This window comes from Xenorhabdus griffiniae, assembly GCF_037265215.1.
Classification (GTDB): domain Bacteria; phylum Pseudomonadota; class Gammaproteobacteria; order Enterobacterales; family Enterobacteriaceae; genus Xenorhabdus; species Xenorhabdus griffiniae.
The window spans coordinates 519,042-576,712 of the sequence record NZ_CP147737.1; the positions used below are offsets into that span (position 1 = coordinate 519,042).

The 57,671-nt window shown below is 44.4% G+C and carries 41 protein-coding genes, 3 tRNA genes and 7 pseudogenes (2 of these 51 cut by a window edge); 21 read left to right on the top strand and 30 right to left on the bottom strand.

Annotated elements, in window-relative coordinates; all coding sequences use genetic code 11:
• Together WDV75_RS02300 and WDV75_RS02305 are read left to right on the top strand one after the other, a co-directional pair.
• A protein-coding gene (locus tag WDV75_RS02300; RefSeq protein WP_273559742.1) for a ribonuclease domain-containing protein crosses the window boundary here: on the top strand, nt 1-333 show its 3' portion. The gene continues 81 nt to the left of window position 1, outside the view; only the last 333 of its 414 coding nucleotides appear in the window; the start codon falls outside the window, past its left edge; its stop codon occupies nt 331-333.
• Between the two features lie 4 nt (nt 334-337).
• Nucleotides 338-607 carry a barstar family protein gene (locus WDV75_RS02305; RefSeq protein ID WP_273559740.1) on the top strand — a complete coding sequence of 90 codons (270 nt, stop codon included), beginning with the start codon at nt 338-340 and terminating at the stop codon, nt 605-607.
• Between the two features lie 105 nt (nt 608-712).
• On the opposite strand, the pseudogene WDV75_RS02310 reads toward WDV75_RS02305, so the two are convergent.
• The 6 genes and pseudogenes from WDV75_RS02310 to WDV75_RS02335 form a co-directional block, all read right to left on the bottom strand.
• Nucleotides 713-901: pseudogene (locus tag WDV75_RS02310) on the bottom strand (transposase); the annotation flags it as partial.
• A 141-nt stretch (nt 902-1,042) separates the two neighbouring features.
• Nucleotides 1,043-1,471, bottom strand: a complete 429-nt coding sequence (locus tag WDV75_RS02315; protein WP_273559738.1) for a hypothetical protein — start codon at nt 1,469-1,471, stop codon at nt 1,043-1,045.
• A 1-nt stretch (nt 1,472) separates the two neighbouring features.
• Entirely contained in the window at nt 1,473-2,777 is a 1,305-nt protein-coding gene (locus tag WDV75_RS02320; protein WP_273559737.1) for a glycoside hydrolase family 19 protein, read from the bottom strand.
• Between the two features lie 33 nt (nt 2,778-2,810).
• Entirely contained in the window at nt 2,811-3,599 is a 789-nt protein-coding gene (locus WDV75_RS02325) for a DUF4123 domain-containing protein (protein ID WP_338860623.1), read from the bottom strand.
• A complete protein-coding gene (locus WDV75_RS02330; protein WP_338860624.1) occupies nt 3,596-5,596 on the bottom strand; it encodes a type VI secretion system Vgr family protein in 2,001 nt (666 codons plus the stop codon). The genes WDV75_RS02325 and WDV75_RS02330 overlap by 4 nt, the downstream gene beginning before the upstream one ends.
• A 32-nt stretch (nt 5,597-5,628) precedes the next feature.
• A complete protein-coding gene (locus WDV75_RS02335; RefSeq protein ID WP_338860626.1) occupies nt 5,629-7,386 on the bottom strand; it encodes a type VI secretion system baseplate subunit TssF in 1,758 nt (585 codons plus the stop codon).
• A 544-nt stretch (nt 7,387-7,930) separates the two neighbouring features.
• On the opposite strand from WDV75_RS02335, the gene recC reads away from it, so the two are divergent.
• Genes recC through recD form a run of 4 tightly spaced genes read left to right on the top strand, consistent with a single transcriptional unit; the run spans nt 7,931 to nt 19,818 of the window.
• Nucleotides 7,931-11,353 (top strand): exodeoxyribonuclease V subunit gamma, encoded by a 3,423-nt coding sequence (gene recC / locus WDV75_RS02340; RefSeq protein WP_273571846.1) that lies wholly within the window; start codon nt 7,931-7,933, stop codon nt 11,351-11,353.
• Nucleotides 11,354-11,372: 19 nt separating this feature from the next.
• Nucleotides 11,373-14,258 (top strand): pitrilysin, encoded by a 2,886-nt coding sequence (gene ptrA / locus WDV75_RS02345; RefSeq protein ID WP_273571845.1) that lies wholly within the window; start codon nt 11,373-11,375, stop codon nt 14,256-14,258.
• Nucleotides 14,255-17,905: an exodeoxyribonuclease V subunit beta gene (gene recB, locus WDV75_RS02350; protein ID WP_273571844.1), complete on the top strand. Its 3,651-nt coding sequence runs from the start codon at nt 14,255-14,257 to the stop codon at nt 17,903-17,905. The genes ptrA and recB overlap by 4 nt, the downstream gene beginning before the upstream one ends.
• Before the next feature lie 5 nt (nt 17,906-17,910).
• Nucleotides 17,911-19,818: an exodeoxyribonuclease V subunit alpha gene (recD, locus tag WDV75_RS02355; RefSeq protein ID WP_273571848.1), complete on the top strand. Its 1,908-nt coding sequence runs from the start codon at nt 17,911-17,913 to the stop codon at nt 19,816-19,818.
• A 38-nt stretch (nt 19,819-19,856) separates the two neighbouring features.
• On the opposite strand, the gene argA is transcribed toward recD, so the two are convergent.
• The gene (argA, locus tag WDV75_RS02360) at nt 19,857-21,191 is read right to left on the bottom strand and encodes an amino-acid N-acetyltransferase (protein ID WP_273571843.1); all 1,335 of its coding nucleotides are present in this window, start codon (nt 21,189-21,191) and stop codon (nt 19,857-19,859) included.
• 239 nt (nt 21,192-21,430) lie between these two features.
• Between argA and amiC the strand changes: the two genes are divergently transcribed.
• Nucleotides 21,431-22,678, top strand: coding sequence for an N-acetylmuramoyl-L-alanine amidase AmiC (amiC, locus tag WDV75_RS02365; protein WP_273571842.1), 1,248 nt, complete (start codon nt 21,431-21,433; stop codon nt 22,676-22,678).
• A gap of 264 nt (nt 22,679-22,942) precedes the next feature.
• Here the strand turns inward: amiC and WDV75_RS02370 are convergent.
• From WDV75_RS02370 to WDV75_RS02380, 3 genes are all read right to left on the bottom strand, one after another.
• A tRNA-Met gene (locus WDV75_RS02370) sits at nt 22,943-23,019 on the bottom strand.
• A 68-nt stretch (nt 23,020-23,087) separates the two neighbouring features.
• A tRNA-Met gene (locus WDV75_RS02375) sits at nt 23,088-23,164 on the bottom strand.
• A gap of 132 nt (nt 23,165-23,296) precedes the next feature.
• A tRNA-Met gene (locus WDV75_RS02380) sits at nt 23,297-23,373 on the bottom strand.
• A gap of 332 nt (nt 23,374-23,705) precedes the next feature.
• On the opposite strand from WDV75_RS02380, the gene mltA reads away from it, so the two are divergent.
• On the top strand, nt 23,706-24,803 hold the full coding sequence (mltA, locus tag WDV75_RS02385) for a murein transglycosylase A (protein ID WP_273571707.1): 1,098 nt from the start codon (nt 23,706-23,708) through the stop codon (nt 24,801-24,803).
• 88 nt (nt 24,804-24,891) lie between these two features.
• Nucleotides 24,892-25,689, top strand: a pseudogene (gene tcdA, locus WDV75_RS02390) (tRNA cyclic N6-threonylcarbamoyladenosine(37) synthase TcdA); the annotation flags it as partial.
• Between the two features lie 6 nt (nt 25,690-25,695).
• Here the strand turns inward: tcdA and csdE are convergent.
• Entirely contained in the window at nt 25,696-26,154 is a 459-nt protein-coding gene (gene csdE / locus WDV75_RS02395; RefSeq protein ID WP_273571708.1) for a cysteine desulfurase sulfur acceptor subunit CsdE, read from the bottom strand.
• Between the two features lie 689 nt (nt 26,155-26,843).
• Here csdE and WDV75_RS02400 point away from each other — a divergent pair.
• Nucleotides 26,844-27,290 (top strand): VapA/VapB family virulence-associated protein, encoded by a 447-nt coding sequence (locus WDV75_RS02400; RefSeq protein ID WP_273571709.1) that lies wholly within the window; start codon nt 26,844-26,846, stop codon nt 27,288-27,290.
• A 479-nt stretch (nt 27,291-27,769) separates the two neighbouring features.
• Here the strand turns inward: WDV75_RS02400 and csdA are convergent, their stop codons facing one another.
• Complete coding sequence (csdA, locus tag WDV75_RS02405; protein WP_273571710.1) at nt 27,770-28,978, bottom strand: cysteine desulfurase CsdA; 1,209 nt, start codon at nt 28,976-28,978, stop codon at nt 27,770-27,772.
• A 421-nt stretch (nt 28,979-29,399) separates the two neighbouring features.
• Here csdA and WDV75_RS02410 point away from each other — a divergent pair, with 421 nt between their 5' ends.
• The 8 genes from WDV75_RS02410 to WDV75_RS02445 all read left to right on the top strand — a co-directional run bounded on the left by WDV75_RS02410 (nt 29,400) and on the right by WDV75_RS02445 (nt 39,034).
• Nucleotides 29,400-30,317, top strand: coding sequence for a transcriptional regulator GcvA (locus tag WDV75_RS02410; RefSeq protein WP_273571711.1), 918 nt, complete (start codon nt 29,400-29,402; stop codon nt 30,315-30,317).
• Between the two features lie 34 nt (nt 30,318-30,351).
• Nucleotides 30,352-30,747, top strand: a complete 396-nt coding sequence (locus WDV75_RS02415; RefSeq protein ID WP_189760673.1) for a DUF423 domain-containing protein — start codon at nt 30,352-30,354, stop codon at nt 30,745-30,747.
• Entirely contained in the window at nt 30,740-31,837 is a 1,098-nt protein-coding gene (rlmM, locus tag WDV75_RS02420; RefSeq protein WP_273571712.1) for a 23S rRNA (cytidine(2498)-2'-O)-methyltransferase RlmM, read from the top strand. The genes WDV75_RS02415 and rlmM overlap by 8 nt, the downstream gene beginning before the upstream one ends.
• A gap of 683 nt (nt 31,838-32,520) precedes the next feature.
• The gene (locus tag WDV75_RS02425) at nt 32,521-33,954 is read left to right on the top strand and encodes a serralysin family metalloprotease (protein WP_273571713.1); all 1,434 of its coding nucleotides are present in this window, start codon (nt 32,521-32,523) and stop codon (nt 33,952-33,954) included.
• A gap of 156 nt (nt 33,955-34,110) precedes the next feature.
• Nucleotides 34,111-34,431, top strand: coding sequence for an AprI/Inh family metalloprotease inhibitor (locus WDV75_RS02430; RefSeq protein WP_273571714.1), 321 nt, complete (start codon nt 34,111-34,113; stop codon nt 34,429-34,431).
• Between the two features lie 37 nt (nt 34,432-34,468).
• On the top strand, nt 34,469-36,223 hold the full coding sequence (locus tag WDV75_RS02435; RefSeq protein ID WP_273571715.1) for a type I secretion system permease/ATPase: 1,755 nt from the start codon (nt 34,469-34,471) through the stop codon (nt 36,221-36,223).
• Nucleotides 36,224-36,274: 51 nt separating this feature from the next.
• Complete coding sequence (locus WDV75_RS02440; protein ID WP_273571716.1) at nt 36,275-37,612, top strand: HlyD family type I secretion periplasmic adaptor subunit; 1,338 nt, start codon at nt 36,275-36,277, stop codon at nt 37,610-37,612.
• A gap of 93 nt (nt 37,613-37,705) precedes the next feature.
• On the top strand, nt 37,706-39,034 hold the full coding sequence (locus tag WDV75_RS02445) for a TolC family outer membrane protein (RefSeq protein WP_273571722.1): 1,329 nt from the start codon (nt 37,706-37,708) through the stop codon (nt 39,032-39,034).
• Between the two features lie 198 nt (nt 39,035-39,232).
• On the opposite strand, the pseudogene WDV75_RS02450 reads toward WDV75_RS02445, so the two are convergent.
• From WDV75_RS02450 to WDV75_RS02475, 6 genes and pseudogenes are all read right to left on the bottom strand, one after another.
• A pseudogene (locus WDV75_RS02450) lies at nt 39,233-39,590 on the bottom strand (DDE-type integrase/transposase/recombinase); the annotation flags it as partial.
• 148 nt (nt 39,591-39,738) lie between these two features.
• Entirely contained in the window at nt 39,739-40,878 is a 1,140-nt protein-coding gene (locus WDV75_RS02455; protein ID WP_273571717.1) for an ISAs1 family transposase, read from the bottom strand.
• A gap of 165 nt (nt 40,879-41,043) precedes the next feature.
• A complete protein-coding gene (locus WDV75_RS02460; RefSeq protein ID WP_273571718.1) occupies nt 41,044-41,304 on the bottom strand; it encodes a transposase in 261 nt (86 codons plus the stop codon).
• An 81-nt stretch (nt 41,305-41,385) separates the two neighbouring features.
• On the bottom strand, nt 41,386-41,724 hold the full coding sequence (locus tag WDV75_RS02465) for an IS630 transposase-related protein (RefSeq protein ID WP_273571719.1): 339 nt from the start codon (nt 41,722-41,724) through the stop codon (nt 41,386-41,388).
• Nucleotides 41,725-41,789: 65 nt separating this feature from the next.
• On the bottom strand, nt 41,790-42,689 hold the full coding sequence (locus WDV75_RS02470; RefSeq protein WP_273571720.1) for an IS982 family transposase: 900 nt from the start codon (nt 42,687-42,689) through the stop codon (nt 41,790-41,792).
• A 112-nt stretch (nt 42,690-42,801) separates the two neighbouring features.
• Nucleotides 42,802-42,969: pseudogene (locus WDV75_RS02475) on the bottom strand (IS6 family transposase); the annotation flags it as partial.
• A gap of 519 nt (nt 42,970-43,488) precedes the next feature.
• Between WDV75_RS02475 and WDV75_RS02480 the strand changes: the two are divergent.
• Nucleotides 43,489-44,514, top strand: a complete 1,026-nt coding sequence (locus WDV75_RS02480) for an IS110 family transposase (protein ID WP_338860193.1) — start codon at nt 43,489-43,491, stop codon at nt 44,512-44,514.
• 280 nt (nt 44,515-44,794) lie between these two features.
• Here WDV75_RS02480 and WDV75_RS02485 read toward each other — a convergent pair.
• The 5 genes and pseudogenes from WDV75_RS02485 to WDV75_RS02505 form a co-directional block, all read right to left on the bottom strand.
• Nucleotides 44,795-45,832, bottom strand: a pseudogene (locus WDV75_RS02485) (IS481 family transposase).
• 236 nt (nt 45,833-46,068) lie between these two features.
• Nucleotides 46,069-46,437 (bottom strand): hypothetical protein, encoded by a 369-nt coding sequence (locus WDV75_RS02490; protein WP_273572318.1) that lies wholly within the window; start codon nt 46,435-46,437, stop codon nt 46,069-46,071.
• Nucleotides 46,438-46,458: 21 nt separating this feature from the next.
• On the bottom strand, nt 46,459-46,842 hold the full coding sequence (locus tag WDV75_RS02495; protein WP_273572316.1) for a hypothetical protein: 384 nt from the start codon (nt 46,840-46,842) through the stop codon (nt 46,459-46,461).
• A gap of 6 nt (nt 46,843-46,848) precedes the next feature.
• Nucleotides 46,849-47,178: a hypothetical protein gene (locus tag WDV75_RS02500; protein ID WP_273572314.1), complete on the bottom strand. Its 330-nt coding sequence runs from the start codon at nt 47,176-47,178 to the stop codon at nt 46,849-46,851.
• Between the two features lie 199 nt (nt 47,179-47,377).
• A complete protein-coding gene (locus WDV75_RS02505) occupies nt 47,378-47,710 on the bottom strand; it encodes a hypothetical protein (protein WP_273572312.1) in 333 nt (110 codons plus the stop codon).
• 673 nt (nt 47,711-48,383) lie between these two features.
• On the opposite strand from WDV75_RS02505, the pseudogene WDV75_RS02510 reads away from it, so the two are divergent.
• Together WDV75_RS02510 and WDV75_RS02515 are read left to right on the top strand one after the other, a co-directional pair.
• Nucleotides 48,384-49,414 (top strand): annotated as a pseudogene (locus WDV75_RS02510) (IS630 family transposase).
• Nucleotides 49,415-49,416: 2 nt separating this feature from the next.
• Nucleotides 49,417-49,581: a hypothetical protein gene (locus tag WDV75_RS02515; protein WP_273557868.1), complete on the top strand. Its 165-nt coding sequence runs from the start codon at nt 49,417-49,419 to the stop codon at nt 49,579-49,581.
• Nucleotides 49,582-49,585: 4 nt separating this feature from the next.
• Here WDV75_RS02515 and WDV75_RS02525 read toward each other — a convergent pair.
• From WDV75_RS02525 to WDV75_RS02555, 7 genes and pseudogenes are all read right to left on the bottom strand, one after another.
• A pseudogene (locus WDV75_RS02525) lies at nt 49,586-50,814 on the bottom strand (ISAs1 family transposase).
• Nucleotides 50,815-51,240: 426 nt separating this feature from the next.
• Nucleotides 51,241-51,999 carry a flap endonuclease Xni gene (gene xni / locus WDV75_RS02530; RefSeq protein WP_273557869.1) on the bottom strand — a complete coding sequence of 253 codons (759 nt, stop codon included), beginning with the start codon at nt 51,997-51,999 and terminating at the stop codon, nt 51,241-51,243.
• A gap of 21 nt (nt 52,000-52,020) precedes the next feature.
• Nucleotides 52,021-53,388, bottom strand: coding sequence for a nucleotide 5'-monophosphate nucleosidase PpnN (gene ppnN, locus WDV75_RS02535; RefSeq protein ID WP_273557870.1), 1,368 nt, complete (start codon nt 53,386-53,388; stop codon nt 52,021-52,023).
• A 113-nt stretch (nt 53,389-53,501) separates the two neighbouring features.
• Nucleotides 53,502-54,347 (bottom strand): NADPH-dependent 7-cyano-7-deazaguanine reductase QueF, encoded by an 846-nt coding sequence (gene queF, locus WDV75_RS02540; protein WP_189759895.1) that lies wholly within the window; start codon nt 54,345-54,347, stop codon nt 53,502-53,504.
• A gap of 442 nt (nt 54,348-54,789) precedes the next feature.
• Nucleotides 54,790-55,554, bottom strand: coding sequence for a 2,3-dihydro-2,3-dihydroxybenzoate dehydrogenase (dhbA, locus tag WDV75_RS02545; protein ID WP_273557871.1), 765 nt, complete (start codon nt 55,552-55,554; stop codon nt 54,790-54,792).
• Nucleotides 55,551-56,429 (bottom strand): isochorismatase family protein, encoded by an 879-nt coding sequence (locus WDV75_RS02550; RefSeq protein WP_273557872.1) that lies wholly within the window; start codon nt 56,427-56,429, stop codon nt 55,551-55,553. Before WDV75_RS02550 ends, dhbA begins: the two co-directional genes overlap by 4 nt.
• A 20-nt stretch (nt 56,430-56,449) precedes the next feature.
• Nucleotides 56,450-57,671, bottom strand: the 3' portion of a protein-coding gene (locus tag WDV75_RS02555; protein ID WP_273557873.1) for a (2,3-dihydroxybenzoyl)adenylate synthase. 401 nt of this gene lie beyond the right edge of the window; only the last 1,222 of its 1,623 coding nucleotides appear in the window; its start codon lies off the right edge, out of view; its stop codon occupies nt 56,450-56,452.

Sequence of the window (57,671 nt, forward strand, 5' to 3'; positions counted from 1 at the left end):
ATTGATGTTCTGACTGAACAAAACCGTGTGGCGGACTATCTGCGTCAGCATCACACATTGCCAGACTATTACATTACGAAGAAGCAAGCCCGTCGCCTTGGCTGGAACGCTCGTGCAGGTAATTTATGTGAAGTATTGCCGGGCAAAGCGATTGGTGGTGATAAATTTTCCAACCGTGAGAATAAATTACCGACAAAATCCGGCCGCCACTGGTTTGAAGCGGATGTCAATTATCGGTGTGGGCACAGAGGAAGTGACAGGTTACTTTATTCTAACGATGGCTTTATTTATCTAACGGTTGATCACTACAACAGTTTTACCCGACTGGAGTAATGGCATGAAAAAGGTGGAATTCGACTTTAGCCAACTCCCTGATTTGAGCGCTTTCTATGATGAATTCAAACAGCGCTTCGATCTTGGGGATGATTTTGGTAGCAACTTGGATGCACTGTGGGATGCAGTGACTGGCTATATTCAGTTACCCGTTGAGATTAATTTTATCCACGTGACTGGGCAAAAAAGAACGCGCTTTGCGGCGTTAATATTGTTATTAGAAGAAGCCGAAGAAGAGCTGGAAGGGGAATTGCGGTTTAATGTGATAGGTTGAATTGTCTCTTCTGTTTGAGGTTCTTTAAGCCGCTTGCGTTGATGCAGGCGGCTTTTGGTTTATTAATACAGGCTAATCCCAAAGTGCCATCATTGCTCATGACCTTCTTGATGAATAACCATTACGGGTGTTGGTGCCTGTTTTAGCGTTATTTTTCCCGTGGCCGAGATGTTCAGTCAGTTCAGCATTAAGGGTGGTTTCAACCGTTAATTTTTTGAGAAAACGGAGATCATCAGGGGTTTTTAGATTTTTAGCCAATTTTGTCGCAAGAGCCTGTAACTGTTTGTCGTCCATAAGTGCACCTTCTTTTGATGGTTAATTAAACATATCAAAATTGGGCAATTACATAAATCTACGTACAGGCTCTCTGGCTGTCAATCAGTTTGGCACTCCATGCTGTGAGCATACTTTTTACGGCGATAGATTTTCCATAAGTTATTTCCAAATACAGTCTTTTTTTTCTGCGTCATAAGCCTCCAAATTTTCCTCAAAATCCACTTGTTTTCCTTTTTTATTTATATATGTGAAACCATAGACTCTTGCTCCCTGTGAAATAACAGTATAGGTCCCATTGACTTTCCCTTGAATCATTTCATTCCATACCGTTGTACTCATATATGGCCTATTCTCACTTAATATTTCAGACTCATCTTTAACGAGAAGAATCGGTATAGAAATATGAGACTTCTCATACTTAACATAGCTAAGGCTGGCATTATCTTCTTTTGAGTGAATGTTAACCATCTTTACATTTATTAATTTTTTACTATCAGAAGTAAAGCACCTAAATTCACTAGTCCATTCAGAAGAAAAAACATTAAAAGACAATAGGGTTAAAATAAAAAAAATATTTTTTTTATTCATTTTAATTTCCTCTTCCTCTCAAGGCAGCAATTCTCCTGTTTATATAATTGGAGACATCACTTTTTTTTATTCCATACATTTTTTGTTCCAATTCATTTCTTCTAAAAGGATTCGCAGTAATTAATTCCTGTACTCTTTCATATCCTCTCAAAGCTTTATCACTATCCTTCGCTGTTCCCTGTTTTTTTGTACTGGGATCATGCCAGAGTCCCCATGCGAAAGAATTAATTTTATTATTATAGATAGAGCTACTAGCAAATTCGAATTCGTCATTGCTTAACAATTGATTAAGATGTTCCGCTTTCAATGCATTAATTGCTTTTTTTAGATGAAATAATCTATCATCATAGCCATTGAATCCCCCGTTGATAAGCGCAGTCACTTTGTTAAAGTCATCATTTGCCGCCGAGTTAAAAACTGATGGGTTTTTTACTTTATAAAACCAAAATGCGGATAGTACACTATGCGGTGAAGATAATAGTTTATCCCTATTTTCGTTAGAAGAAGTTACATCTTCACCAATATAATTACCATATTGTCTATATGCACGTTGGTGTGTCAATTGTATTAAACCCCTGCCATACCAAGGGCTATATGATTCATTTTCCCCCCCAATTTCTTTCGTGTATCGCAATTTACCACTTTCATGGAATACTTGTGCTAAGAAGTGGGCTTTTCCTCGGCATGTAGTAATATCAAACTTATTAAACCCCTGATTAAATGCGTTTAAATAGTATTCAAGTCTTCTTTGTGGTACATTGGGTAATATTTCTTGCAGTTCACTTAGTGTAATATCTCTATAACATGCACATTTGTTTTTAATCACTTGTATTTCCAACACATGCCGCCGATTGAGCTGATGAGTTGAAAGTCCCTTTAACGTTGAACCACGGAAATGCTCTGAATTCTGTAATTCCTGCTCCTGCCATTCGCTAATCCTAGGGTATGCGTCACTGACCATACCCAATGTGATGTATTGGTATTCATATCCATTCGTTAAAGCCGTTGGCCTAACTTGGGAGTTGTCCTTTCCAGCTTGCCCACGAGGTGTTCGTTTGACAATTTCATCCGCCAGTGGTTGTGCTGATATGGATAAGGTGACAGGCATGGGTGGAAGATCTTCTTCACGTAATAAACCATCCCCATCGGTAGTACCGGTTCGTTTAATGTTTTGATTCCCCCGACTTTTCAATTTATAAGACATTCCCACCAATGGCTTACCTTCTTCATCCACAAGCTGAAATTCAATCCAGTGTTTCAGTATTTTTTGGCAATCAATGCAATCCGTCGGTTTTAGCTGACTCATTCTTTTCTTCCTTTTATCATAGATGGTAGTTGATTAATCTGAGCTATCTTCGTTAATTGCAGTTTGTTGGCTATTTGTAATAAAACGTTCAACAGTCAGTTTATTCAGGTTCTGTTTTTCATCTCTCGCCTGTTTCAGCCATGCTATAAGGCTGTGTTGCAATTTCCCTTCCGGCTCATCCAGTTTCAACGCCAATTCGGGGGCTTCTTCCCAAAGTTGGCAACTTAATGCGTAAGCTAGATTCTTGAGAGTCGTATTAGTTGAGTAACGAGCTTCAATCAGATGATCACCCAACACAAACAAACTCGTACTCAGTTCCTGAGGGCAATTTTCTGGTCGGTAATAGCAAATCGGGTCAGGTGTATCGATCATCAGCTCATTAACCGGTGTTAACAGTTCACGCCAGTCCCCCGGTTTTAGAGCGGGCAACAACGGTGCGAAAATACGGTTATCCATCAGCCGCAACACCACAACCTGACCCCGCAGCAACACCTGTTGATGCAACCGCCAGTGCTCTAACTGAAATGACCACGGTAAGGTGCTGCGATATCCCCAGCCCCAACTGGTATCGCTGAGTTCGTGTTTATCCAGCAGCAAAGCCAGTTCTGGCAGGCTATTGGCTTTAGGTTGGATCAGCCACGGGCTTTGTTCCAGCATGGCATTCATTGGTGTACCGCTGTAGAGCGGAAACGCCTGCGCTGTCCAGCCGTTAAGGTAAAAGGTTTGGACGGGATTCGGCTCAGCTAGGCTGTTAACCAAAAAATAGCAATTGCCTCTGTCCTGATGTGATAGCCAGTTTTTCCAATCGGTCGGTTCCATCATGCTTCTTCTGCTCCAGTGATAATCCAGTTTTCTTCTTGCTGCGCAAGAATGGCGCAAGGCGGTTTCGCCGGAAATTCCACCATTGGCAATGGCGCCACGCCTTCCGGTAATTGCAGTGAAACCCCACGCCCACTACCACCTGAACCCTGCCCGACATTAATCATGGAAGACAAAATGCCAGCCGGTGTGACTTTGAGAAAACTGCCGCCTACTTTCAATGTGATTTCTGCTGCGGCTTCCAACACCACTTTGCCGCCGCTTTTCAGGTGGATTTCCTGCCCGCTGTCAATCACGGTGGCATCGCCGGTCTGGGTATGCTGGCTGCCGGCAATCCGGTGGGAAACATCCCCTTCGGTGGTGATTTTGCGCGAACCGGCAACCTGATGATGGTCATCGGCGCGAATATCGTGGTAACGGTTGTTATCGATGCGGCTCTTCTGGTCATGTTTGATATGCCAGTACGCATCGTTTTCGATATGCGCAGTAAAATCTTTCTGGCCGTGAAAATAGATTTCTTCACTGCCTTTCGCATCCTCAAAGCGCAGTTCGTTAAAGCCTTTACCTTTATGGGTTTTGGTCTTGAACGTAGTTCGGGTTTTGGCTGCCGGCAAATCCAGCGGCGGACGGTTCAGGCCGTTGTAAACACAACCGGTGACAATCGGACGGTCAATATCCCCATTGAGGTAAGAAATAATCACTTCCTGCCCGATGCGCGGTATCGCCATAAAGCCATAGCCGTTGCCATTCCAGCCCTGTGCCACCCGCACCCAGCATGAAGCGCTGTCATCCGGCTCGTCATAGCGGTTCCAGTGAAAATGCACTTTAATTGCGCCGTCTTTGTTAACGAAAATTTCTTCCCCTTCCGGGCCAACGACTATCGCCGTTTCATCGCCATCGGCTAACGGTTTGTAGTGGAATGGCGGACGCCAGTCGGCAAGGCCGTCGATAAAACTGAACGTGTTGCTGAGTGTCGTGCCGGTGCCACTGCTGTCACCCAGTGCCTGCGGGCAGTGCCCGTGGTGGCTGATACCGACAATCTGCCAGCGCACATTCAGCGGCTTGTGCGGGTGATTTTTTATCTCAAAGATTTTGCCCGGCATCAGTTTGATGCAATTGCTACTGCCACTGCCGGTCTGTTTCTGGTTATCCAGCGCTTCCTGCCGGTATTTCAAAAACGGGATGGCGGCCGCATCTTTCTGGAATCGCCCGTAACTCTCAAACACGGTGTAAGGGGTCTGGCTGCCGAAGTCGCGGAAGCCTTCGCTGCTGTGCATGTGGGAGAGGTGATAGCGCGGTTTTTCCGGGTTGAAATCTTTGTGGAAACTGCGTTGCGGGCTCATGCCGACGCCCAACTGCACCTGATAAAGCGTATCGATTCCGTGTGCCGTTTCCGGCTGGGGCTGGTATTGTAATGGCAGACCGGCGGTCATACCGAGATGGCTGTCACTGAAAAACAGCGTTTCATCCTCAAACCAGAAACTGATCCCCTCTTCCGCGGCTAACCGGCTGAAAAAACCATAATCGGATTCGCGCTTCTGGGTCACATATTCCCGGTCCTGATGCGCATCGTAGAGTTTTGAATCGGCTTTTACCCGGTGTTTTTTCAGCAGGCGGTTTAATATCGTCGGGGCATTTTGCTGATGGTAAATCCGGCTGTCCTGATTCAGTGTCAACCGCCAGCAGGCAGGGCGAACTGTCATAGTATAAAGCGTCTTGTTACCATCGGTGCCTACCCAATTAGCGTGAGAGACAATCCCGGTGATTTTGCGCTGCTCTGTTTCACCATAAAAAACCTGCAACACCGCTTCCTGCATCAGCAGCGAGGCCAAATCAATCTCCGCCTGCGGCTTAAAGGGGTTCGCGTTACCGGCCCTGACCAATGTCAGGTTGAGGGTAAACAGCTCAGAGAGGTGTTCTTGCAAAGTAAAGTCGCCGACCGCAAAGGTGTCTTCCGGCACACCCGCGATACGGCAGGTAAAACGTAATCCACTTTTCATTTTTATTCCTTATCGGTTATGACATGAATACCTTACAGGGCCGGGCGTAATCCATCGACGTGCCAGAACTGCCACAGCACTTCACTGTTGTCCGGGGTAAAAATTTCCAGCATGACGAACGTGGATTGGCTGATAAAACAGGCCATCGCCTGATTGATTAACCGGCTGAAGCGGTACATTTCGCCGGGCGTGCGGTAACAATCGGGATTCAGTGTGAGCGATAACACATACCCCCGAACCGGTTGCCCACGCCTTAAGCGGTCAGTCAGGCGCTCTTTTACCTGCACAATGCCGTCAATGTGTTGCTGGAACTGGCGGCTCAGCGGACGGTTGGTCTCGCTATGTGGGTCAAACAGACGGAGAAACTGTTTCAGGCTGTGGGTGGTAAATAACATCATCGGCGGGCTGGAGAGGCAGGAGAGCAGCGGCCAGCTGTTATTTTCCTGTAACAAGGGCGGATAATCGGCCATCACCGGAATAATATTCTGCACATTAAGATGAGACGGTGCACTTTCCGGCGTCACGGTAATGGCGCCTTGTTCCAGCGTCAGTGCCTGCTTATGGTAGCCGATGAAAGAGCACGAGACAGCAATCTCCGGCAGGTTGTTTGCCGGGTTGCCGGTCAAATCAAAAAAGCACAGCCAGTGCCGGATTCTGCCCAGAAAATCAGACTCAGTCTGAAGCTGGTAGTAAAACGTGGCGGGCTGCTCATCGTCATCGAAAACACGGCCGGCGGGAACAAACTGCTCAATCGGCAGCCAGTGATAAGGTGTGCCTCGTTGCTCGCTGTCTTCGGGCTGCACCACCACCTGAACCTCCCGCAGCCGGTACAGGTACACCGATCCCCCCAATGGCAGCGGATAGCGGTGATTACCGGCTTCCAACCGGACAGGCGGGCTGGTCTGGTTTTCCAGATGAATCGCCGGAACACAACCCAACAAAAATGCCCCCTCGACATCATCCAGCGGCAATTCGCCCTCGAAACGCAAAATCAGCTCAAACGTGCCCTCGTCATTCAGCGAAACTTTTGAGCAACTGCGGCTGATATCCAGCGTGACAAAGTTATAAAGCGCCGGCAACGCATAATATTCCACCAACGGTTGCAGGCCGGAATAGGGACTTTTGGCGGTGGGCAGCAACGGTTCGTCAAGCAGTCCATGCCAGCCATAAGGGAAATGTTTAATTGTTCGCCGCTCGCCCTGTGTGTTCAGGCTGATATCACAGATATGCTGATCCAGCCACAGGCTGAGCTGGGCGGCGCGTTTCGTATCGGTGCCAAGGAAAAAAGATAAGGCTCCGCTTTGCCAGAAAGAAGACGCCGAACCGGTTTGGCATAGTGTCAGGATAATTTCACTGTGGGTACCCGTTTTCCTGACGGCGCGTTCCTGCACAATCAAGGGTTCAATATGCAAAGAACGGCAGGTTTTAAAGTCAAGCAACTGCCCGTAAAGGCTGGCAGACACCGATGTACCGATAGGGATCTCAGCCGTACCCTGATGTTCATCATCCGTGGGTGTAAATTGCACTATCGTTGTCGGTGGGATTGGAGACAGGGCTAACGGCCAGATACGGGAGAGAATACCGTGAACAATTTCGGGAAAATTATCCTCCAGCTTGTCCCGCAGGTTGGCAATCAAAAACGCAAAGGTTTCGAAAACACGGACAATATCGGGATCATGAGAGGAAACCAGAAATTCAGCCAGATGCGGCGACTCTTTCGCAATGTGCTCAGCCAGCTCTCGCAGGTAAGCGCGCTCTTTTAGATAAAGCGATTCCTTGTTGTTATTCATTGAATTTGACTTATGTTTTATCAATAGGGTTTCGGTATTACGCTGAATGCCAGCGAGATAAAATGCGTAATTGAACAGCAAAGCACATTTATTCTACACATTAATCAATCAAATTAATTAACGAATTAAATTCGATTTTTGGCTGGTTTTGGCAGGATATCGGGGGATTATCGGAATAAGCACGGTAATTTAGGCAAAAATTAGGCTGGCAGGAATCGTTAACGGTTTAGCTCCCTCCTGTCTGACGTTAATATCTTTTTCTACGAACATGCTCCCTTGCCTGTCAGGATCACTTTGAATAATGCACGATACCCACAAAGTAACCAGCCCTCTTTAAGAGGCCGTTTGTCAGATGAAAAATATTTTCCGGTTGCTATTATTACGTTTGAAGCGAGCTGAATAACCACTTACTGATATCTCAAATCGCAGTAGTGAAAAACACGATATTGTTTGAAACGGAGGCGTGACAAAATAGCGGATAGTTTACAGAGAGGGTTATTTTGGGATGTTTTAATGGGTGGTTTCTATTCCAGTGGGAGCATTGATGTTTAGCGTTTATCATTCGAATCAGCTCGATATTCTCAAGGAATTGATGGCGATATTGATTGGGGAAGATCCCCTTCCTGACCCATTTCGCAAAGAAGTGATTTTGGTTCAAAGCCCGGGGATGTCACAGTGGTTGCAAATTCAGTTAGCAGAAAAACTGGGTATTGCTGCGAACATGGAGTTTCCGCTGCCGGCTACCTTTATCTGGCAGATGTTTACCCAAGTGTTGCCTGATGTTCCCAAAGACAACGCTTTCAGTAAAGATGCCATGAAGTGGAAGCTGATGACCTTACTGCCCGATTTGTTGATGGAGCCAGAATTTTCAGCGCTCAGGCATTATCTTGATCAAGATATTGATAAACGGAAAATTCACCAGTTGGCTGGCAGAATTGCTGATCTGTTTGACCAATATTTGGTTTATCGTCCACATTGGTTAGAAAGCTGGGAAGATGGTCAATTAATTGATGGCTTGGGTAGTAACCAGTTATGGCAAAAAAGGTTATGGTTTGAACTGACAGCTTATACCCGCCAGCTACAACAATCTTTGTGGCACCGAGCTAATTTATACCAACGATTTATCTTGGCGTTGGAAGAAGGGAGTTTTCCATTGGAAGATCTTCCCTCGCGTATTTTCATCTGCGGCATATCTGTATTACCTCCCGCTTATCTGCAAGTATTGAAGGCATTGGGTAAGCACATTGATATTCATCTTATGTTCACGAATCCATGCCAATATTATTGGGGCGATATCCAGAGTTATGCCTTTCTCGCCAGGCTAACTAGCCGTAAGCCAACACATTATAAAAGCAGGCAATTGCTGGAAAGATTCAAAAATCCCGAAGAGGCGCCATCGCTGTTTAATGCTGAAGGGGAGCAGGAGTTGAATAACCCATTGCTGGCATCTTGGGGGAAATTGGGAAGGGATCACCTCTATTTGCTGTCACAATTGGAGCCAGATTCCGATGTTCATGCTTTTGTTGAATCAGAACCAGATTCTGTCTTGCACCAAATCCAACAAGATATTCTTAACCTTGAAGATCATGCTCAGATTGGTTCTACCGAAAATTCCTTCAAAAACAGTCTGAAAAAGCGCCCGATTAATAGTGCTGATCGCTCACTGACTTTTCATTCATGTCATAGCCCACAGAGGGAAGTCGAAGTATTGCAGGATCAAATCCTGCGTTTATTGGATGATGACCCTTCACTGACACCGAGGGACATCATTGTGATGATGGCGGATATCGATAGCTATGCTCCCTACATTCAGGCTGTTTTTGGCAATGCGCCTGATGATCGTTATATCCCCTTTGCCATCTCTGACCGTAAAGCTCGTCAGGCACATCCTGTCTTGCAGGCATTCATTACTCTGTTGGAGCTGCCGCAGAGTCGGTTTACGGCAGAACAGGTGTTGGCATTATTGGAAGTTCCTGCTTTAGCTAACAAATTCGCGATTCAGGAGGAAGGATTGCGTTTATTGCGACGCTGGGTCAAAGAATCGGGAATTTGCTGGGGGTTGGATGATGACAATATTGAAGCATTATCGTTGCCTGCCACAGGGCAGAATACCTGGCGCTTTGGCTTGACGCGTATGCTACTGGGTTATGCGATGGATAGCCATGCCGGGCCATGGAACGATGTTTTGCCTTATGATGAATCCAGTGGGCTTGCTGCTGAACTGGCAGGGCAATTAGCTGAGTTTTTAATGGCATTGAATCGCTGGCGTAAAATTTTGAGCGAAGAACAGCGATTGACGGATTGGTTGGCGATATGTCCGCAACTGCTGGAAACTTTTTTCGAGATGGATGATGAAATTGAACTGGTTCTGGCACTTATTACTCAGCAATGGCAAAAAGTGATTGATGATGGCCTGAATGCCCATTACGAAGAACGTATTCCTTTGGTGTTGTTGCGTGATGAGTTGGCGCTTCGTTTTGATGATGAAAAGATTAGCCAGCGTTTCCTCGCCGGAGCACTCAATTTTTGCACTCTGATGCCTATGCGCTCCATTCCTTTTAAAGTGGTTTGCTTGTTGGGAATGAACGATGGCGTTTATCCACGTACTATCCCACCACTTGGGTTTGATCTGATGGCAGAAAAGACTCAGCGAGGAGATAGGAAACGGCGCGACGATGACCGTTATCTCTTTCTGGAAGCGTTGGTTTCGGCGGAACAATTTCTTTACATTAGCTATATTGGCAAATCGATTCGTGATGATACTGAGTGCAACCCCTCTGTATTGGTCAACGAATTACTGGATTATATTTGTCAGAGTTTCTGCTTAGCCGGCGATGAAATGTTGAATGTTGATGACAGCGCCAAAAATGTCAGAAAACATCTGCTGTCACAGCATACCCGTGTGCCTTTTGCGACAGAAAATTTCTTACCTGACCATCACTTACAAAGTTATGCTACAGAATGGTTGCCAGCTGCGACACAACAGGGGGTTTCAGCAACTGATTTTTGCCAGCCGATTGCTTTTGATCGCAGTGGGGTAAAAGAAATTGCATTAGATGAGCTGATCCGTTTTTATCGACACCCTGTCCGGGCATTTTTTCAGCAAAGGTTGAAGGTGCATTTTGTTATTGAAGAGATGGAGTTACCTGAAGAAGAACCTTTTGTGCTGGATAACCTGCAACGTTACCAATTTAACCAACTACTGCTAAGCATCCTGATTGAACAAGGGGCACCTGAATCTCTGTTTTACCATCTTCGTGCGTCGGGAGGGTTGCCCTATGGTTCCTTTGGTGAAGTTTATTGGATGGATCAACTGGAATCCATGCAGCCTTTGGCCGCCAGGGTGCGTGAAGAGAGAACGGCCTCGTCTTCTATTGACCTATATGAGCCATTAGACACGGTGGTATTGACTGGCAGAATCAATCAAATACAGCCTGATGGAATTTTACGTTGGCGACCAGCGAACTTAACGGCCAATGATGGTATCCAATTATGGATTGAACATCTTGCCTATTGTCTTTCAGGTGGAAGTAGTGAAAGCCGCATATATGGAACAGGTAAAAAGGGCAAAAAAGAGAAGGAAGATAAGAAGGTGTCAGAATATCGCTTCTTAGCGTTAAAACCGGAGGAGGCGAAACACTATTTGAACCAGATGATAGAGGGGTATTTTCAAGGTATGTCTGAACCTCTTCCTTTGTTTTGCCGAAGCGGTTGGGCATGGCTAGTTGACTGTTTTGATAAGGAAACGGGTGAAATCGATTTTCGCGAAGAAGTTCAACAAAGCGCGGAAAATAAATTAATGGAACACTGGTTAGGAACACATGACAGGAAAGGGGAAAGCGCTGATCACTACGTACAAAGGGCTTTCCGGCGAGTTGATCAATCACTTTTGGAGCGAATAAAGCGTGAAACTCAGCGCTATTTACTGCCGATGGCACGCTATTCCAATGGATCATTATTTAAATAATTAGGGAGAATATTAGGTTATGCCTAAATGTCTTATCCGCATCATGACGGTGCTCTTTCTGCTATTTTTTGGGGTTACTGTATATGCACAATCGCCCTGGCAGCCATTGCCAGATACGATCCACAAAAGTGATCGCGATCCTCGTCAATATAAAGCGATTAAATTGCAAAATGGCATGACCGTTTTGCTGGTTTCTGATGAAAAAGCGATTAAATCATTGGCTGCCGTCTCTCTTCCGGTTGGCCATATGGAAAATCCAGATAATCAGCTTGGTCTGGCTCACTATCTTGAGCACATGGTATTGATGGGTTCCAAGCGTTACCCACAATCCGGCGGATTTGCTGAATTCTTGCAAAAACATGGAGGAAGCCGTAACGCCAGTACCAATGCCAACCGTACGGCATTCTATCTGGAAGTTGAAAATGACGCTTTAACAGGAGCGGTTGATCGCCTGGCGGATGCGCTGGCTGAACCTTTGCTGGAGCCAGTCAATGCGGATCGTGAACGTCATGCCGTTGATAATGAAATGACCATCGCTCGTGCGGGTGAAGGGCATCGCTTATGGCAAATTCGTTCCGAAACCCTCAATCCGGCTCACCCTAATGCCCGCTTTGCGGGTGGAAATCTAGAAACACTGAAAGATAAACCTGACAGTAAATTACAGACGGCCCTGATTGATTTTTACCAACGTTATTACTCCGCTAATCTGATGAAAGGGGTTGTGTATGGCAATCAATCCATCGATAAACTGGCTCAGATTGCGACAGAAACCTTTGGCCGTATTCCGAACCGACATGCTTCGGTGCCTGCCATTACCGTACCGGCAATGACAGATAAAGAAAAAGGCATCATTATCCATTATGTGCCCGCACAACCTTACAAAGCGTTGCGACTGGAGTTTAGCATTGCCGACAACAGTGCCGATTTTCGCAGTAAGACTGACGCTTATGTCGGGTATTTGATTGGTAATCGCAGCCAAAATACCTTGTCTGATTGGTTACAAAAGCAGGGATTAATCGAAAGTATCGATGCTGGGGCACATCCCAAAACTGATGGTAATTCAGGGACGTTTAATATTTATGTTTCACTCACGGATAAGGGGCTTGAACAGCGTGATCAAGTTATCGCAGCCATCTTTTCCTACATTAATCTGCTAAAACAGCAGGGAATCAACAAAAGCTATTTCGATGAAATGGCTAAGGTCCTGAATTTGTCATTCCAGTATGCGTCAATCGTACGCAATATGAACTATATCGAAGGGCTGTCCGATGCCATGCTGGTATTGCCTATATCCCATGTGCTGGATGCAGGTTATGTTACAGATGAGTTTAATCCACAAGCAATAGCGAGCCGTCTGGATGAATTAACGCCGGAAAATGCGCGTATCTGGTTTATCAGCCCAACAGAGCCACATAATAAAGAAGCTTACTTTGTGCAGGCTCCGTATCAAGTCAATAAAATGACGTCAAGCCAGTTGGCGAAATGGAAAAAACTCGAACAGGGAGATTTATTCTCTTTGCCTGAGTTGAATCCTTATATACCTGATGATTTATCCCTGGTTAAAACATCGGGTAGCCAAGAACATCCTAAAATGATTTTGGAAAAACCCAATGTCCGCTTGCTGTATATGCCGAGCCAATATTTTGCCGATGAACCTAAGGGCAGTATTGCACTGGAGATGCGCAATCCAAATGGATTGCAAAACATCAAAGATCAGGTTTCAGATACCTTATTAAACTATTTGTCTGGGCTTGCACTTGATCAACTAGGTTATCAGGCATCGGTTGGGGGAATGGGCGTTAATATCGGTTATGTTGATGGTTTGAAAATCAGCGTCAATGGTTATACACAGCACTTACCAGAGTTGTTAACTTCAGCAATTGATCAATATATTTCGTTTATACCGACTCAAGAAGAACTGGATCAGGCGAAATCGTGGTATCGGGAACAAATGGAAGTCGCCAATAATGGCAAGGCTTTTCAAATGGCGATGCAACCGGTTTCCCGTCTCTCTGGTGTGCCTTATTTTGAACAGGCCGAAAAATTGAAAGTGCTGGATACCATCACGGTTGACGATATTGTCAACTACCGTCAAAGCATGATCCAACACTCGGCATTACAGGCTTTGGTGTTCGGTAATTTCACTGAACAGCAGAGTATTAACCTCGTTCAGTCAGCACAGAAGCAGCTCGCTAACCAGGGAACGGTATGGTGGACTGGCAAAAGTATTGTTATTGATCGTAATTATGCGGTTAATTTCAATGGAACGGCAAATAGCACGGATAACGCTCTGGAAGAAATCTTTATTCCAACGGGGTATGACCGTATCCAAGGATCGGTCTATTCCAATTTGCTGAGTAGCATTTTGTCGCCCTGGTTCTATGATCAATTGAGGACGAAAGAACAGCTCGGTTATGCCGTTTTTGCTTTCAACGGAAATATAGGTAAACAGTGGGGATTGGGCTTCTTGCTGCAAAGTAACAGCAAGCAACCGGATTACCTGCATCAACGCTATCAGAGCTTTTATCAACAGGCTGATAAAAAACTGAAAGCGATGTCTGATGCTGAGTTTGAACAGTATAAAAAATCGCTGCTAACAGAAATGCGTGAGCCGCCACAGACTTTCTATTTAGAAGTGGCTCGCTTTGATGCAGATTTTGGGCGCAATAATTTCAAATTTGATACCCGTGAGAAAATCATTGCAGCGATGGAAAAAGCCACCAAAGCGCAGGTGATTGCGTTTTATGAAAAAGCCGTGCTTAAACGTCAGGGATTGGCACTGGTTTCCCAAATTACTGGGAAAAAAGGTACAGCTCATCAATATGCCGAACTGAAAGGCTGGAAAACTTACGACTATGTGTCAGATTTCCAGAAACAATTACCGGTTAAGGTGAATGCTCAGTGAGCAAAGAATTACCCTCTCATAAGCTTAACCCGTTAACATTGCCGCTGTATGGTCAGCGGCTGATCGAAGCGTCAGCAGGAACGGGAAAGACTTACACGATAGGCTTGTTGTATCTCCGGCTGTTACTCGGATTAGGCGGCTCTGCTGCCTTTTCCCGTCCGCTGAATGTCGAAGAGATCCTGGTTGTGACCTTTACGCAAGCGGCGACGGATGAATTGCGTGGCCGTATCCGTGAAAATATCCATCAGCTCCGTTTGGCTTGTATACGGCAAGAAACAGCGGCCAGCGATCCAGTCTATCAGCAATTACTGGCTGAAATTCCTGATAGGGAAAGTGCGGCCAGCTGGTTATTGGCTGCTGAACGCCAGATGGATGAGGCGGCGATTTATACCATCCACGGCTTTTGCCAGCGTATGTTGGTCCACAATGCGTTTGAGTCTGGTGTTCTGTTTGATCAAACCTTAATTCAGGATGAAAACCAGCTACGTAAACAAGGCTGCGCTGATTTTTGGCGCCGTCACTGTTATCCCCTGCCATTGCCAATCGCTGCGGAAGTCAGCCGGATATGGAATGGGCCGGAAGCATTATTGAAAGATATTTCAGACTACTTGCATGGAGATATGCCGTATATCGTCAATGCCCCTGAGGGTGATGAAACGCTGTTTAGCCGTCATCAGAAAATCATTGAGCAGATTGAGGCGATAAAGCAGCAGTGGAATAGCGCCGCTTCTGGGTTAGAGGAGCTGATTACTCATTCAGGTGTTGATAAGCGCAGTTACAGCAAAAAATATTTACCTAATTGGCTGAATAGTGTTTCTGAGTGGGCTAAATCACCTACCGAAGATTACCTGTTGCCCAAAGAGTTGGATAAATTTTGTCAGTCACGCTTGTTAGAAAAAACGAAAAAAGGGGAAGCTCCGCAACATGCGTTGTTTGCAGCAATTGATGGTTTATATCAGCATCCATTGACGTTGAAAGATATTCTCCTCTCCAAAGCAATTGTTGAAGTTCGCCAATCGGTTAATCAGGAGAAACTTAACCGTGGTTACATGGGATTTGATGATTTGCTGACTCGTCTGGACAGTGCCTTGCAACGTGCAGGAGGAGAACAGCTTGCAGCAACCATTCGGCAGCGTTATCCCGTTGCAATGATTGATGAATTTCAGGATACCGATCCACAACAATATCGCATTTTTCAGGCTATATATTGCCATCAATCAGAAAATGAACGGGCTGAAAACGAAACGGGTTTATTGTTTATTGGCGACCCCAAACAAGCGATTTATGCATTTCGTGGGGCAGATATTTTTACCTACATTCGTGCGCGTTCTCACGTTAAGGCCCATTACACGCTGGAAACGAACTGGCGTTCTTCCACACCAATGGTGCAGGCTGTCAATACACTGTTTTCCCGCCCAGAACGCCCATTTTTGTTTGCACAAATCCCTTTTATTGACGTTAATGCCGCAGAGAAAAATCAGGGTTTGAGATTTTCCTTGTATGGTGAAGATCAAACCGCTTTGCGCTTTTGGTTACAGTCGGGTGATGGTGTTTCCAAAGGGGAATATGAGCAAACCATGGCCCGACAATGTGCTGCTCAAATACGGGATTGGTTGCAGGCTGGTCAAGAAGGAAAAGCGCTTTTATATCGGGCAAAAAATCAACCAACAGAAACAAGCCGTCCGGTGATGGCAGCAGATATTACGGTGTTGGTACGTGATCGCCGAGAAGCAGCATTGATCCGTAATGAATTAAATGCGCTAAAGATACCGTCGGTTTATCTTTCCAACCGAGAAAGTGTGTTTGATACACCAGAAGCGAAAGATTTGCTGTGGTTGTTACAGGCAGTATTAGCACCGGAAAAAGCGCGCGAATTACGAAGTGCATTAGCCAGCAGTCTATTTGGCTTAAGTGCACAACAAATTGACCAGTTGAATAACGACGAAAAGGCGTGGGATCGTCTGGTTGATGAATTTGATGGCTATGCCCGTTTATGGCGTACTCGTGGCGTATTACCCATGTTGCGGGCAGTAATGGTGAAATACCGGATAGCCGAAAATCTGCTGGCAGGTGATGACGGTGAGCGCCGGCTTACCGATATTATGCACATTGGTGAGCTGTTGCAGGAGGAATCTCAACAGTTAGACAGCGAACATGCTGTTGCCCGCTGGCTGGCACAACAGATCTCACGGCCTAATCCGCAATCAGAAAACCAGCAACTGAGGCTGGAGAGTGATCGGCATCTGGTGCAGATCTGTACCATACATAAATCTAAGGGCTTGGAATATCCGTTGGTTTGCTTGCCTTTTGTTTGTGGTTACAGGAAGCAGAAGCAGGCGATTTATCATGATCGCCATAACTTTGAGGCTCATCTTAATATTTCTCATGATGATGAAGCGTTGAAAGAAGCGTTGGAGCTGGCTGATGAAGAACGTCTGGCTGAGGATTTACGCTTGCTCTACGTTGCATTAACACGTTCGGTTTATCACTGTAGCGTCGGGGTAGCCCCTTTGATTAAAGGAAATAGAGGCAAAACAGGCGATACTGATCTGCATTTATCTGCTCTTGGGTACTTGCTGCAAAAGGGCCAGAAAGGTGATGCAGAACTCTTGATTAACAGCTTGAATGAACTTCGTGATAACGGCATTGAGATAAGGCAAGTGGGAAATACCACTGACTTGCCGTGGTGCCCGCAAAGTGAAAATACTCTGTCGCTGGAAGCCAAAAAACTGCAACGTTCCATTCGGGACGATTGGCGGGTAACGAGTTATTCGGGGTTACAATATTCTGCTTCCCATGCCACCTCTCCCACTTATACGGGGGCATTTGGGGAATCAGTTGATGTGATCGTGCAATCCATTTCGCCTAAGCTGGATATTGAAGCGAGTGGTGAAAAGCAGGGAGAACAGTCGTTACAGATGACTCCGCATACTTTTCCACGTGGAGCGTCTGCCGGCACATTCCTGCACAGTATTTTAGAAGAGCTGGATTTCGGCAATCCTCCGGATCAGGTGTGGTTGGTGGAAAAACTGACAGCATCAGGATTTGATGAAAACTGGGCACCGGTATTGCAACAGTGGATAGAGGATATTCTGGGCGCAGAACTGAATGAGCAGGGAATAAAACTTGCTGATGTGCCTCGACATTACCAACAAAGTGAAATGCAGTTTTACCTGCCAGTGGATAATTTATTGTATTCAAATGAAATTGATGTATTGATTCGTCGTTATGATCCGCTGTCTGCGCAATGTGCTCCGTTATCCTTTCATCAAGTTAAAGGCATGTTAAAAGGTTTTATTGATTTGGTTTTTTGCTGGCAAGATAAGTTTTACGTTGTGGATTACAAATCAAACTGGTTAGGTGAGAACAGCCCGTCGTATACGCAAGAAGCAATGGCAAATGCCATGATAGAGCACCGTTACGATTTTCAGTATCAGCTTTATACCTTAGCGCTGCACCGTTATTTGCGTCATCGGTTAGCTCATTATGATTATCGCCGCCATTTTGGTGGCGTGATTTATCTGTTTCTGCGGGGTATTGATAAGGATAACCCAGGGCATGGTATTTACTCCTATCTGCCTCCCTTTGAATTTATTGACGAACTGGATACGCTTTTTAGTGCTGTCGGTGAGGAAAAAAGCGGATGAATTCCATGATGTCACTCTTGCAACAGGCGGTGAGCCAGAAGCTGCTGCGTCCTTTGGATGTGCAGTTTGCTTATGCGGTGATTGAGGCTGAAAATCCACTACTACTGTTGATTACGGCTCTGTTAAGTGCCGAATCAGGTGCGGGGCATGTCTGTTTGCCACTGGAGCGGATTTCGCCAAAATATTTTTTTGAAGGCAGGCAGCCGGAGTTAGCTGCATCGCTTTGGTCTTTGGCCGGAGAACCCGATCAACAGCAAATCCTGGCTGTTTTGCAGGCATGTCCGGCGGTCAGTATGGGGGAAACGCCGGCACCGATGATCCTTTCCTGTCAAAAAGAGCGTGATTATCGCCTGTATTTACAACGTATGTGGCAAAGTGAACGGCGGGTTGCGGATTTTTTTGCTGCTGTGGAGTTGACCGACACTTTTGCTCAACCCTCCCATGATCAAACGGCGCTTGATGAACTCCAGTTACGTCGCATTTTGGATGCGCTTTTTGGTGTCACTGCTGAAGGAGACATTGATTGGCAAAAAGTTGCCGCTGCCGTGGCGGTAACGAGCCGTATTTCGGTGATCTCTGGTGGGCCAGGAACTGGCAAAACCACGACAGTGGCTAAGTTGCTGGCCGCCTTGATCAAGTTGCATGAAGGGAAAAAATTAAGCATCCAATTGGCTGCACCAACCGGCAAGGCAGCGGCCAGATTAACTGAATCACTGAGGGAAGCGGTCAAGAAACTCGATTTGACGCCAGAACAGTGGCATAGCGTTCCAGAACAGGCGCAAACTCTCCATCGTTTACTGGGGGCGCAACCTGATAGCCAAAAACTGCGTTATGGGCGTGATAATCCGCTGTCCCTTGATATTTTGATCGTTGATGAGGCTTCAATGGTGGATTTACCGATGATGGCTCACTTGGTCGATGCTTTGCCGCCGCGGGCGAAAGTGATTTTCTTGGGGGATAAAGACCAGCTTGCATCGGTTGAAGCCGGAGCGGTATTGGGAGATATTTGCCGTTTTGCTGAACAAGGTTATAGCGCCAAACGTACTGAGCAATTGGCGCGCTTGACGGGATGTCAGTTAACCTCTTATTCCACCTTACATTCCGATAAAAATATGCCCGCCGTGCGGGATAGCCTGTGTTTGCTGCGCAAAAGTTATCGCTTCAACTCGGCTTCCGGCATTGGGCGATTAGCATCAGCTGTGAATCAAGGGGATCGCAGAGGCGTCGCGGCAGTGCTGGATCAATCTTTTCCCGATGTTGATTTTTACCCGCTTGCAGCGGATGAAGATTATCAGCGTCTGTTGACGGAAACCGCGGCGGGTTATTCTCAATATTTAGCCATGGCAAATGAACGGATGGCGGAAGAAGCTATTTTGGCGACGTTTAATCGTTTTCGATTATTGTGCGCGTTAAGGGAAGGTCCCTTTGGTGTGACAGGGCTGAACCAACGAGTGGAACAACTACTGCACAGGAAAGGCGTCATTACCCTCCCCAAAAATGTGGAGAGCCGTGGTTATGTCGGGCGTCCTATCATGATATTGCGTAATGACAGCACGCTTGGGCTGTTTAACGGAGATATCGGCATTATGCTCAAAAATCAGGATAATGAGCTGAAAGCCTATTTCCAGCTATCTGATGGACAGATTAAAGGATTTCAGCCAAGCCGGTTGCCCCAACATGAAACGGCTTATGTGATGACAGTGCATAAATCTCAAGGATCTGAATTTGAGCATACGGCTTTGGTGTTGCCGACCCAACATTCACCCATAGTCAGTCGGGAATTAGTATATACCGCCCTGACGCGGGCGAGGGAAAAATTGACGATTTATGCCAATAAGCCCGTTTTGGATAGAGCGGTGGCTACAGCAACACAGCGGCGGAGCGGGTTGGCAGATTGGTTCAACCCGCAATAAAAAGCGCTATGGTTAAGGATCATTGGGTTAGTCGGACGTCAGCAAGCCTGTAAATCCAGCAGCAAGATTTTGGAACGGCGCTGATAGTTATACAGCGCTTGTTTTTCCACAGGCAACATATCTATTTCTGCGGGCTTAAAGCCTTTCTCCTGAAACCAGTGAATACTGCGGGTTGTGAGTACGAAAAGTTTTTCCAACCCTTTTTGTTTCGCCTGACTGGAAATGGCATCTAACAGAATTTCACCTCTGGAAGAGTTTCGATAGTCTGGATGTACGGCAACACAGGCCATTTCCCCAATTTTTTCATTGGGATAAGAATATAAGGCTGCGCAGGCGATAGTGATATTATCGAGTTCAATCAGGGTGAAGTTATCAATTTCCATTTCCAGTTGTTCACGTGAACGGCGTACCAAAATACCTTGTTGCTCCAATGGGCGAATAAGCTCAAGAATGCCACCAATATCATTAATATTGGCGCGGCGTATCTGTTCGGAACGTTCCATAACAATTTGAGTGCCGATACCTTCGCGGGAAAATAGTTCCTGAACCAATGAGCCATTTTCTTGGTAACTGATCAAATGGCTGCGGCGAACACCACGGCGGCAAGCCTTAATCGCTCCCCTTAAGAAACGCACGGTGCCTGAATGATAGTCACCCGCGTTTTCCAATTTGTGCAGGTGAGTTTCTCCTTCATTAAGAAACATTTCTGATACAGTGTGGCCGTTAGCGTCAAGTGCGCCCTGAGATGAGCAAAATCCAATTAATTTTTCTGCTTTTAATTTGATCGCCAGTTGGGTTGCAATTTCTTCGGAAGTGAGGTTAAAACTTTCTCCTGTAACGGAAACGGCAACTGGCCCAATCAGCACAATAGCACCGTTATCCAGTTGCTGGTTGATTGCTTTCTCATCAATACGACGAACCCTACCACTATGGCAATAATCGACGCCGTCATCGATTCCTAGCGGTTGGGCGATAACGAAGTTTCCGCTGACGACACTGATATTAGCGCCTTGTAATGGGGTATTGTTTAATCCCATGGAAAGGCGTGCTGTGATTTCTAGCTGTAATAAGCCTGCTGCCTGTTTGACCAAATCCAGTGTCGTGGCATCGGTTACTCTGGTGTGTTTGTGGTAAACCGATTGGCAATGGTGTTCGGCAATGTTTTGTTCGATTTGTGGACGGGCGCCATAAACAACGATTAAACGGATGCCCAGATTATGCAGTAATCCAATATCGTTGACGATATTAGAAAAATTCTCATGGGCGATGGCTTCACCTCCCAGCATAATGACAAAGGTTTTACCTCGATGTGCATTGATATACGGAACCGAGTGACGTAAGACTTCAACCAATTCGGTACTGCGTTCGTTCATGAAACCCTCTCTGATTGAATTTTTATTCGTATTTTTTGTATTTTTATTCTTTTTGAAGGGAAATGGCAAGCGGAAATATGGATAAAAATAACGTTATTATTTATATTGGTATAAATAAATGAGAGGATCAGAAAATACGTTTTTTGATGACAGACGTTTGCTAATTAATTAGAGTTCCTGCCTAACTATTATGTTTGGTAAAGATTACTGCGTTTGGTTGTTTTTAAGCGGAATAAATAATGAGTCATTCAGACCATAATACTTCACGTCGTCGCCTGCTGAAAGGCGCAGCCGCTGTATGGTTATTAAGCATCAGCCCAATAGGTTATGCAGCGACTTCAAAAGTTATTGCTGTGCGTATTTGGCCTGCATCAAGTTATACCAGAGTAACGCTGGAGTCTAATATTCCACTTAAGTATCGCCAATTTTCGCTTACAAACCCTAATCGTATTGTTATTGATTTGCAGGGTATTCAACTTAATAGCATTTTGAGCAGCATGGGGGCACAGGTTCAGCGGCGTGATCCTTACTTAAAATTAGTGCGAGCAGGGCAATTTAATCCTAAAACGGTGCGTTTAGTCTTTGAAATCAAACAACCCGTCTCTCCGCATATTTTCACATTGCCGCCAATTGCAAAGTTTAAACATCGTCTGGTGCTCGATCTGTATCCCAAAAAGGCGGTTGATGTGGCTAATGATCCTTTACTGGCCCTGCTTGAAGAGTACAACAGTGGGAACCTGGAACAGAATTTGCCTGCACAGACACGCAAACCTGGCAAGGCAGGCAAAGACAGGCCGATTGTGATTATGCTCGATCCTGGTCATGGTGGTGAAGACTCTGGAGCGATTGGGAAATATAAAACCCGTGAAAAAGATGTCGTGTTGCAAATTGCCCGTCGTTTACGGGCGCTCATCAAACGTGAGCCGGGCATGAAAGTTTACATGACGCGAAATGAAGATGTGTTTATTCCCTTGACGGTGAGGGTGGCAAAAGCCCGTAAGATGCGGGCGGATCTCTTTGTTTCTATTCATGCAGATGCCTTTACAAGTCGCTCTGCACGGGGATCATCCGTGTTTGCGCTGTCAACTAGGGGCGCTACCAGCAATACGGCGCGTTTTCTCGCCCAAACTCAGAACGAAGCAGACTTAATTGGTGGCGTCAGTAAAAGTGGCGATAAATATTTGGATCATACCATGTTGGATTTGGTGCAAACCGCGACTATCAATGATAGCTTGAAATTTGGTAACGAAGTGCTCAAGCGGATGGGAAAAATCAACAAATTACATAAAAATAGCGTCGATCAGGCGGGATTTGCGGTATTGAAAGCGCCAGATATCCCTTCCATTTTAGTAGAAACTGCCTTTATCAGTAATTTGGAAGAAGAACGTAAACTTAAGACAGCAAAATTCCAACAACAAGTGGCAGAATCTATTTTTGCTGGCATTAAGGCGTATTTCAAGAATGGGGCTGAATTGGCACGACGGTGAAATATCCGCTTAAAGCCTATTGCCTATGATGCCAAGGATGGTTATTTACTTTATGTTTATGCCAATCTAACTTCAAGATGCTTTTGATTTATCTCTGCTAAACGGGGATAAATCAGGTTTCATAGCGTGTTATCAATTGCAACTTGAAGTTTAATGCGTATTTAAATCGGATTTAAATATTAATTTTAAAATCAGTGGATATTAGGTGATCGAACCGTAATAAGGATCAGATGAAAATTGGAGGAAAAAATGAAAAGGAATATTTGGTTGCGGGGGCCGGATTTGAACCGACGACCTTCGGGTTATGAGCCCGACGAGCTACCAGGCTGCTCTACCCCGCGTCCGTCTGTCTGCAAATTTTGATTAGAAACCATGAATGCAAACACTGAGTAATGACATCATATAGTGTTGGTTGCGGGGGCCGGATTTGAACCGACGACCTTCGGGTTATGAGCCCGACGAGCTACCAGGCTGCTCCACCCCGCGTCCGTCTATTTGCAAATCTTGATTAGAAACCACGAATGCAAATACTAAATGATGACATTTTTTACTGTCAAATTGTCTTTGCTACCAGAGCAAATCGACGCAACATCATACCGATATGATATGCAATCGAATTGGTTGCGGGGGCCGGATTTGAACCGACGACCTTCGGGTTATGAGCCCGACGAGCTACCAAGCTGCTCCACCCCGCGTCCGATGTCGGCACACTATACTCTGGAACGACACGGTTGCAAGTTTTTTTATTGATTTTTACTAAATTTGTTTGTTTTTTGGCTTAAAAATAGTCTGATTGTTTTGTTTTTACTCGATAGGGGGGCGGAAACGGTAAGCTATTTAATCTAACTACATTTCATTATTTATTACTGTTTGATATTGTTCGTGATCTGAATAAGTGATGGCTAAATAGAGTTTCAAAATAATAGGAGTATTCCTTACCCCGCGTGGCGCGTGGCGCGCGGGGTAAGGAACTCCAATATCTGATACTCTCAGTATTATGAAAACCATTTAGAGATAAGGCAGTAATATGAGAATTTGGGGCAAATATCTTTTATTTGGATTTGTCATTTCGTTATTATCGGGATGCCATTTTCGACCTACTGATCAGGCGCAGCAGTATAAGGATGGGCGAATTACCCGAAGCCTCCAGTTGGTTAATATCCCTAATGCCGAAGGTTTTCCGGTTAATGCCAAGGATTTTGCTACTCAAGTTGAATATATCAGCAAAGCTTCTCCTCGCCTTTATGACAATAACCGTGAATTATTTAATGCAATTGAACACTGGATGCTGTCTGGTGGTGATACCCGTGATTTAAATGAATTCGGTTTACTGGCTTATCAGATGGAAGGTGAAGATAAATACGGCAACGTGAAGTTTACCGGCTATTACACACCTGTTTTGCAAGCACGACATACTCAGCAAGGTGAGTTTAAATATCCACTGTATCGGATGCCAACTCATTTACGTTCCCGCTTACCAAGTCGCGCTGAGATATACAGAGGCGCACTGAGCAAGAAATTTATTATCGGGTACAGTAACTCCCTGATGGATAATTTCATGATGGAAGTCCAGGGGAGTGGTTATGTCGATTTTGGCGATGGGCGTCCGTTGACCTTTTTTGGCTATGGAGGAAAGAATGGACATCCCTATCGCAGTATTGGCAAGGTGCTGATCGACCGTGGAGAAGTACCGAGCGAAAAAATGTCGATGAAAGCTATCCGGCAATGGGGAGAACAGCATAGTGAAGCCGAAGTGAGAGAAGTGCTGGAGCAGAATCCTTCATTCGTTTTCTTTAAGCCTGAATCTTATACGCTTGTGAGGGGGGCCAGTGCCGTGCCTCTTATTGCAAAAGCGTCGGTAGCATCTGATAAATCATTAATCCCTCCCGGAACAGTTTTGCTGGCGGAAGTGCCTGTGCTGGATGAAAAGGGCAAATTTACCGGCCAGTATCGGATGCGCCTGATGGTAGCGTTGGATGTTGGTGGTGCCATCAAAGGAAATCATTTCGATATTTATCACGGTGTTGGAGAAAAAGCGGGTGAAATGGCGGGTTTTTATAATCACTATGGCCGTGTTTGGGTATTGAAGAAAGCATCATCTGGTTTTTTGGCGGCAAACCAGTAAGATCCCCTCCAGTTTAAACGATCAATCGATAACCTATCTCAATAGAGGTAGGTTTTATGCAGGATTTATTTAGCAATGCAAGTTTCTCTCTGATGCTTATCTTCAGCGTTTCGCTGGTACGGCGCGGTTATATGGCCAGAAAGCGCTTTCATTATTTGCCCGTTCTCATGTCTGTGTTGTCGGAATTGGCGGTGTGGGTTCATGGGCGGCAGAAGCGCTGGCGCGTACCGGTATTGGTGCTATTACGTTGATTGATATGGATGACGTCTGCATCACCAATACCAACCGTCAGTTGCACACGTTGGTACAGAATGTGGGCTTACCTAAAACGGAAGTCATCGCACAGCGGATACAAGCGATTAATCCTGAATGTCGGGTGACTTGCATTGATGATTTTGTCACCCCTGATAATGTGGCTGAATTGATATCCACAGAGTTTAGTTATGTTATTGATGCCATTGATAGCGTACGGCCGAAAGCGGCGTTACTGGCCTATTGTCGCCGCTATAAGATCCCACTTGTGACAACGGGTGGAGCGGGTGGGCAACTTGATCCTACCCAGATCCAGGTGGTGGATTTAGCAAAAACGGTACAAGATCCATTAGCGGCGAAATTGAAGGAGCGCTTGAAGTCGGATTACCGCGTAGTGAAAAATGGCAAAGGTAAATTAGGTATTGACTGCGTTTTTTCAACCGAACAGTTAGTTTATCCGCAATCTGACGGTACAGTTTGCGCTGCCAAAAGCACTGCGGAGGGTTCCAAGCGAATGGATTGCGCTTCTGGTTTTGGTGCCGCAACGATGGTTACGGCGACTTTTGGTTTTGTTGCGGTATCCCACGCATTGAAGAAGATGGTGGCGAAAGCTGAACGGGAAAATAGGCTTTAAGCGAACCTAATGAATGTAAGTGCTTGCTATTTCCTGAACGGTATTTATCAGGGATTTCACGCCATTGAGCCTTGAGCCACTGAGTTGTTGTTCCAGGCCGAGTTGTTGGAATAGCTCGGCCAAAGGTATTTGTACAACCTGCTCTGGGGTTTTGCCTTCTACGGCAGTCAGCAGGATTGCCAATAACCCTTTGACGATACGGCCTTCGCTATCGCCATAAAAATGCAATCGGCCGTCTGCAAGTGGTTGATACCCCAACCAGACGCGATTTTCACAGCCGGATCTTTCGATATTTTGCTGTTTTAGTTCATCCGCTAAAGGAGGCAGTTTTTTAGCCAGGCCGATGAGCTGCCGATAACGATCTTCCCACAATTTGCATTGCTGAAAGTTTTCAATAAGTTGCTGCTGTGTAATTTCTGTTCCGAATGGATGCGGAGCCAAGATAGTATCTGAGAGTTGTGTCATGGGTTATTTATCTTACTTTTGGGAAAGGAAAAATGTGAATAAAATCAAATTACATCAATATCATACGAAGCGCTTTATTCTTCATTTATACGCATTAAACTTCAAGTTGCAATTGATAACACTCTATGAAACCTGATGTTTCCCCACGAAGCGGGGAGAAATCACGCGCATCTTAAAGTCAGGTTGGTATAGTCTTTCATAGGCTGATGATACAGTTTTATATATCCAACCGATGGTGGATATGCAAGTTTTGATGTAAAAATATCGCTTAAGACAGTTGCTTGCTCGATAGGATGAGGAGCAGTCACATTTTTAATAGATATTATTTATTGATCTTTATGAATATTTCCCAATGGAAATATTTATCTATTATCATTATGCATAAGAATATTGTAAATATAATAAAATATTATTTAGTCTATTATAAATAACTAACCATACTATATAATTATATAGATGTATTGTTTCATTATTAATTACTCTAATATACCAATCTAACTTCAAGATGCGTGTGATATCCCCCGCGAAGCGGAGAGATATCAGATTTCGTAGAGTGTTATCAATTGCAACTTGAATTTGAATGCGTATATAGGAAAGTCTATTGTGATGAGTTATTAAATTAAATAATAAAATCATATATCTTATCTGTTTTTTTCTCCATTTCATGGAATATAAAAGAGGATAATGTTATGAACGAAATAGAACACAATGAAATAAAACTTAAAATCATTGAAGATTTTAAACGAGATGCAAAGGGTAAATTGGAACCTGATATTATCGGTGAGGCCGTAAAAAAAATAGCTTCTCCAAAGAGCGAGAAATATTACGCTACAGGTGATGCACAAAGCTTCATCTTTTTCATCATGTTTAGCCTGGAAACAGATATTGATAAAAAGTCTTTTAGCGGGAAGGCTGGTGGGCTGACTTCTGCTGGTTTTGCTTGGATGGAAGGCTATATTTATACAGACGATTTGGGTAAACTTTATTCTGATACGGTAAGTTTCGAGTTTAATTCAACATTTGCATACCTTAGTTTACTTTTCTTTGACTCACACAGTCATCTGCTTGGTCACTTCCAAAGCGCCGCTATTTCCACTATATCAGGCATTGGTGGTGGATCAGGTTCATGGAGTTAAATTCTTTATCATATACCCATCTAACTTCAAGATGCGTGTGATTTCTCCCCGCGAAGCGGGGAGAAATCGGGTTTCATATCGTGTTATCAATTGCAACTTGAAGTTTAATGCGTATATATAATTTAAGTTAAATCTAATATGTCCTTGCTGTGTAATATTTTATACAGCAAGGGCTATTATTATGGATTATTTAAAGGAGTACGGATTTTTACTTTATTCACAGGTTAATGATGTTGTATTTATTATATTAACCGAATTTATCAAGTTAAAATAATTTAATTAAATATTGATCAACAAAATGGGGATTTAAAGTTAGATAGTGATCCGCCATTAAGCTGAAAACCCACCAAAATATATTTGATAGGTTTTTATATACCAATCTAACTTCAAGATGCGTGCGATTTCTCCCCGCGAAGCGGGGAGAAATCAGGCTTCATATCGTGTTGTAAATTGCACTTATTAGGCGAATCCAAGCAATATCAATCATCCAGCAGCAACGCTAGCGCAGACTTTACGGCACTTATCAATCTATCCGCATCTTGCTGGTTATTATAAGGCATGAACGAAGCACGCAGACAGCCGCTGATCCCAAGGGCATCCAGCAATGGCTGAGCACAGTGTTGGCCTGAACGCAGAGAGATATTTTGTTCGGCAATCAGCGTTGCTAAATCATTGTGGTGTATTCCGGCGATATTGAACGCCAGTAAGCTGGAACCCGCTACACGGTAACTGTTAAATCCCGCCAGCATACTGAGTTGCTGTTCGGTGTAATCCGTCAGGGCAATCGCATGGGATTCTGCGAGCTGGATATCAAGCGTTTTCAACCATTCCAGCGTCGTTGCAAACCCGACCACACCGGCAACATTGGGTGTCCCCGCTTCAAAACGATAAGGCACGGCTTCCGGTGTGAAACCATCGAACGAAACTTGAGTCAGCATTTTTCCGCCGCCATGCCACGGTGACATCGCATTCAACCATTCATTTTTGCCATACAACACCCCCAATCCATTTGGGCCATACAGTTTATGTGCAGAGAAGGCATAAAAGTCGATATTCAGTTGTTGTACATTGACCGGTGCGTGAACGATACCCTGAGCACCATCGACCAAAACACGGCAATCATATTGATGGGCGAGTGCGGTAACTTGTGCCAAATCTACTGCGGCGCCGGTAACGTTAGACATCTGGCTGATGGCAACTAAGCGGCTTTTTTCATTCAAGAGTGCTGCCAGGGTATCAATTTCTGGTTGGCGTCGATTGCCAATCGGCCATTTAACGATTTTAGCGCCGGTTTGTTCTGCCAGAATCAGCCACGGTAACAGGTTAGCATGGTGTTCCTGCTCGCTGACAATGATTTCATCACCGACATTCAGACGAGGGCGAAAGTAACTTTGGGCAACCAGATTGATGGACTCAGTAGTTCCTTTTGTCCAGATAATATTTTCAGGCAATGGCGCATTGATCAATTCCGCCACCAGTGAACGAGCCTGCTCATAACGAGCAGTCATAGCCTGCGCAGTGGCATGTTGACTGCGGTGTACTGTTGCACTGTGGTTTTGGTAATAGTGTTCGGTCGCCTCAATCATACATGCCGGTTTTAATGCTGTGGCGGCACTGTCCAGAAATGTGGTGGATTGTTGCAGGGCAGGAAACTGCTGGCGGAATTTTTCTGAGTCAAAGGCTTTCATAAACGCTGCTAATTTAATCGTTGTGTGATAAAGAATAAGATTTTCTTTAATCAAGAGACAGGGAATTCTACAGGAGAAAGCAGGGAAAAAAAGCACCGCAACTGCGGTGCAATAAAAAATCACTATGGACAGACAGGGTAAATGTACAGGAAGTGAAAAAAAACAGTAGCTTATGCTACAAAGCCTGGTTTCCCAGACAACTTGCAAACACAACATCACAACCACAAAGCCAAAAGCTTCAATGTATCGCTACAAAGAGACTTTTCGTTCCGGCTTAGGAAGTGCGCACACTATAGGGATTTGCTGGTATATCATCAATGGACAAATTATAATGCTTCGGATTACAAAAACTAATAACTGAATGAAAAGAGTTACCGGTATCGTCACCCCTATATAGGAAAAGAACACATAAGAAACGAACATGTCTAAACGTTTACCTCCACTCAATGCGTTACGCGTTTTTGATGCCGCGGCCCGTCATTTAAGTTTTACTAAAGCAGCAGAAGAATTATTTGTGACTCAGGCCGCTGTTAGCCATCAAATGAAAAGTCTGGAAGATTTCCTGGGATTAAAGCTTTTTCGTCGTCGCAATCGTTCGTTATTGTTGACGGAAGAGGGGCAGAGTTACTATCTCGATATCAAGGAGATTTTTACTGCTATCAATGACGCGACTCGCAAACTTCAGGCTCGCAGTGCCAAGGGCGCGTTAACGGTTAGTTTATCCCCCAGTTTTGCGATTCAGTGGTTAGTACCTCGGCTTTCCGGTTTTAATCAGAGCTTTCCGGGGATTGATGTTCGCATTCAGGCAGTGGATCGGGAAGAAGATAAACTGGCTGATGATGTTGATGTCGCGATCTTTTATGGCAGAGGCAACTGGCCAGGGTTGCGCACCGATCGCCTTTATCCCGAATATCTGCTGCCTGTCTGTTCTCCTGCGCTGCTGACGGGGGATCGCCCATTGAAAACGCCCGCCGATCTTGCCAAGCATACGCTGTTGCATGATTCATCCCGACGGGATTGGCAAGCCTATATTCGCCAGCTTGATATGCAGCAACAGATTAATGTCCAGCAAGGGCCAATATTCAGCCATAGTGCGATGGTGATCCAGGCGGCGGTGCATGGTCAAGGTGTTGCGCTAGCCAATAATGTGATGGCACAAAATGAAATTGATGCAGGGCGCCTTGTCTGCCCATTTAATGATGTTTTGGTCAGTAAGAATGCATTTTATTTGGTTTGCCACGATAATCAGGCAGAATTGGGCAAGATTGCGGCTTTCCGCAAATGGATACTAACCCAGGCAGCAACTGAGCAAGAAAGGTTAGGATTTATTACCCAATAATCTAATAGCTGACAAACAGAGACAGGAGCCTGTGATGAGCAGTCGAACGATGCTTATTTTTGTTGGGATCAGTGGTTTTTTCTACGTGGCATTGGGCGCGATGGGAGCACATATGTTAGCGCCTATCCTGACACCACGTCAGATGGAATGGATTCATACCGGCCTGCAATATCAAGGACTACATACACTCGCCATGATGATTTTGGCTGCTTTGTTGATGCGCCAGCCTGTAACGCTGTTTGGTTGGAGTGGAATTTTTTTTACGGCGGGAATTGTGCTGTTTAGTGGCAGCCTTTATTGTCTGGCCTTTTTACCGCTAAAATTTTTGGTTTATTTGACACCAATTGGTGGGTTCAGTTTTCTCATTGGTTGGTTATGTGTATTAATTGGCGCTCTGCGTCTAAGGAAATCGGCGCTTAGCCATGAATAAAGTTGCTTTATATTGCCGCCCTGGTTTTGAAAAAGAGTGTGCGGCAGAGATTACCGATCGGGCGGGTAAAAGAGAAATTTACGGTTTTGCCCGTGTGAAAGAAAACAGTGGATATGTGCTGTTTGAGTGTTATCAACCCGATGATGCGGATCGCCTGATCCGTGAAATACCGTTTGGTGAATTGGTTTTTGCTCGTCAAATGTTGGTTGTGGGCGAATTACTGAAAGATTTGCCGCAGGAAGATCGCATTACCCCGATTGTTGGCATGTTGAGCGGTGTCATTGAGAGGGCGGGCGAGCTGCGTGTCGAGGTACCGGATACCAATGAAGGCAAGGAGTTGATGAAGTTTTGCCGTAAGTTTACTGTTCCGCTGCGTAATGCGATGCGTCAGGAAAAACTTCTGCTGGTAAAGGAAAATTATAGTCGTCCTGTTATTCATGTCTTTTTCATTGCTTCGGGCTGTTGCTATGTTGGGTATTCCTACAGCAATAATAATTCCCGTTTTTATATGGGTATTCCTCGTCTTAAATTCCCTTCGGATGCCCCAAGCCGTTCAACGCTGAAGCTGGAAGAAGCCTTTCATATATTCATTCCTTATGACGAATGGGAAGAGCGTCTGGGTAGCGGCCTTCATGCCGTCGATCTCGGTGCTTGCCCGGGAGGATGGACTTACCAACTCGTAAAACGCAGTATGATGGTTCATGCGGTAGATAATGGGCCGATGGCTGATAGCTTAATGGACACAGGTCAGGTAAAGCATCATCGTGTGGATGGTTTTAAATTTGAACCATCAGTGAAAAACATTTATTGGCTGGTTTGTGACATGGTTGAAAAACCTGCCAAAGTCGCCCAATTGATGACGGATTGGCTGGTAAAAAGCTGGTGCCGTGAGGCGATATTCAATCTTAAGTTGCCGATGAAAAAGCGCTATGAGGAAGTCGCTCATCTGTTGCAAAAAATAGAACAGCAATTGAAAGAGAATGGTGTGAATGCGCAGATTCAGGCGAAACACCTGTATCACGATCGTGAAGAGATCACTGTACACATCCGTCGTATTTGGTCTGTGTATGCCACTAATCGAGATTATTAATACAATTCTTTATTATTATTCTATTTATTTGTTGTAATACCACTTAATTTAACGATTTCAGTTACCCTTATCTCAAATACAAGTGTGAAACCCAGGGATATATACGCGTTACCTTTCAAGTTGTGGCTTATAAATCAATGTGTGGTTTATATCTCCCCCGCGAAGCGGGGGAGATATAAGACGCATCTTGAAGTGAGATTGGTATATACACATTAAACTTCAAGTTGCAATTTACAACACGATATGAAAATTGATTTCTCCCCTGCGAAGCGGGGAGAAATCACACGGTTCTTGAAGTTAGATTAGTATAGAATTAATTTCAAGTTGAATAAAAAATGATCCATATTTAAAAAGGCAGGAAAAAAACAGGTAAAGAGATAATCCTTTCTTAAAATCAATTTTCAGCAGATAAAAACAACATTATTTATTACTAAATCATGTTGTTTTTTTACTATCAAAAAAATTACAGTGAGAAATTAATAATTAATTACATAAATTAAATTTGTTTAATATGTATTCTAAAAAAGTATATGAATTATTTTTACACAGACAGTAACTAACGCTATTTTATTCTGGAGTTTTATTTCTAAGTGGGGCTTAGAAAGAATTTAAAACTCTTACCTCCGTTATTATCAAAATTTCGGGTTATTAGGATATTTGTCTTGTTTCTACAGGAGATTGATATGGCCTCAAAGAAAAAGTATACCTATACGGGGTTATCTGATTCCAATTCCGTCCAGGAAGTTAATTCATTTCTTAAAGCCTATGTTCCAAATTACGATGCCTCTATTCGGGTTGCGCATGATCCATTAGGAGACAATGCACCTGATAAGCTTCTGCGAGGTCACTATAAGTGGTCCAATAAGTATGTTGATTCTTCTGGCACCTTGGAATTATCGTACCATTTCATGGAATCGAAACCGGCTATCATGCCGTTGTTTAAAATTTCTGGTTTCAGTGCTTTTAATGAAGAACAAAAAGAAGCTGCGAAACTTTCTTTGCAATCCTGGTCTGACGTTGCCAATATTAAATTTACCGAAGTCAGTAGTGTTAGAAAAGCGAATATTACTTTTGGTTTCTTTGATCATAGTGACGACGGTGATTATGCGTTTGCCACTCTGCCGCAAGGACAAAAAACCGCTTTTACATGGTATGACGCGACAAGCCATACTTTTACAGACAATGATATTGATGTGAATGGATATGCTCGCCAGACTTTCACCCATGAAATTGGCCATGCACTAGGATTGGAGCACCCTGCCGATTACGATGCTTCTGATAAAGTGCGCCCAGGTTATATCACTAAAGCCGAATATTTCGAAGATTCTCGTGCCTATACAGTCATGAGTTATTTCAGTGAAAAATATACAGGCCAAGATTTTAAATATGAATATTCATCGGCACCTCTGTTGAATGATATCTCTGCCATTCAGGAGCTGTATGGTGCGAATATGGAAACCCGAACGGGAGACACCATATATGGTTTCAATTCCAATACTGGCCGCGACTTCATGACCGCAACTGATGCGAACAGCAAACTGGTGTTCAGTGTCTGGGATGCGGGTGGTGAAGATACTTTTGATTTCTCTGGTTTTACTCAAAATCAGCGTATCAACCTGAATGAAGGTGCTTTCTCTGATGTTGGCGGCCTGAAAGGCAACGTTTCTATCGCCCGTGGTGTTGTTATTGAGAATGCGATTGGTGGCAGCGGCGACGATATTCTGGTGGGTAACAGTGCAGATAACATCCTGAAAGGTGGCGCCGGCAATGACATTATTTATGGCGGCCTGGGCGGTGATCATCTGTGGGGCGGTGAAGGTAACGATACCTTTGTTTACCTGGATGGCAAAGAATCTCTGAAAGACAATCCAGACTGGATCCACGATTTCGTCTCGGGTGAAGACAAGATCGATCTGTCTGAATTCAATTTCGGAGGTACTGGCGATATCAAATTTGTCGATTCGTTCTCAGGTAAGGCGGGCGAAGTGTTGTTCACTTATGACGAAGTGGATGAGGTCACTAATCTGGAAATCAGCCTGGGTGGTGATCTGGCTGGCAACGATTTTCTGGTGAAAGTTGTCGGTCAACCGTTAACTGAAGCGGATTTCATCGTCTAATTAATAAAATATTGCCGTATTCCCCACAGGATACGGCAGTATTATGGACATGATGGAAAGGTGGAAATGGTGAACTTCTTGTTTTGTGGCGGTCGGTTTTATAGATCGAAATTGCTCTTATCGATAATTTTCTCTCTCTTTTGGGCAGGAGGATGTATGGCGAGTAGTTTGAGGCTTCAAACCGCGGGTGAGTTGAAAGGATTATGGCAACTCTCCGATGGAAATAAGCTGTGCAATATTGAACTGACTGATACCCGTTTACCCGAAAGTTCGCTTTGGGCTTTGAAAGGGAATGCGTGTGTCACTGAGTTGATTGGGCAGCCTGTTGCAGGATGGTATCCATCTCCAGATGGCATCACATTGACCGATAATAATGGCAATAGTTTGGCCTTTTTCAGTCCTGAGTCAGAACAGTGGATTGCTTATTTTGTTGATGGCAGGGAACTGGTCATGACATTCAGTGGTGCATATAAATAACGATTTGTTTTGCTCCGTTAACGATGAAGGGATCGCAGTGAAATTACGTTTTCCGAAGGATGAAATCACGGAGGTTATCCGTGCACGCAGCAAGGTCTTCTGGACTATTGGACTATTTACGGCATTCATAAACTTGCTGATGCTGGTTCCCTCCATTTATATGCTTCAAGTCTATGATCGCGTACTGCCATCCAGTAATGAAATAACCTTGCTGATGCTGACGTTGATCACATTGGGGATGTTCGCCATGATGGGCGGGCTGGAATATATCCGCAGCCAGGTAGTGATCCGTATCGGCAGTCAGTTTGATATGTGCCTGAACCAGCGGGTTTATACCGCTTCCTATGAATCCAATCTGAAAAATGGTTCCACCGATGCAGGGCAAATGCTGAATGATCTGGCGACTATCCGCCAGTTTCTGACCGGCAATGCCCTGTTTGCCTTTTTTGATGCCCCTTGGTTTCCGGTCTATCTTGGCGTCATCTTTTTGTTCAGCCCCTATTTGGGATTGTTGGCGCTACTTGGGGCGATCATATTGATCATGCTGGCGGTATTGAACCAGTGGTTATCTCAAGCGCCATTGGCGGAAGCCAGTCATCTTTCTTTACGATCTGCCAACTTAGCCAGTACCAACCTGCGTAATGCCGAAGTGATCGAAGCGCTCGGTATGTTGCCCGCATTGCGCCGTCGTTGGTTTAGCCTGCATCAGCGTTTTCTTAATTTTCAGCGTATTGCCAGTGAACGTTCAGCCGCTATCACGGCGTTGACCAAAACAGTACGTATGGCCTTGCAGTCGTTGATCCTTGGCTTAGGTGGCTGGTTGGCGATTGAAGGGAGTATCACACCCGGAATGATGATTGCCGGTTCCATTTTGATGGGAAGAGCGTTGTCGCCGATTGAACAGTTGATACAGGCTTGGAAGAGCTGGAGCGCTGCCCGCTTGTCCTGGCAACGGCTGGACAAGCTGCTGAAAGCCCAACCAGAACGCAAAAGTGGTATGTCGTTGCCGCAGCCTAAAGGTGTGTTGCTGATGGAAAAAGTATCAGCAATGCCACCGCGTAAAACACGGGTACTTCAGGCTTCGCAAAACGGATCATCATCCAATAACCAATATGTTTTGCAGGATATCAATTTAGCCTTGAATGCCGGTGAAGTGCTGGGTGTGATTGGCCCCAGTGCGTCAGGGAAATCGACATTAGCCCGCTTGCTGGTAGGGATATGGCCAGCGCAAGAAGGCGTTGTACGGCTTGATGATGCGGATATCTACCAATGGAATAAAGATGAGTTAGGGGCATCCATTGGTTATCTGCCGCAGGATATTGAACTGTTTGGCGGCACAATTGCGGAGAATATCGCGCGTTTTAATGATGTTGAACCGGAAAAAGTCATCGAAGCGGCGAAAAAAGCTGGTGTCCATGAATTGGTGCTCAATCTTGAACAGGGTTATGACACGGTCATTGGTGCGGGTGGCATGGGGTTATCCGGTGGACAGAAACAACGAATAGGTTTGGCCCGTGCCTTGTATGGCAACCCATCGCTGGTGGTGTTGGATGAACCTAACTCGAATCTGGATGATATTGGCGAAAAAGCCTTAAGCCATGCGATCGCCCAATTACGGGAACAGGGGAAAACGGTGGTCGTTATCACTCACCGGCCTTCATTGCTCTCGCAAACAACCAAAATTTTGCTGTTGGTACAGGGGAAAATGAAAATGTTTGGCTCTTCCCAGCAAGTGATGGCGGCGCTGTCTCAATCTTCGTCACAGTTAAAAGCGGTCGAACGTGCCTCATAACATGATTCAGCCATATTTTAATCCTTGGGATATTTCGATCTGGGAGTAAAGATGTCTTATCAGACTAACGCAAAGGATACCCAAAATGAGGTGTCGGAATTATTGCCGCTGGATGCAAATCGTTACCTGCGAATAGGTTGGTTGATTATTGGGCTCGGTATTGTGGGATTTTCCATCTGGGCGGCATTTGCGCCACTCGATAAAGGGGTGGCTTCTTCTGGTACTGTCGTCGTTGATGGTAATCGCAAAACAATACAGTCTCCGCTTAATGGCATTATCAGTCAAATTCAGGTGAAAGAGGGGGAACACGTAAAGGCCGGTCAGGTTTTGGTTCAGCTCAGTCAGGTGCAGGTTAATGCACAAATTGACTCCCTGAAGCAGCAGTTTTATACCACACGGGCAACAGAAGCCCGACTTTTGGCCGAGCAGCAAGGACAGGACGCTATTATTTTTCCGCCGATGTTATTGGATCAGTCGTCGGAGCCACGCATTAACGAGACTCTGGCCTTGCAAAGACAGCTTTTTTTATCACGTCGTGAAATGTTGCGCAGTGATTTGGCGGGAATGCAGCAAGCCGAAGAGGGACTGAATTTTCAAATCAAGGGGTTACGGGAAGCTTTGGTGAGTAAACAGCAGCAGCAAGTTTCGCTTAAGGAACAGGTGACGAATTTGCGTCCCCTGACGGAAGAGGGTTATTTCCCCCGCAACCGTTATCTGGAATTACTGCGTAGCCAAAGTGAATTAAGTGGCAGTATCGCGGAAATGACAGGAAAAGTTGGTCAGCTTGAAAAGCAGCGGCAGGAAACGCAGCAGCGGATTATCCAGCGTCAGGCAGATTATCAACGTGAAGTGCGCAGCCAATTGGCCGATGTACAGGTTCTGGCAAATGAGCTGGGAAATAAGCTGGAAACGGCACAATTTGATCGGTCACATACTTCTATTATTGCGCCAGTGGATGGTTCAGTGGTTGGGTTAACCGTGTTTACCCAAGGTGGCGTCGTGGCGGCGGGTGAGAAATTAATGGAGATCTTGCCAACTCAGCGTGCGCTGGAAGTTGAGGCGCGTTTGATGGTGAACCTGATTGATAAAGTGACCGTGGGGCAAGATGTTGATTTGATGTTTACTGCGTTTAACCAGAACCGGACACCGAAAGTCACGGGCAAGGTGATGGTGGTTTCGGCTGACCGTTTGGTGGATGAGCGGACAAGAGAGCCTTACTATCAGATGCGATTGAAAGTCAGTCCTGAAGGCATGGAGAAACTGGCAGGATTGAATATCAAACCGGGGATGCCGGTTGAGGTATTCGTCAAAACAGGTTCGCGTTCGTTGTTGAGTTATCTGTTCAAACCATTAATGGACAGGGCGTCTACCTCACTGATTGAGGAGTAATAGGGAATGTTGATGTATCACAGTTTTGCCAATAGACGGGTTTCTTTATCCCCCCTATTTTTCAGGAAATTCTTGCCAGCATCAGTGTTGCTGATGTCGATATTGATATTTCCCCGTTTCGCCAGCGCGCTTTCCTTAACGGAGGCTTATGCGTTGGCATTGCAGCATGATCCAACGTTTCAGGCTGCGATTAAAGAGCAGGAAGCGGGACAGGAGGAGAAAAATCTTGGGCTGGCGGAACTGTTGCCCAAGTTATCTTTTAGTTACCAGAATGCCCCAAAAAATTGGCAGAGGATGGATTCGCAATCTTTAGATCAGCGGGGAAGAAGCATCAAAGAGAGCCGTGATCGACAGTATGACAGCTATAGTGGTGCGATTATTTTGACTCAACCTGTGATCGATTTCGAGGTATGGGCGCGTTATCGAACTCGTCAGGCTTATGCTTTGATGAGTGATAGTCGCTTTCGGGCGGATAGCCAGCAATTGGCGGTCAGGGTAGTGAACAGTTATGTGGCCGTAGCTTATGCGCAGGATCGATTGGCACAGGTTGTGCAACAGCGGGCGGCTTATGAGGAGCAACTGGAACGCAACCAGAAATTGTTTGCTTCCGGTGAAGGCACCCGTACCGATGTAGCGGAAACTCAGGCGCGTTACAGTCAGGTCTTGGCTGATGAATTAGCGGTGCAAGATGAACTGGATGCTGCTATTCGTGGCTTGCAGTTATTAGTTGGTGTACCGTTGCCCGCAGATGTACCGGTTAAGCGTTTATCTAATTCCCCACGGTTTAAAACCATTAAATTGGATTTAGAACACTACGCTGATTGGGAACAACGGGCATTACGTCAGAATCCACAACTGGCTGCTGCCCGCCAGAAAGTGGATGTGGCGTACCATGATATTGAGCGTAACCGAGCGGGATATCTGCCGAAACTGGAACTCTATGCTTCCCATAGTGAAAATAAATCCAGTAGCGATAACAGTATCGACCAAAAATACCGGACGGATTCCATTGGCTTACGACTGTCCATGAATCTCTATAATGGCGGAGGCACTGCGGCAGCGGTGCGCCAATCAGCCGCAAATTATGGCAAGACTAAATTCGAAATGGATGCGCAGACGGGGGAAACCCTGAATGCACTGCGGCGCAACTATAACGCGTGCGTGAATGGTGAAAAACGGATACGTGCCTATGAAACGGCGGTGGAAGCGGCTGCATTACAAGTAAAAGCGACGCAAAAAAGTGTGGCGTTGGGGCAGCGGGTAAATGTCGATATATTGAATGCCGAGCAACAGCTTTATACCGCCCGTCGTGAACTCTCTCAGGCAAAATATGACTATATGAAAGCGTGGATTGGGTTATTAGATGAATCCGGCCAATTACAGGGTGAACATATTCAGTTAATTTCTGATTATTTTGATTGAGTTATTTCATGTAAGACATCGTTATTAAATAACGCCGTGATAATTTTCTATTAAGTCATAGGGAAGAATAATCAGCATATCCTGTTACCAGGTTATGCTGGTTTTTTATATTTAAAATTTAATAACTAAAATTAATGTTTTTGATGGTTCTGTCGTATTAACAGAGAAAATCTGAGTCAATGTGGGGTTGGTTGTATTTTATGCAGCTAATCGATAAAACATCTCTGCCGGTGACAATGCCTTATCTTCTGATTGTGAGTATTGTCCTTTACGCAGCATCGAAACGAGCTCTATCCCCGCTAAAATCGTTTGGGTCCGGCGAAACGATTTAAAACCTAACATCGGTCGTATCCGACGTTTGATATTGCGGTGATCTTGCTCCACTTGTATCAAGGGTCACGACCTCAGGCTCACCGTGATGGCGGATCGCCTTGCGAAAGAAGCGCAACGCGGTGGGAGCATCCCGCTTGGCCGTCAGCAGAAAGTCGATAGTTTGCCCGGCCGTATCGACTGCTCGGTACAAATATTTCCATTGTCCTTTGATTTTGATATAGCTAAATCAACATAGATTGACATACTCCATATGTTCCATAAGCCGCTGATCCACTGAACATCTTTCTCGTCTTCTTTTCGCTTTTGCGTCGGCCCACTTGTGTTCGATAGGGTTCAAATCCGGACTGTAAGGTAGGGCAAACGGGTCTAATTTATACAGATGAAAATCCCACTGTAAGCACCTTCATCATATAATCATTATCCCAGCCTGCCTTCTGGCGCTTGGTCTTTACACCCACTTTAACTGACTTCTCATTTTTCAGTAGGTTAAGCGCTATTTTATTGATTAACGCCACATTTTCAGCCGCATGACCGCTTCTCAGGCGCTGGCTATCCTCACCAAAACTGACATCCAATTGCCAGTGCAGTTTATTTTCAATATGCCAGTGGTTACGTATGGCACAAGCGATAAATTCTGCCGAGGTATCACAATGGCTGGTAATATAATAGCGTCTTTCGTAACTTTCTGTTTTCCCGCGCTCTTCCCGCCATGACTCCACTACGGCTATGCTGCCCAATGTGTCCCATTGAGGATGGCGCGCCTGCAACCAATTCACATCGTTAATCAACCACAACTGACGTTGCTCTATACGACCATGATCGCCATCCGTACTTCGGTAGTGAGCCGGGGAGACGCCCGTAAAATCTGTTGCCAACTGAGTATCCAAAAAGAGTTTAATATCGTCGTAAAATTCCCTCTGATTTCCTTTCAAGGCCAACACATAATCGGCCTTTCCCGTGACAATCTGGTTAGCGATTGCGTGTTGACATCCCATGGCGTCAATCGTGATGGTGGAGCCTTCAATATCCAGCAGAGTCAGTAGCTTAGAGAGCGCATTGATTTCGTTCGATTTATCAGCGACTTTCACCTGACCAAAGCAGAGCTGATTCGCGACGGACCAAGCGCTGACGAGATGGAGAGCCGGAATCCCATTGGCTTTGTCGAGCGTTCTCCGCAGAGTTTTACCATCCAACGCAATAATGTCATCGGAGATTTTGGTTAAGCTCTTCACCCATTGGGCAAAAGCGTGTCCAAATTCTTGGGGATCAAGCCGGTTTATCACATCGTTAAAGGTATCATGGCTGGGGATGCCATTGGGAAGATCCAGAAATTGTCTGAACCAATCCTCCTTGGATTTCCCGTATTCCTCAATCGCATTGAAACTCTCATAACCACAGATAACGGCACAAATCGAGATGGTCAGAATGTCGATAAGTGAGTGTAGTTTAGTGCGATTAAGCAGGGGATCGGTGAGTTGTCCAAAGGTATTACTGAGAGTGGTTGCTTTCATGGTGGCTTCTACGGTTATCATTGACAAAAAAGCGATTGTAGATCACAAACTGCCATCAATGCCCCTGTCTGTGCTAAAAACACCCCGATGACCTTACTGTTCAATTTAGACCCGTTTACCCTGGACTGTAAGGCGGAAGCCATTCTCACTGACATCGGCTGTCTGCTATCGCTTGTATCGTGTCAGGCATTTATGGAAAGAGGCATTGTCCATGACGATCACAGCACCGGATGGGCGCTTTGGCAGTAAATCTTGCGTCACCCAGGCATGAAAGACATCCGCATTAATGTTTCCGGCAAACAAGCTCAGGGTGACAAAGGTATTGTCGCAAATAGCTCCCATGACGTTAAGACGGCCTTTAGCATGCCTGTCGTGTGTACCCAAATAGCGCCGCCCTTTTTCCGAATAGTCATGTAGGCGTGGCATCGATTGCGCAAAACCACTTTCATCTAGATAAATAATCGGTTTACCTGCCTGTTCATAGTCGCTGAGGCGCTCAATAAACGCCTAACGGAGCTGAGGGTTAGCGCGAGGGTGTTTTAACGTTTTTTTACGGCTGAGCCGCAGTCGTTTCAACGCGTAATGAATAGCCGACTGCGAGACACCCAAATGCTTTGCCCTTTCCCACTGATAGTCATCGGGAAAATTTTGAACATCTGCGATGAGCTCCTCATCAGGAATTTTCGTGGCGGGTTTAGCGCGGGTCATACAAGGTTCTATTTTATTGCACCACCGAAACAAAGTCCGTATGGAGACCTCAAAATGTGCACTCGTTTGTTCGAAAGTCAACGAATGCTTGTCTTTGTATGCCAGGACTCGCTTTCGAAAATCTAGACTGTAGCCCATCTCACCTTATGCCTTGTTATCTTGGATTTGAATATTATGTCATATAAATAACGCGATGCTTGACTTTAACATCCTATAACGTTGGCTTGTTGAAGCCAGTCGCGTTGACTTTTCCCTTGTTTAAAATTGGCAAAAATACCCAACGTGTGAGAAAGCAGTTTTCTGGCAATTCGATTACTCAAATGCCACAGATCCCGTGCCCAGCACTTCTCAATAGTAAATTGTCCGGCGAGTTGACCAATCACGGTTTCAGTTAAACGGCGTTTGGCGTTAATGCGCTTTCTCGTCTCTCTGGGGATGGGGTCATCCATATTGGCACGCACTGCGGTAATCATTTCAATACCCTCTTCCTTCATTTCCTGTTTAAATTCAACGCCTAAATACCCTTTATCACCCAGCAAATAGCCTTTTATCGAACCGATCACATCCCAGCTTGCTTCACGCTCACTGACATTGGCGGGCGTCAGCGTAAACCCGGTTACCACGCCGATTTCGTTTATCATCAGATGCCCTTTGAAGCCGTAGTCAGTTTCGTTTTTGGCGGCGCAGTACCCATAATCGGCTTGTTCTTTAAAGTTGGCACTACCTTTTGCTTTTTTGAATCCACAGACGGGTAGCGGAAATCCGTCGATAATATGTACCGACCTGTCGAGCGCGCCCAATAGCCTCGCCAGCTTTTCTTGCAGTTGTTGTTTAACAACCCAAAGATTCGAAATCTGTTTAGCGAAATTGGCGCGTGAACCCAGTCCCGGGAACCCCTCGCGCCAGTGGTCATTAAAGTACGTCCAAATGCCTTTATCTGTTGAAAATCCTAAAAATTCGCCCATTACTTCCATCGTGATGGCTTCTGCATCGCTCAGTTTAGGTGGATATCCCCGGCTTCTGAATCGTATACCTTGCTGTAACTGCGTTAAATTGTCATCTACCCAACAAAACACCCAAATGATAAAATCTTGCTGTGACATAGCCTTTGTTCCTTTATTTCTCTCAGTTTGGCGACTTAAAGTTATAAAGGACTGGCTATGTCATTTCAACTCATCATAAAAGTCGAGCATCGCGTTATAAATATGATTTGGCTATAACCCAGCGATACAGAGTGGAGTGATCGACCTCAATACCGCGTTCAGTCATCATCTCTTCGAGATTGCGCAGGCTTAGCGCATAAGATAGGTACCAGCGGACACGCTGAGCGATGATATCAACGGGATAATGTAAACGCTTGAAGGCTTTTCGAATTAAAGACACGGCTCACTCTGCAAAAGGTCACATATTACCTGATCTCCCTTTAATGCGACAGAACCGTATCACATCCCTGTGTGTAGCTACCTTATAGTGATTTTTTAGCTAGGGATTTATATATATGTAATATTTTTAATTAGTTATTATAACAATAACCTACTCCTCTTTTTTTATAAAAAGAACGAGGGAGTAGAGTAAGAAACATTGGGACGAAGATAATGATTGAATTACTAAGTGCTCGATTAGAAAGGTTGCCGTGGCAATCAGTTTCAATAGGGACCCTAATTGGTGAAATTGATAAGATTGTAGATTCATACGATGATTCTGATAGAATTGGGATCATGGGCATGAGTATATGGTTATTGTTATTTGGGCTGCACAATAAAGAGAACATACACAAATTGCCAAGTGATTTACGGTATAAAATTGTACTAGTCGCGACTTGATCTGATGAGATGGACGTCCCGTATGGCGTCAATTGTACCAAAATGAAATAAGCATATTCATTTTATGGGAGCGTCCATCATGTATCATAAAATTCTCGGTATTGATCTCGCTAAATCTGTTTTTCAGCTTTGTTTGCTTAACGATAATCACATTATATTTAATAAAAAAATGACCCGAAGTCGATTACTGGATGCTGTTAGACAAATGGAATCCGGGACTTTGATTGCTATGGAGGCTTGTAGTACCGCCCACTATTGGGCACGAACGATTGAAAATCTAGGTTTTAAAGTTTGCCTTATTCCCCCTCAGCATGTGAAAGCTTTCGTTAAACACCATAAAAATGATGCCAATGATGCGTTGGCAACATGTGAAGCTGCGAATCGGCCGGGTATGCATTTTGTTCCGGTCAAAAATCTGTATCAACAAGACCTCTGTGTTCTCCATAATGTCCGGCAGTCATTAGTTCAAAAACGCGTTGCTCTCTCTAATCAAATCAGAGGACTGGCAGCAGAATATGGCATTATTTTTCCGCAACGCTCTGCGGCTCTTAGAGAGTCACTGTACGAGGCACTTGAAGATGCCGATAATGGATTAACGATGATTGCACGCAGGGTTCTGAAACAACTCTATGAAGAATGGCTGAAGCTGATCCAGCAGACAGAAGAAATAGAAGAAACCCTCAAGTCGCTATCATCGCAAACGGCTCAGTGGCAGCAACTCCAATCTATTCCCGGTATTGGCCCCCTGATTGCCTCCGCAATGGTCGCGTATATTGGTGATGGAAAACAATTTAATAACGGCAGGCAAATGGCCGCTTGGTTAGGACTCGTTCCTCGACAGGCCAGCAGTGGTGGGAAAACACAATTAGGCAAAATCACTAAAAAGGGTAATCGGTACCTACGCGGGATTTTAATTCATGGCGCCAGAGCTGCTATACAACGCAGAGCGTTACGGCATGATGCCCTCGGTGATTGGATGCAGTCTTTGGTTAACCGACGGGGATTTAATAAGGCGTGTGTCGCTTATGCCAATAAATGTGCCAGGATATGCTGGTCAATTATGGTTAATAAAGATGCGTTCCAGATGAGCAAAGCCTTTGCTTAAATAAACCGGTTTCATTTTCAATAGAGTTGACTACAGTTGATGAGCTAAACGGTTATCCGGCCTTGCAAAAACCTGAGACTGTCGAGGATTTTTAATCCGTTGATCTGATGAGGAGGCAAGGTTCGGACTTCACCATGGCGCAGCAAATTTAAATGATTGCCAGACGCCGGATATATGACCGTGAACCGAAATTAGCAATACACTGAGTCACTAAAAAAGTTGAATATTATGGGACGTCCATATATGACAGTTACCCACTTTGTTATCGGCGACTGTCAGATTATATTTGGGTCAGATTTTTTTCTGCCCAAATAGATTTCCCATCCTGAAGGGTTTCTATTGGTGTCCGGCCGCAACACATTTTTCCTTGATGAGTGCGGTGATTGTTGTAATTGTCCATCCATTTGTCCAGATCTTTTTGTCACTCATCCAATGAGCTATACAATTTCTTTCTGAACGTCACTTGGTAAAATTCATTCAGGATGGTTTTGTGAAACCGTTCACAGATGCCATGGGTTTGCGGTGTCATCGCCTTTGTCTTGGTATGGTCGATATCATTGACAGCCAGATACAGTTGGTCATCATGGTGCTCAACACGCCCGCAATATTCGGTGCCTCTGTCTGTCAGAATACGTAACATCGGCAATCTATGAGCGCTGAAGAACGGCAGCACACGGTCATTCAGTAAATCCGCCGCCGTAATGGGCGTTTTACTCGTATAGAGTTTCGCGAAAGCCACTTTACTGTAAGTCTCGACGAAAGTTTGTTGGTACAAGCGTCCCACGCCTTTAAGATTACCGACATAAAAGGTATCTTGCGACCCTAAATAGCCAGGATGAGCGGTTTCACTTTCGCCACAAGCTTCGTCATCATGCTGCTTACGTTCAAGGGCGGCAACCTGCTCGTCAGTCAGGATAATGCCTTCGTCAGCCACTTTCTTTTCAAGGGCTGCCAGACGCTTTTTGAAGTTCTCAAGATGATGTCTGAGCCAGATAGAACGGACACCACTGGCAGACACAAAGATGCCTGCTTTTCTGAGTTCATTACTTGTTCTGGCTTGCCCATAGGCCGGGAATTCGATGGCCGAGTTGATAACGGCGTGTTCAGTCTCCGCATCCACACGGTTCTTCAAATTAGGGTTTTTTCTGCTTTGGTTGATTAACGCATCAATCCCGCCTGTTTCAACGAGTTCCTGATAACGATAAAACGTATCTCTGGATACACCCATCACTTTACAGGCTCTTGAGACATTACTGAGTTCTTCAGCGAGATTAAGCAGACCCGCCTGTTTGATGATTGGATTACTAGTATAAAGCATGAGAGTTACCTCTTAGTCTTTGATTATGGATTCATCACCTTTAATCAAAGTCGGTAACTCTCTTCTTTTCAAACCGAAGTGTCAGATCTAGTCTGAACTAATACATATAAATATCATATGGGTAGCAGCTCCCCGCCGTAAACGGCGAGGCTTCCTACTTCTCTGGTCGCAACTATTGGCCCTAGTTTAGGTAAATAGTCCGGTACACAAAATCGTAAACAAATTATCACGAAATTCTAGCCATCTCTTCCGTTTCTACCGTTTTGTCCACCATTAGGACCTCCTTTTCCTCCTGCACCACCTTTTCCTCCTTTCCCACCATCGCCACCATTGCCGCCATTCCCACTTCCTGAACCATTACCTCCCTTCCCACCATTTCCACCATTAGGACCGCCATTCCCACCATCTCCGCCGTTTCCGTTACTCCCAGCGCCAGCATGTCCACCATTGCCGCCATTCCCACTTCCTGAACCATGACCGCCATTCCCACCATCCCCTTTCCCTGCATGTGCAATACTAGGGATAGCTAATAACGCTGTAGATATGATCGGAGATACGCAAAAAGACGAAAAAGTTAACAATAAGGCAAAAAATTTTTTTTTCATAAAAACCTCTGTACATACATATTAAGTATTTTTATTACCGCCATGTCCGCCATTGCCACCACGTCCACCGTGGGAACCACTGCCACTGCCACCGTGGCCACCATTTCCGCCATCGCCACCACGGGCACCGTTGCCACCGGAGTCACCACCGTGCCCACCATTTCCACCATGTGAACCGCTTCCTGCTCCGGCGTTACCACCATGCCCACCGTTGCCACCGTTTGGCCCACTACCTCCATTCCCACCATCGCCGCCGTTGCCACCGCTTGGTCCACTACCTCCATTCCCACCATCGCTGCCGTTGCTGGCTATAGAAATAATAGTTGTGGAGGTTTTTAAATTATCGAATGTTTCCGACTGAGCATGAAAAGAGAAAAATAAAATAGCTATAAATAGTCTTACCATTATATTTTATACCTCATCAGTTCCACGCCCACCATCACCACCATCACCACCATCACCACCATCACCACCATCACCTCCATTTACACCATTGCCTCCATTGCCTCCATTTACACCATTGCCACCATCCCCACCTCTTCCATTATTTTTGCCAGTTACACCATTGCCGCCGTTACCTCCATTTTTACAATTAGGAGTACCATTCTTACCATTTTCACCTTTTTCCCCGTCAAGGACAGAGCAGTTAACAGTTTCATTTATTTGTGCTGAATAGCTTGATGTAGAAAATAGTAGAGGTATAGTTAAGCTAAACAAAAAAAACAAATTTTTATTAATCATATAATTACCCTAAATTACCTTATAAATAGGTTTTCATAATACTGAGAGTATCAGATGTTGGAGTTCCTTACCCCGCGCGGAGCGCGGGGTAAGGAATACTCCTATCATTTTGAAACGTTATTTATTAACAATCCTTTGCTTAGAAAAGCATCAACCTTAAAAAAGCAAAGGATATTAAAGTTAGTTTTAATCTTTACTACTATTTTCCTTTATTTCCACTTCCATTTCCATTTCCAGTACCATTTCCATTTCCATTTCCATTTCCATTACCATTTCCATTACCACTACCATTACCACCATTACCACCATTACCACCACTAGCCCCATTACCACTTCCGCCGTTACCTCCAGGTCCTCCATTACCACCATTTGAACTATACAACTTCATATCAAAATTTAAACTTGTCGAATTCTGTTCTTCTAAATTAAATTGATTTTGAGGAAAAGTGGTTTCTGCTGAGGTTATTGGAGCAATTGAAAGTAAGGAAACAGCTACCAATGAACTACTTAAAAATAAAGATGTCTTTTTCATGAGTTATCCATTTAATTAAATTGAAAAATAGAGGTTAGTTTACAGGGTGAGAGCGTGAACGTTTTTTGAACTTAAACTGCGCATAATACATTCAACTAATGAATAAAAAGAACTCAATTCTACATTATTCAAGTATTAAGTAGCGCTTTATTTAAGTGATTTGTTCAAAATATAGCTTCTTTTTGCTCTCGCCCTAAGTTGGTTTATTATTGGTTAAATATAAATAATACCCTAAAATAGTGATGCACTTAGGAACAATAGATCTATAGTTGTGTATATAATACAGAGTTAAAATTATATATAGCCACATAAATAAACATTATTCATTATAAATGATGTGACATTAACAAACATCACGAAATAGAATATAAATTAAGTGAATTAAACTTTCAACATAAATATTCATGAAGTGCATAAAAAATAATGAATAATATATTTATTCATAAAAAAATAATCAATAAATAAAACTAACAGCATTAATAACATTCAATTCAATTGTTTATAATTATATAAATAATTGAATTGAATGTTATTGCGGTATCAAAGAAAAATAGCGCAAGCTAAGGTAGATCTATATAACTTTTCAAAATGGTAGGAGTATCAAAGAAACTCAGTCCAAATTTTGCAAACTTTGATTTTCCACAAACAAAAATGCAAAAAAGAGGACTGAGTTATGCTTATCTTACCACCCACTTTCCGCATTGAACGCCGCCTGATGAAAAAAATTGCCCAAAAAACGCAAGATAAAGGATATGCTATCCGGGTTATGGCCATGCTCTTTTATGGAATGAATCAGTTCCTTTCGTTTCTGAAGAATTTTGTGTCGCGCCGTCTTCTGTCTGGCGTTGGATCAAACGTTTTAGAACATATGGTTGGATAGGATTAAAAAGCCAGCCCGCGGGCCGCCCTCGGCAATAGAATTTGACCGTTCTTTTACCTTTTATTCATTATTTACTCGAACTTTCACCACAACAGTTCAATCATGTCCGTTCTCGCTGGAGTCTTGAACTTTTCATTATTCAAATCAATGAAATAATGCATGTAAAATTTTCGCTCAGTACACTTTACCGTTTTCTCTGTAAAAACAAGATCGTCTGGCGACGCTCAGCCCCCACGGTACATAAGCCAGACCCTCAATATGAAGAAAAAATGGCACGTATTAATCAAGCATTAACGCAGGTATCAAAAGAAAATCCCGTATTTTATGAGGATGAAGTGGATATTAATTTCAACCCTAAAATAGGTTCAGATTGGTATTTCAAAGGGCAGCAAAAAAGGATTCTTACACCGGGAAAAAATCAAAAATATTACCTTGCAGGTTGTTTTGATATTCAAACCGGAAAAATTTTCTATACGGGTTCCGGTAGAAAAAACTCTTAATTATTCATCAATATGTTAGAAGAATTAAAACGCCACTACCGTCATGCGAAAACGTTAACAGTCATTTTAGACAATTACAGCATTCATACCAGCCAACGAGTCAAGGCTTGGTTGAAGCAAAATCCAACAGTAACCCTGTTATTTCTCCCCGTTTATTCTCCATGGCTGAATAAAATAGAATGGTTATGGCAATCATTGCATGAAACGGTGACACGAAATCATTGTTGCCAATATATGTGGCAGCGCATCAAAAGAGTTAAGATTTTCTTGAATACCGCTTCAGCAACCTGTTGGAAAGGAACAGGAAATATGAAACTCTCATAATTATGAAAAGTTATATAGCTTATGTTACACCAAGTGAATTACAGGCATGGTATCACCGACAAAACAAACAGGGGATATTTGAAGATGATCTAACCAACATGCTACTTTCATGGAGTTCACGGTTTACCAATATTGATCTTCACTGTTTATCCAGGGCAACCGCATGAATACTTAAATATTATTCAGATTAGAAAATTCTGCTTGTAGTACTTGTTCCAGAAATTGCGTTTTCATTCAGGCTCGCATTCGTTTTTTTCTTATACTTAATTTGCTGCCTTCTTGTTTCAACATATTCAAGGCAATTCGCCTCAAGATCGCAATATTTTCTGCCGCATTTGCTCGATAAATCTGACAATCATCCTCATGAAATGTCGCATCCAATACCCAATGGAGATTGTTCTCAATACGCCAATGGCTGCGCACTGCCTGGGCTAAGCTTTCTTCTGTCAGGGGGGCTGAACTGATGCAATATAGCAGAACCAAAATAATGTGACATAGCATCTGAATTCAAATGGCAACGCAGCATTGCTTATGATGTATATAGATTGCGTCAAGTTATGTGATTTAGCTATAACGATACGCCAGACTCGGCGATTGGCCTTTTTCTGCCGGTAACTCATGACAACACCGAGGGTTTTTATTCCGGCCAGGCGGGGAATTCCGCTTTGAGTGTATCGGCACTGATGACATGGCTTTCCCGGATTTCAATACGTCCATGAGACTGTTCCAACATGGCTGTTTCTCTTACCGAAGGCGCGATACGCTGGGCTTCTAACGCCTTTTGAACCGCCCTGTGGAGATGTTTTTGGTTATCCTTAACACTGAACAAATAATCCGCACCGGCATCAAGGAGTGCCTAGGCTATCTGGGTCTGACATCCCATCGCATCAACGGAAACCAACGCGCCTTTCAGGTCTAACAATTTAATCAGCTCAGGAATAGCCGTGATTTCATTGGACTTCTTTTGTGTCCTAACCTGTCCCATCACCAGTTTATTCGTGGTGGCATAAGCGCTCACCAAATGCAGCGTGGAAAGGCGTTCTTCCGGTGAATAAGCGCCCCGCAATATTTTACCGTCAATGGCCACTCATTCGCCCTGGGTGAGTTCATGAACAGCACGCATCCAGTTGATAAAACAGAGGTTAAATTGTTCCGGGTTAATACGCGAAATAAGGCGAGCAAACGTATCATCAACAGGGACACAGTCTTTAAACATGCCTTGTTTCAGGAACCAATCATGATGCCCTTCGGTATATTCCTGAATATCACTCAGCCTTCTGCACCCGCAATCACGGCGCACAGTGACGCAAACAGGATGTCAAAAAAGGATAGGTGACTTTCGCACTCTGGCGAGGGTCTTGGATCGCCGAAAAATGCAGGGTAAAGTTCTCAAGGCACATGGTATAGGTTTTCACTCTCAAAAGGGAGTATAAGATCACAGTGCTTTATTCGAAGCAACCTATTTTATTTTTGGCGAAAAAATATTCGTGATCTTGCCCCGACTGTTTATCAAGGGGAATACCGTTATGGGCTGTAATGAAAGATATGGAAAAAAATCTAAATAATCGTTCACCTATTGACTTTTGGCTGGATGAAATGATGAAAACTAATAAACTGGGTGCCTTTAATAAAAAATATAGACTGAGTTTTGGTAGTATACGGTGTACTCTGCTCGGAGAGTTATCTAGCTTCGAAAAAAACATTTGTTGAGTATATTGTTAATCGAGCATTTTAAAAGAATATAGATTATAAGAACCTATTTATATCCCCAATCCCATAATGTATTCGTGATTGGGGTTTATCTATTTATTGTATTAAGAATTCACCTATCTGGTATCAGTCAGTCTCAGTTGCTGCAAATTCCCCTGTAGAGATAAATCCGTTCTTAGCGAAGCAATTTCACGGCTGATATAAGCTATTTCTTTATGAGACGCTAATTTCTTGCGCCATTTATCCGGCTGGGTATCCAGATTTTGGAATAGATTATCCAGCGAACCCGCTTGTTGCAGCAGTGTGGCGGCTGTTTTGGAGCCAATTCCCTGAATGCCAGGAATTTTACTGCTACTGATGCCTGCAAGCCCCCAGTAATCGGGAAGTTGGCCAGGTTCAACACCAAACTCTTGCAAGACAAAAGGCAGATCCAGCCAACGTTTTTGGAAATAATCACGAATTTGGATATTGGGTGAAAGGAGCTGGCAATAGCCTTTATCCGTTGAAACGATAGTGACATTATGCCCGCTATTGGCGACTTTGGTTGCCAGTGTTGCGGCTAAATCATCCGCTTCATGCCCTTCTGCGTGCCAGCAAGTTACCCCTAGCGCATTGAATGCCTGCTTAATTAAGGGCAATTCTTGCTGCAAGTTGTCCGGCATGGCAGGGCGACCTGATTTGTAATCAGGGAAAAGATGGTGACGCCAGCTATGGTTGCGGCCATCTTCATCGAATACCGCAACCGCGTGGGTAGGTGATGCGTGGACGATTAACTGCTTTAACGCATGTTCACAGGCAGGAACGCAAGGGCTTCCCTGCACTGCATGGATGCGTCGAATCAGGTTTAAGGCGTCCACAATTAAAAGATGTATCATTTGAGAAAAAGGACCCGCGATTTATTTGATTATCTCATAACAGGGTTCATAAGCAGCGCCTCCGGGAAGTTTCATGCGATCTTGCTCGACAAAATCTTGCAGGAGGTTATCCATGCGATGCATGATATCTGCATCGCCGTGGAGCTTGAATACCCCATGTTTTTCTATAGCGTGGATACCCACTTCTTTAACATTACCTGCCACAATACCAGAAAATGCGCGCCGTAGCGCTGAGGCAAGTTTTTCCGCTGGCTGGTTTGGGTATAAATTCAAGTCAGCCATGTTTTCATGGGTTGGTATGAATGGCGATTGTAGATCAGAGCTGATTTTCAGTGACCAGTTGAAGCTATAGGCATCTCCAGTTGCGCGGCGCTTTTCTTTGACTTTCGGCATGGCTTTTTTCATTATACGTGCGACTTCTGAAGGGGCATCGACAATAATGCGATAGTAATGGCGAGCCTGCTCCCCTAGGGTATTAACGATAAATTCATCCAGCACCTGGAAGTAATTGGCACTCTCTTTGGGCCCAGTCAGAACCAGCGGCAGAACTTGAGCTTTGTTTTCAGGATGCATCAGGATAGACAACAAATACAGCAATTCTTCTGCCGTTCCCACTCCGCCAGGGAAGATAATGATGCCATGGGCAATACGGACAAAGGCTTCCAGACGTTTTTCAATATCAGGCATGATAATGAGTTCATTCACCAGCGGATTAGGTGGCTCTGCCGCAATAATTGAAGGTTCGGTGATGCCGATGAAACGACTTTTTTTGTAATTCTGCTGGGCATGTCCCACTGCGGCGCCTTTCATCGGTGCTTCCATTGCACCAGGACCACAACCCGTACAGATATTCAGTTCACGTAATCCAAGCTCATTGCCTACCTTGCGTCCATACAAGTATTCTTTCTCATTAATGGAATGGCCGCCCCAACAAACAATCATATTAGGATCTTCTGAGATATGCAGTGCCTTGGCGTTGCGTAGGATGGAGAAAATGGTATTGGTAATGTGCATACCATTTCCCATATCCAAATGATGTCTTTTTTGTGCATCGGTAATTTGCGCGTGGACAAACAAAATATCGCGCAGCACTGCAAAAAGATTGGCTTGCAGGGAACGGATGATTTTACCATCGACAAAGGCTTCTTCGGGGGGATTAATCAGTTTCAGTTTTACGCCACGTTCTCTACGCAGTACGTTGATATCAAAATTTTGATATTTTGAGAGTAATTCCTTACTGTTATCTGTTTGACTACCTGAATTAAGAACCGCCAGTGAACAATTACGGAAAAGGCGGTATAAATCACTGCTTGCGGTACGCTTGAGCATATCTACTTCAAGCTGAGAGAGTAAATCCATTGATCCTAATGGATTGACATGTGTAATCAAGAATGACTCCTTTTACCCCTTGTGGGGATTCCTCAGTAATGATTTATACCCTATTGGGTATAACTGACTTTATTCACAGTTTAGCTAGCGGTCACTCATCCAAGTTATTTCGATTATTGACGGGCTAACCTTTCTCTTGCTGGAATAAACACTTCGTTACTGCGCCACGGATTGATATCCAATCCTCCCCGACGGGTATAGCGCGCATAAACGGTGAGTTTTTCAGGTGCACATAATGTCATTAAGTCATTGAAAATACGCTCAACACATTGTTCGTGAAATTCATTGTGATGCCGGAAAGAAACTAAGTAGCGCAATAACTTTTCCTGATCGATTTTTGGGCCTTGATAGCGGATCATAACCGATCCCCAATCGGGTTGGTTGGTGATCAGGCAATTTGATTTTAGCAAATGGCTAACCAGGGTTTCTTCAACGACAGGGCCAGTGGCTGCGTTGTTAAGATAATCGCGACTGAATTGATAATCATCAATTTCAATGTCCTGATTATCGATGCATTTTCCAGCAAATTCGGCAATTGGCTGTTGGCTGAAATCGTGCAGGGGATGCAGAACCACTTCAATATTGCCATTGGCGCAGGCAGATAAATCTTGTTGCAACGTTTTTTGTACCGTTTCCCAATCAGCAAAGCGAGTTTGGTTAAAGCTGTTGAGATAAAGTTTAAAGCTTTTTGATTCGATAAGGTTTTCACTGGCCGCATCCAAGCTGACGTGACCGATGGCAACTTGAGGAACGCCACGTGCGTTGAGCCAGGAGAGTTCGTACATTGTCCAGATATCTGCACCATGAAAAGGAAGATTATCAGGAAACAGCCCAAGTGGTTCTCGGTTCATACTGCGGGGAACCGCTTGTAATAAAGTCGGATCGTAGTTATCGCGGTAGGGGGTTGGTTTACCCAATGTGAGTTGGGAAAGTGCATGATTATCTTGATATAAAGACATTAGGATTCCTTCGGGCTGAAAAATCTTATGATCGGGATGGTCTTTACGACAAAGAGCGTCTTAGTGACTAAAATCATCTGTACTATATCAAGAAATATTGATGGTTTTTATTCTTATTTTTATTGTGAATTATTCACCAGCTACCAGACTATCAAGCCGACGTTATTGATTGATTTTATTAAGGTAATCAGTGAATTCAGGGCAAGATTATTGCACTTAAATAGCAGATATATACGCGTTACCTTTCAAGTTGCTCATTAGTCAGACAGCATAACTCATTGTTTCTTGAAATGAGGTGGGTATATTTCTATTCGTATTAAACTTCAAGGTGCAATTTACAACACGCTATGAAACCTGATTTCTCCCCGCTTCGCGGGGAGAAACAATATGCATCTTGAAGTGAGATGGGTATATATCTTGCTATTTATTAACAACCCAATTATTAACAACCCAACGTTGCTCCACCATCAACAACAATATCCTGCAAGGTAATATGGCTGGCGAGATCTGAGGCAAGAAAAAGAACTGTATCTGCAATTTCTTCCGGTAGGGCAATTTTTTTCAAAGGAATACCTAACTTAAATTGGTCAGGAAAACCATTAATGATATTTTGCCTGGCTGTAGTTGCAGCGCCTTGCCACATATTGCGTAGCATAGGCGTATCCGTTGAACCAGGAGAAACCAGATTACAACGCACACCGTAGGGGGCCAATTCAAGCCCAACGCTTTGGCACAGGCTACGCATTGCCGCTTTAGAAGCACCATAAGCCGACATTTCAACTCGAGGAACATGAGCAGCGTTAGAGCAAATAGAAACGATGTTTCCACTGCGTTGTTGTTGAAATTGTGGAATTACGGCTTGAAAGAGGTTAAAAGCGCCACCAGCATTGACATTGAAACATTGTTGCCAATCTTCCCAACTCAGGTTTTCTGTTCGTCCTGTTCGCAAAATACCAGCACCATTGATCAATACATCCAGGTGAGGTTCTGCTACGAGTAATTTACGGCAAAGCTGACTTACGGCGATAGGATCACTGATATCTAACTTATAAGCAGTAAAAGGAAGAGCAGAAGCGGGAAATGCCAGATCTAATCCGATGACTTTCGCTCCGGCCTGACTAAATCGGCTGGCAATGTGATAACCAATACCACTGCCGGCGCCTGTCACCCAAACATGTTTATTGCTGAAATCAAAAGCTATATTCATAGTTTTGATCCTGAGTTAGCCGTCAGCAAACTGAGCCAATTTGCCAGCGTTGGGGTTTTCATTAGTGAGATAAAATCAATATTATGGTTTTCATAGCGCCAGCGTGCTGCCAGTGACATTATGTTTACTGAGTCAAGACCGTAATCCAGCATGTTTTCATGATCATCAATATCACCACAGTCATCATCCAACAGCGGTAAAATTTCAGCGCGGAGACGTTCGCGAGTCCATTCAGGTTGCGGAGATATTTCATTGAGTAATGTTTCTGTCGTTAGTACACGACCACAGCGGCCGGCAATATAATGTAATGCCATGATGTGCTCATCGTAGCTGAAATCTGCCAGTGCATCAGCGACAAAAAAAGGCTGGATATCACGCATAAAAGCATCTGTCGCCGTTATCATGCAACCAATATGAGCATAGATACCGCAAATAATTAATTGATCACGCCCCATGTCTTTCAGCTGTTGTTCCAAATCTGAACGTTGAAAGGCACTGTAACGCCATTTTATTAATACAGTGTCATCGCTTTCGGGCGTCAACACAGGAGTAATGCTTTGCTGCTCAGGATACCGATTTATCCCCGCACCCCATATATCATTCAGCAAACCACGTTCTGCATCGTCCTGATGTTTAGGTTGGGCGGTGTAAAAAACCGGTATTCCCTGTTTTTTGCACATTGCTTTTAGATGCACAATGTTATTGACAACCTGCTTGACGAGCAGACTGTCAGCTTGCCAGAAATTGAGGAAATAATTTTGCATGTCATGAATGAGTAGGGCGGCACGCTCGCTATCAAATGGCCAATTCACTTTATTGGTTGGTAATGCTTGAGAAGTGGGAAGAAGGTAATCATTCAGTGTTGGAATACTCATTTTGTCCCTCTGTGATACGTTTAAGGTGCTGTATGAATTAACGTGCTGTGTGCGATGTGACGTAATTTTTGTTTATCGATTTTTCCGACTGGCGTCATGGGAAGGGAAGGCATATTTTCAAAGCGGTCGGGAAGTTTGTAATCCGCGATACCCTGCTCGCGTAAAAAGCGACGTAATACGGCTGATTTTACCTCTTTGCGGGTGACGACATAGGCACAGCTCTTTTCTCCCATGATTGAATCAGGGATGGCGATCAGTGCTGCATGGATCACCAGTGGATGGCGTAACAGTAAATTCTCTATTTCTTCTGCCGCAATCTTTTCGCCACCACGGTTAATTTGATCTTTTTCCCTGCCTACAACTTTTAGATAACCTTTCTCTGTTTGAATGACTAAATCACCCGAACAGTAAAAACCATTTTTATCAAACACTTGATTATTATATTGAGGGCTTTGGTAGTATCCACGGAACGTATAAGGTCCACGAGTCATCAGCAAACCAGGAACACCGAGAGGTAGTGGATTACCCAGGCTGTCGGAGATCCACACTTCATCATCATCACTTATCGGGCGACCTTGAGTAGTGAAAATAGTTTGTTGGTCATCATCCAAACGTGTGTAGTTAACTAATCCTTCGGCCATGCCAAATACCTGTTGCAGTTGACAACCTAATTCTGAAGGTATCCTTCGTGCCAGCGATTCACTCAGGCGGGCACCTCCTACTTGCAATAACGCCAGACTGTCCAGAGGTGATTTATCTCCTGTCAGAGCAATAGCTTCCAGCCACAGGCTTACCGCAGGAGGAACTAAAGCAGCAACGTTAATCCGATATTGTTCAATCAACGGGAAGCAACTTGATGCACTGGGATCATTGGCCATAATCACTTGACCTCCAGCATAAAAAACCCCTAATGCGCCTGGTGAACTCATCGGATAATTATGTGCGGCAGGAAGAGCACATAAGTAGCATGTTTGAGGATTGAAATGGCAGATATCAACGCTGGCTCGAATGCTGTAGTAGTAATCATTGTGAGTTCGGGGGATCAGTTTTGGCATACCTGTACTCCCGCCCGATAGTTGGAAAAAAGCGACTTCATCGGCTGGAGTGGGCGTCGCGATAAAAGTGTTTTCTTTTTCATTAATCAATGTCGTTAAATCTATCGAACGGTCGCTATCTCCCCGCAGGAATATGTGTGTCAGTGAAGAGTAATGTCTATGCAGTTCATGAATAAAAGCATTGTCA

Bases quoted from the DNA above. Each gene is read 5' to 3' on its own strand.
- WDV75_RS02305 (WP_273559740.1), top strand. From the start codon at position 338: ATGAAAAAGGTGGAATTCGACTTTAGCCAACTCCCTGATTTGAGCGCT.
- WDV75_RS02315 (WP_273559738.1), bottom strand. From the start codon at position 1,471: ATGAATAAAAAAAATATTTTTTTTATTTTAACCCTATTGTCTTTTAAT.
- WDV75_RS02320 (WP_273559737.1), bottom strand. From the start codon at position 2,777: ATGAGTCAGCTAAAACCGACGGATTGCATTGATTGCCAAAAAATACTG.
- WDV75_RS02325 (WP_338860623.1), bottom strand. From the start codon at position 3,599: ATGATGGAACCGACCGATTGGAAAAACTGGCTATCACATCAGGACAGA.
- WDV75_RS02330 (WP_338860624.1), bottom strand. From the start codon at position 5,596: ATGAAAAGTGGATTACGTTTTACCTGCCGTATCGCGGGTGTGCCGGAA.
- WDV75_RS02335 (WP_338860626.1), bottom strand. From the start codon at position 7,386: ATGAATAACAACAAGGAATCGCTTTATCTAAAAGAGCGCGCTTACCTG.
- recC (WP_273571846.1), top strand. From the start codon at position 7,931: ATGTTTAGCGTTTATCATTCGAATCAGCTCGATATTCTCAAGGAATTG.
- ptrA (WP_273571845.1), top strand. From the start codon at position 11,373: ATGCCTAAATGTCTTATCCGCATCATGACGGTGCTCTTTCTGCTATTT.
- recD (WP_273571848.1), top strand. From the start codon at position 17,911: ATGATGTCACTCTTGCAACAGGCGGTGAGCCAGAAGCTGCTGCGTCCT.
- argA (WP_273571843.1), bottom strand. From the start codon at position 21,191: ATGAACGAACGCAGTACCGAATTGGTTGAAGTCTTACGTCACTCGGTT.
- amiC (WP_273571842.1), top strand. From the start codon at position 21,431: ATGAGTCATTCAGACCATAATACTTCACGTCGTCGCCTGCTGAAAGGC.
- mltA (WP_273571707.1), top strand. From the start codon at position 23,706: ATGAGAATTTGGGGCAAATATCTTTTATTTGGATTTGTCATTTCGTTA.
- csdE (WP_273571708.1), bottom strand. From the start codon at position 26,154: ATGACACAACTCTCAGATACTATCTTGGCTCCGCATCCATTCGGAACA.
- WDV75_RS02400 (WP_273571709.1), top strand. From the start codon at position 26,844: ATGAACGAAATAGAACACAATGAAATAAAACTTAAAATCATTGAAGAT.
- csdA (WP_273571710.1), bottom strand. From the start codon at position 28,978: ATGAAAGCCTTTGACTCAGAAAAATTCCGCCAGCAGTTTCCTGCCCTG.
- WDV75_RS02410 (WP_273571711.1), top strand. From the start codon at position 29,400: ATGTCTAAACGTTTACCTCCACTCAATGCGTTACGCGTTTTTGATGCC.
- WDV75_RS02415 (WP_189760673.1), top strand. From the start codon at position 30,352: ATGAGCAGTCGAACGATGCTTATTTTTGTTGGGATCAGTGGTTTTTTC.
- rlmM (WP_273571712.1), top strand. From the start codon at position 30,740: ATGAATAAAGTTGCTTTATATTGCCGCCCTGGTTTTGAAAAAGAGTGT.
- WDV75_RS02425 (WP_273571713.1), top strand. From the start codon at position 32,521: ATGGCCTCAAAGAAAAAGTATACCTATACGGGGTTATCTGATTCCAAT.
- WDV75_RS02430 (WP_273571714.1), top strand. From the start codon at position 34,111: ATGGCGAGTAGTTTGAGGCTTCAAACCGCGGGTGAGTTGAAAGGATTA.
- WDV75_RS02440 (WP_273571716.1), top strand. From the start codon at position 36,275: ATGTCTTATCAGACTAACGCAAAGGATACCCAAAATGAGGTGTCGGAA.
- WDV75_RS02445 (WP_273571722.1), top strand. From the start codon at position 37,706: ATGTCGATATTGATATTTCCCCGTTTCGCCAGCGCGCTTTCCTTAACG.
- WDV75_RS02455 (WP_273571717.1), bottom strand. From the start codon at position 40,878: ATGAAAGCAACCACTCTCAGTAATACCTTTGGACAACTCACCGATCCC.
- WDV75_RS02460 (WP_273571718.1), bottom strand. From the start codon at position 41,304: ATGCCACGCCTACATGACTATTCGGAAAAAGGGCGGCGCTATTTGGGT.
- WDV75_RS02465 (WP_273571719.1), bottom strand. From the start codon at position 41,724: ATGGGCTACAGTCTAGATTTTCGAAAGCGAGTCCTGGCATACAAAGAC.
- WDV75_RS02470 (WP_273571720.1), bottom strand. From the start codon at position 42,689: ATGTCACAGCAAGATTTTATCATTTGGGTGTTTTGTTGGGTAGATGAC.
- WDV75_RS02480 (WP_338860193.1), top strand. From the start codon at position 43,489: ATGTATCATAAAATTCTCGGTATTGATCTCGCTAAATCTGTTTTTCAG.
- WDV75_RS02490 (WP_273572318.1), bottom strand. From the start codon at position 46,437: ATGAAAAAAAAATTTTTTGCCTTATTGTTAACTTTTTCGTCTTTTTGC.
- WDV75_RS02495 (WP_273572316.1), bottom strand. From the start codon at position 46,842: ATGGTAAGACTATTTATAGCTATTTTATTTTTCTCTTTTCATGCTCAG.
- WDV75_RS02500 (WP_273572314.1), bottom strand. From the start codon at position 47,178: ATGATTAATAAAAATTTGTTTTTTTTGTTTAGCTTAACTATACCTCTA.
- WDV75_RS02505 (WP_273572312.1), bottom strand. From the start codon at position 47,710: ATGAAAAAGACATCTTTATTTTTAAGTAGTTCATTGGTAGCTGTTTCC.
- WDV75_RS02515 (WP_273557868.1), top strand. From the start codon at position 49,417: ATGAAAAGTTATATAGCTTATGTTACACCAAGTGAATTACAGGCATGG.
- xni (WP_273557869.1), bottom strand. From the start codon at position 51,999: ATGATACATCTTTTAATTGTGGACGCCTTAAACCTGATTCGACGCATC.
- queF (WP_189759895.1), bottom strand. From the start codon at position 54,347: ATGTCTTTATATCAAGATAATCATGCACTTTCCCAACTCACATTGGGT.
- dhbA (WP_273557871.1), bottom strand. From the start codon at position 55,554: ATGAATATAGCTTTTGATTTCAGCAATAAACATGTTTGGGTGACAGGC.
- WDV75_RS02550 (WP_273557872.1), bottom strand. From the start codon at position 56,429: ATGAGTATTCCAACACTGAATGATTACCTTCTTCCCACTTCTCAAGCA.